68 protein-coding genes, 3 tRNA genes and 2 pseudogenes (1 of these 73 running past the window's edge) are annotated in these 53,528 nt (G+C 53.5%); 59 read left to right on the top strand and 14 right to left on the bottom strand.

What is annotated here, in order from left to right:
• Nucleotides 1-414 (top strand): inorganic phosphate transporter (locus ACP5PX_RS01790; RefSeq protein ID WP_428083386.1); only part of this gene is annotated, 414 nt, incomplete at its 5' end.
• On the opposite strand, the gene ACP5PX_RS01795 is transcribed toward ACP5PX_RS01790, so the two are convergent.
• The 3 genes from ACP5PX_RS01795 to ACP5PX_RS01805 are packed head-to-tail and all read right to left on the bottom strand — an operon-like array spanning nt 415 to nt 2,450.
• Nucleotides 415-1,122, bottom strand: coding sequence for a TIGR00153 family protein (locus ACP5PX_RS01795; RefSeq protein ID WP_428083388.1), 708 nt, complete (start codon nt 1,120-1,122; stop codon nt 415-417).
• 42 nt (nt 1,123-1,164) lie between these two features.
• Nucleotides 1,165-1,635, bottom strand: a complete 471-nt coding sequence (locus ACP5PX_RS01800; protein ID WP_428083390.1) for an NOB1 family endonuclease — start codon at nt 1,633-1,635, stop codon at nt 1,165-1,167.
• Nucleotides 1,636-1,649: 14 nt separating this feature from the next.
• Nucleotides 1,650-2,450, bottom strand: a complete 801-nt coding sequence (locus ACP5PX_RS01805; RefSeq protein WP_428083392.1) for an NAD(+)/NADH kinase — start codon at nt 2,448-2,450, stop codon at nt 1,650-1,652.
• 82 nt (nt 2,451-2,532) lie between these two features.
• On the opposite strand from ACP5PX_RS01805, the gene ACP5PX_RS01810 reads away from it, so the two are divergent.
• Nucleotides 2,533-2,925, top strand: a complete 393-nt coding sequence (locus tag ACP5PX_RS01810; protein WP_428083522.1) for a translation initiation factor IF-5A — start codon at nt 2,533-2,535, stop codon at nt 2,923-2,925.
• A gap of 49 nt (nt 2,926-2,974) precedes the next feature.
• Here ACP5PX_RS01810 and ACP5PX_RS01815 read toward each other — a convergent pair whose 3' ends face one another.
• The 3 genes from ACP5PX_RS01815 to ACP5PX_RS01825 form a co-directional block, all read right to left on the bottom strand.
• Complete coding sequence (locus tag ACP5PX_RS01815) at nt 2,975-3,139, bottom strand: DUF1931 domain-containing protein (RefSeq protein WP_428083394.1); 165 nt, start codon at nt 3,137-3,139, stop codon at nt 2,975-2,977.
• Nucleotides 3,140-3,201: 62 nt separating this feature from the next.
• A complete protein-coding gene (gene panB / locus ACP5PX_RS01820; protein WP_428083396.1) occupies nt 3,202-4,053 on the bottom strand; it encodes a 3-methyl-2-oxobutanoate hydroxymethyltransferase in 852 nt (283 codons plus the stop codon).
• A 435-nt stretch (nt 4,054-4,488) separates the two neighbouring features.
• The gene (locus ACP5PX_RS01825) at nt 4,489-4,962 is read right to left on the bottom strand and encodes a flavodoxin family protein (protein WP_428083398.1); all 474 of its coding nucleotides are present in this window, start codon (nt 4,960-4,962) and stop codon (nt 4,489-4,491) included.
• A 146-nt stretch (nt 4,963-5,108) separates the two neighbouring features.
• Between ACP5PX_RS01825 and ACP5PX_RS01830 the strand changes: the two genes are divergently transcribed.
• The 3 genes from ACP5PX_RS01830 to ACP5PX_RS01840 all read left to right on the top strand — a co-directional run bounded on the left by ACP5PX_RS01830 (nt 5,109) and on the right by ACP5PX_RS01840 (nt 8,471).
• Complete coding sequence (locus tag ACP5PX_RS01830) at nt 5,109-6,680, top strand: DEAD/DEAH box helicase family protein (RefSeq protein ID WP_428083400.1); 1,572 nt, start codon at nt 5,109-5,111, stop codon at nt 6,678-6,680.
• The gene (locus ACP5PX_RS01835; RefSeq protein WP_428083402.1) at nt 6,646-7,410 is read left to right on the top strand and encodes a M48 family metallopeptidase; all 765 of its coding nucleotides are present in this window, start codon (nt 6,646-6,648) and stop codon (nt 7,408-7,410) included. The genes ACP5PX_RS01830 and ACP5PX_RS01835 overlap by 35 nt, the downstream gene beginning before the upstream one ends.
• 710 nt (nt 7,411-8,120) lie before the next feature.
• Nucleotides 8,121-8,471 (top strand): hypothetical protein, encoded by a 351-nt coding sequence (locus tag ACP5PX_RS01840; protein WP_428083404.1) that lies wholly within the window; start codon nt 8,121-8,123, stop codon nt 8,469-8,471.
• A 204-nt stretch (nt 8,472-8,675) separates the two neighbouring features.
• Here ACP5PX_RS01840 and ACP5PX_RS01845 read toward each other — a convergent pair whose 3' ends face one another.
• From ACP5PX_RS01845 to ACP5PX_RS01860, 4 genes are all read right to left on the bottom strand, one after another.
• Complete coding sequence (locus tag ACP5PX_RS01845) at nt 8,676-9,785, bottom strand: DNA topoisomerase IV subunit A (protein WP_428083406.1); 1,110 nt, start codon at nt 9,783-9,785, stop codon at nt 8,676-8,678.
• Nucleotides 9,778-11,346, bottom strand: coding sequence for a DNA topoisomerase VI subunit B (gene top6B / locus ACP5PX_RS01850; RefSeq protein WP_428083408.1), 1,569 nt, complete (start codon nt 11,344-11,346; stop codon nt 9,778-9,780). Before top6B ends, ACP5PX_RS01845 begins: the two co-directional genes overlap by 8 nt.
• Before the next feature lie 132 nt (nt 11,347-11,478).
• Nucleotides 11,479-11,640, bottom strand: coding sequence for a hypothetical protein (locus tag ACP5PX_RS01855; RefSeq protein WP_428083410.1), 162 nt, complete (start codon nt 11,638-11,640; stop codon nt 11,479-11,481).
• A 301-nt stretch (nt 11,641-11,941) separates the two neighbouring features.
• Nucleotides 11,942-12,472: a KH domain-containing protein gene (locus tag ACP5PX_RS01860; protein WP_428083412.1), complete on the bottom strand. Its 531-nt coding sequence runs from the start codon at nt 12,470-12,472 to the stop codon at nt 11,942-11,944.
• Between the two features lie 154 nt (nt 12,473-12,626).
• On the opposite strand from ACP5PX_RS01860, the gene ACP5PX_RS01865 reads away from it, so the two are divergent.
• The 39 genes and pseudogenes from ACP5PX_RS01865 to ACP5PX_RS02055 all read left to right on the top strand — a co-directional run bounded on the left by ACP5PX_RS01865 (nt 12,627) and on the right by ACP5PX_RS02055 (nt 34,564).
• A complete protein-coding gene (locus ACP5PX_RS01865; RefSeq protein WP_428083414.1) occupies nt 12,627-13,208 on the top strand; it encodes a DUF996 domain-containing protein in 582 nt (193 codons plus the stop codon).
• A 58-nt stretch (nt 13,209-13,266) separates the two neighbouring features.
• Nucleotides 13,267-13,351 (top strand) — tRNA-Ser (locus ACP5PX_RS01870).
• A 409-nt stretch (nt 13,352-13,760) separates the two neighbouring features.
• Nucleotides 13,761-14,186 carry an archease gene (locus tag ACP5PX_RS01875; protein ID WP_428083416.1) on the top strand — a complete coding sequence of 142 codons (426 nt, stop codon included), beginning with the start codon at nt 13,761-13,763 and terminating at the stop codon, nt 14,184-14,186.
• 59 nt (nt 14,187-14,245) lie between these two features.
• On the top strand, nt 14,246-15,727 hold the full coding sequence (locus ACP5PX_RS01880) for an RtcB family protein (protein WP_428083418.1): 1,482 nt from the start codon (nt 14,246-14,248) through the stop codon (nt 15,725-15,727).
• Nucleotides 15,728-15,733: 6 nt separating this feature from the next.
• Nucleotides 15,734-16,579 (top strand): putative RNA uridine N3 methyltransferase, encoded by an 846-nt coding sequence (locus tag ACP5PX_RS01885; protein ID WP_428083419.1) that lies wholly within the window; start codon nt 15,734-15,736, stop codon nt 16,577-16,579.
• A gap of 3 nt (nt 16,580-16,582) precedes the next feature.
• Nucleotides 16,583-17,593, top strand: coding sequence for a 50S ribosomal protein L3 (locus ACP5PX_RS01890; RefSeq protein ID WP_428083421.1), 1,011 nt, complete (start codon nt 16,583-16,585; stop codon nt 17,591-17,593).
• Between the two features lie 2 nt (nt 17,594-17,595).
• A complete protein-coding gene (gene rpl4p, locus ACP5PX_RS01895; RefSeq protein WP_428083423.1) occupies nt 17,596-18,378 on the top strand; it encodes a 50S ribosomal protein L4 in 783 nt (260 codons plus the stop codon).
• A complete protein-coding gene (locus tag ACP5PX_RS01900; protein WP_428083425.1) occupies nt 18,375-18,638 on the top strand; it encodes a 50S ribosomal protein L23 in 264 nt (87 codons plus the stop codon). The genes rpl4p and ACP5PX_RS01900 overlap by 4 nt, the downstream gene beginning before the upstream one ends.
• A complete protein-coding gene (locus tag ACP5PX_RS01905) occupies nt 18,638-19,345 on the top strand; it encodes a 50S ribosomal protein L2 (protein ID WP_428083427.1) in 708 nt (235 codons plus the stop codon). The genes ACP5PX_RS01900 and ACP5PX_RS01905 overlap by 1 nt, the downstream gene beginning before the upstream one ends.
• Nucleotides 19,346-19,349: 4 nt before the next feature.
• Nucleotides 19,350-19,745, top strand: coding sequence for a 30S ribosomal protein S19 (locus tag ACP5PX_RS01910; RefSeq protein WP_428083429.1), 396 nt, complete (start codon nt 19,350-19,352; stop codon nt 19,743-19,745).
• A complete protein-coding gene (locus ACP5PX_RS01915) occupies nt 19,745-20,194 on the top strand; it encodes a 50S ribosomal protein L22 (protein ID WP_428083430.1) in 450 nt (149 codons plus the stop codon). Before ACP5PX_RS01910 ends, ACP5PX_RS01915 begins: the two co-directional genes overlap by 1 nt.
• Before the next feature lie 4 nt (nt 20,195-20,198).
• A pseudogene (locus tag ACP5PX_RS01920) lies at nt 20,199-20,852 on the top strand (30S ribosomal protein S3); the annotation flags it as partial.
• Nucleotides 20,853-20,937: 85 nt separating this feature from the next.
• A complete protein-coding gene (gene rpmC / locus ACP5PX_RS01925; protein ID WP_428083432.1) occupies nt 20,938-21,147 on the top strand; it encodes a 50S ribosomal protein L29 in 210 nt (69 codons plus the stop codon).
• Between the two features lie 3 nt (nt 21,148-21,150).
• The gene (locus ACP5PX_RS01930; protein ID WP_428083524.1) at nt 21,151-21,459 is read left to right on the top strand and encodes a translation initiation factor; all 309 of its coding nucleotides are present in this window, start codon (nt 21,151-21,153) and stop codon (nt 21,457-21,459) included.
• 8 nt (nt 21,460-21,467) lie between these two features.
• Entirely contained in the window at nt 21,468-21,740 is a 273-nt protein-coding gene (gene rnp1, locus ACP5PX_RS01935; protein ID WP_428083434.1) for a ribonuclease P protein component 1, read from the top strand.
• Nucleotides 21,740-22,060: a 30S ribosomal protein S17 gene (locus ACP5PX_RS01940; RefSeq protein ID WP_428083436.1), complete on the top strand. Its 321-nt coding sequence runs from the start codon at nt 21,740-21,742 to the stop codon at nt 22,058-22,060. The genes rnp1 and ACP5PX_RS01940 overlap by 1 nt, the downstream gene beginning before the upstream one ends.
• A gap of 4 nt (nt 22,061-22,064) precedes the next feature.
• A complete protein-coding gene (locus tag ACP5PX_RS01945) occupies nt 22,065-22,490 on the top strand; it encodes a 50S ribosomal protein L14 (RefSeq protein ID WP_428083438.1) in 426 nt (141 codons plus the stop codon).
• 3 nt (nt 22,491-22,493) lie between these two features.
• The gene (gene rplX / locus ACP5PX_RS01950; RefSeq protein WP_428083439.1) at nt 22,494-22,856 is read left to right on the top strand and encodes a 50S ribosomal protein L24; all 363 of its coding nucleotides are present in this window, start codon (nt 22,494-22,496) and stop codon (nt 22,854-22,856) included.
• On the top strand, nt 22,849-23,577 hold the full coding sequence (locus ACP5PX_RS01955) for a 30S ribosomal protein S4e (protein WP_428083441.1): 729 nt from the start codon (nt 22,849-22,851) through the stop codon (nt 23,575-23,577). Before rplX ends, ACP5PX_RS01955 begins: the two co-directional genes overlap by 8 nt.
• A complete protein-coding gene (locus ACP5PX_RS01960) occupies nt 23,574-24,083 on the top strand; it encodes a 50S ribosomal protein L5 (protein ID WP_428083443.1) in 510 nt (169 codons plus the stop codon). Before ACP5PX_RS01955 ends, ACP5PX_RS01960 begins: the two co-directional genes overlap by 4 nt.
• Nucleotides 24,080-24,226 carry a 30S ribosomal protein S14 gene (locus ACP5PX_RS01965; RefSeq protein ID WP_428083444.1) on the top strand — a complete coding sequence of 49 codons (147 nt, stop codon included), beginning with the start codon at nt 24,080-24,082 and terminating at the stop codon, nt 24,224-24,226. The genes ACP5PX_RS01960 and ACP5PX_RS01965 overlap by 4 nt, the downstream gene beginning before the upstream one ends.
• A gap of 9 nt (nt 24,227-24,235) precedes the next feature.
• Nucleotides 24,236-24,625, top strand: coding sequence for a 30S ribosomal protein S8 (locus tag ACP5PX_RS01970; protein ID WP_428083446.1), 390 nt, complete (start codon nt 24,236-24,238; stop codon nt 24,623-24,625).
• 69 nt (nt 24,626-24,694) lie between these two features.
• A complete protein-coding gene (locus ACP5PX_RS01975) occupies nt 24,695-25,225 on the top strand; it encodes a 50S ribosomal protein L6 (protein WP_428083448.1) in 531 nt (176 codons plus the stop codon).
• 4 nt (nt 25,226-25,229) lie between these two features.
• Nucleotides 25,230-25,613, top strand: coding sequence for a 50S ribosomal protein L32e (locus ACP5PX_RS01980; protein WP_428083450.1), 384 nt, complete (start codon nt 25,230-25,232; stop codon nt 25,611-25,613).
• A complete protein-coding gene (locus tag ACP5PX_RS01985; RefSeq protein ID WP_428083452.1) occupies nt 25,579-26,025 on the top strand; it encodes a 50S ribosomal protein L19e in 447 nt (148 codons plus the stop codon). Before ACP5PX_RS01980 ends, ACP5PX_RS01985 begins: the two co-directional genes overlap by 35 nt.
• Before the next feature lie 5 nt (nt 26,026-26,030).
• Nucleotides 26,031-26,627 (top strand): 50S ribosomal protein L18, encoded by a 597-nt coding sequence (locus ACP5PX_RS01990; protein ID WP_428083454.1) that lies wholly within the window; start codon nt 26,031-26,033, stop codon nt 26,625-26,627.
• A gap of 4 nt (nt 26,628-26,631) precedes the next feature.
• Nucleotides 26,632-27,303 (top strand): 30S ribosomal protein S5, encoded by a 672-nt coding sequence (locus tag ACP5PX_RS01995; RefSeq protein WP_428083526.1) that lies wholly within the window; start codon nt 26,632-26,634, stop codon nt 27,301-27,303.
• On the top strand, nt 27,296-27,760 hold the full coding sequence (gene rpmD, locus ACP5PX_RS02000; RefSeq protein ID WP_428083456.1) for a 50S ribosomal protein L30: 465 nt from the start codon (nt 27,296-27,298) through the stop codon (nt 27,758-27,760). The genes ACP5PX_RS01995 and rpmD overlap by 8 nt, the downstream gene beginning before the upstream one ends.
• A gap of 9 nt (nt 27,761-27,769) precedes the next feature.
• A complete protein-coding gene (locus tag ACP5PX_RS02005) occupies nt 27,770-28,210 on the top strand; it encodes an uL15m family ribosomal protein (protein ID WP_428083458.1) in 441 nt (146 codons plus the stop codon).
• Nucleotides 28,211-28,215: 5 nt separating this feature from the next.
• Nucleotides 28,216-29,685: a preprotein translocase subunit SecY gene (gene secY, locus ACP5PX_RS02010; RefSeq protein ID WP_428083460.1), complete on the top strand. Its 1,470-nt coding sequence runs from the start codon at nt 28,216-28,218 to the stop codon at nt 29,683-29,685.
• Between the two features lie 187 nt (nt 29,686-29,872).
• Nucleotides 29,873-30,694 carry an EMC3/TMCO1 family protein gene (locus ACP5PX_RS02015; RefSeq protein WP_428083462.1) on the top strand — a complete coding sequence of 274 codons (822 nt, stop codon included), beginning with the start codon at nt 29,873-29,875 and terminating at the stop codon, nt 30,692-30,694.
• Nucleotides 30,695-30,961, top strand: a complete 267-nt coding sequence (locus tag ACP5PX_RS02020; RefSeq protein WP_428083464.1) for a 50S ribosomal protein L34e — start codon at nt 30,695-30,697, stop codon at nt 30,959-30,961.
• Nucleotides 30,962-30,965: 4 nt separating this feature from the next.
• On the top strand, nt 30,966-31,505 hold the full coding sequence (gene cmk, locus ACP5PX_RS02025) for a (d)CMP kinase (protein WP_428083466.1): 540 nt from the start codon (nt 30,966-30,968) through the stop codon (nt 31,503-31,505).
• A gap of 1 nt (nt 31,506) precedes the next feature.
• Complete coding sequence (locus ACP5PX_RS02030; protein WP_428083468.1) at nt 31,507-31,740, top strand: 50S ribosomal protein L14e; 234 nt, start codon at nt 31,507-31,509, stop codon at nt 31,738-31,740.
• Between the two features lie 9 nt (nt 31,741-31,749).
• On the top strand, nt 31,750-32,733 hold the full coding sequence (locus ACP5PX_RS02035) for an RNA-guided pseudouridylation complex pseudouridine synthase subunit Cbf5 (protein WP_428083470.1): 984 nt from the start codon (nt 31,750-31,752) through the stop codon (nt 32,731-32,733).
• A 71-nt stretch (nt 32,734-32,804) separates the two neighbouring features.
• Nucleotides 32,805-32,905: transfer RNA gene (locus ACP5PX_RS02040), tRNA-Ser, on the top strand.
• 135 nt (nt 32,906-33,040) lie between these two features.
• A pseudogene (locus ACP5PX_RS02045) lies at nt 33,041-33,481 on the top strand (30S ribosomal protein S13); the annotation flags it as partial.
• A gap of 109 nt (nt 33,482-33,590) precedes the next feature.
• Nucleotides 33,591-34,178, top strand: coding sequence for a 30S ribosomal protein S4 (locus ACP5PX_RS02050; protein ID WP_428083472.1), 588 nt, complete (start codon nt 33,591-33,593; stop codon nt 34,176-34,178).
• Nucleotides 34,175-34,564, top strand: a complete 390-nt coding sequence (locus ACP5PX_RS02055) for a 30S ribosomal protein S11 (protein WP_428083474.1) — start codon at nt 34,175-34,177, stop codon at nt 34,562-34,564. The genes ACP5PX_RS02050 and ACP5PX_RS02055 overlap by 4 nt, the downstream gene beginning before the upstream one ends.
• Before the next feature lie 69 nt (nt 34,565-34,633).
• Here the strand turns inward: ACP5PX_RS02055 and ACP5PX_RS02060 are convergent, their stop codons facing one another.
• The gene (locus ACP5PX_RS02060) at nt 34,634-35,551 is read right to left on the bottom strand and encodes a transaldolase family protein (RefSeq protein WP_428083476.1); all 918 of its coding nucleotides are present in this window, start codon (nt 35,549-35,551) and stop codon (nt 34,634-34,636) included.
• 230 nt (nt 35,552-35,781) lie between these two features.
• Here ACP5PX_RS02060 and ACP5PX_RS02065 point away from each other — a divergent pair, with 230 nt between their 5' ends.
• The 14 genes from ACP5PX_RS02065 to rpsJ all read left to right on the top strand — a co-directional run bounded on the left by ACP5PX_RS02065 (nt 35,782) and on the right by rpsJ (nt 49,325).
• Complete coding sequence (locus ACP5PX_RS02065) at nt 35,782-36,648, top strand: transketolase (protein ID WP_428083478.1); 867 nt, start codon at nt 35,782-35,784, stop codon at nt 36,646-36,648.
• The gene (locus ACP5PX_RS02070; RefSeq protein WP_428083480.1) at nt 36,641-37,606 is read left to right on the top strand and encodes a transketolase family protein; all 966 of its coding nucleotides are present in this window, start codon (nt 36,641-36,643) and stop codon (nt 37,604-37,606) included. The genes ACP5PX_RS02065 and ACP5PX_RS02070 overlap by 8 nt, the downstream gene beginning before the upstream one ends.
• Entirely contained in the window at nt 37,607-38,314 is a 708-nt protein-coding gene (rpe, locus tag ACP5PX_RS02075; RefSeq protein WP_428083482.1) for a ribulose-phosphate 3-epimerase, read from the top strand.
• Between the two features lie 60 nt (nt 38,315-38,374).
• A tRNA-Lys gene (locus tag ACP5PX_RS02080) sits at nt 38,375-38,449 on the top strand.
• 24 nt (nt 38,450-38,473) lie between these two features.
• Nucleotides 38,474-38,716, top strand: a complete 243-nt coding sequence (locus ACP5PX_RS02085) for a DNA-directed RNA polymerase subunit H (protein WP_428083484.1) — start codon at nt 38,474-38,476, stop codon at nt 38,714-38,716.
• An 8-nt stretch (nt 38,717-38,724) separates the two neighbouring features.
• Nucleotides 38,725-42,027: a DNA-directed RNA polymerase subunit B gene (locus ACP5PX_RS02090; RefSeq protein ID WP_428083486.1), complete on the top strand. Its 3,303-nt coding sequence runs from the start codon at nt 38,725-38,727 to the stop codon at nt 42,025-42,027.
• 9 nt (nt 42,028-42,036) lie between these two features.
• Nucleotides 42,037-44,667, top strand: coding sequence for a DNA-directed RNA polymerase subunit A' (locus ACP5PX_RS02095; RefSeq protein WP_428083488.1), 2,631 nt, complete (start codon nt 42,037-42,039; stop codon nt 44,665-44,667).
• A gap of 4 nt (nt 44,668-44,671) precedes the next feature.
• Complete coding sequence (gene rpoA2 / locus ACP5PX_RS02100) at nt 44,672-45,850, top strand: DNA-directed RNA polymerase subunit A'' (protein ID WP_428083490.1); 1,179 nt, start codon at nt 44,672-44,674, stop codon at nt 45,848-45,850.
• Nucleotides 45,837-46,139: a 50S ribosomal protein L30e gene (locus ACP5PX_RS02105; protein ID WP_428083492.1), complete on the top strand. Its 303-nt coding sequence runs from the start codon at nt 45,837-45,839 to the stop codon at nt 46,137-46,139. The genes rpoA2 and ACP5PX_RS02105 overlap by 14 nt, the downstream gene beginning before the upstream one ends.
• Nucleotides 46,136-46,564: a NusA-like transcription termination signal-binding factor gene (locus tag ACP5PX_RS02110; protein ID WP_428083494.1), complete on the top strand. Its 429-nt coding sequence runs from the start codon at nt 46,136-46,138 to the stop codon at nt 46,562-46,564. The genes ACP5PX_RS02105 and ACP5PX_RS02110 overlap by 4 nt, the downstream gene beginning before the upstream one ends.
• A 33-nt stretch (nt 46,565-46,597) precedes the next feature.
• Nucleotides 46,598-47,041, top strand: a complete 444-nt coding sequence (locus tag ACP5PX_RS02115) for a 30S ribosomal protein S12 (protein ID WP_428083496.1) — start codon at nt 46,598-46,600, stop codon at nt 47,039-47,041.
• A gap of 4 nt (nt 47,042-47,045) precedes the next feature.
• Nucleotides 47,046-47,651, top strand: coding sequence for a 30S ribosomal protein S7 (locus ACP5PX_RS02120; protein WP_428083498.1), 606 nt, complete (start codon nt 47,046-47,048; stop codon nt 47,649-47,651).
• Between the two features lie 54 nt (nt 47,652-47,705).
• A complete protein-coding gene (gene tuf, locus ACP5PX_RS02125) occupies nt 47,706-48,968 on the top strand; it encodes a translation elongation factor EF-1 subunit alpha (protein WP_428083500.1) in 1,263 nt (420 codons plus the stop codon).
• A 48-nt stretch (nt 48,969-49,016) separates the two neighbouring features.
• A complete protein-coding gene (rpsJ, locus tag ACP5PX_RS02130) occupies nt 49,017-49,325 on the top strand; it encodes a 30S ribosomal protein S10 (RefSeq protein ID WP_428083502.1) in 309 nt (102 codons plus the stop codon).
• Between the two features lie 13 nt (nt 49,326-49,338).
• Here the strand turns inward: rpsJ and ACP5PX_RS02135 are convergent, their stop codons facing one another.
• The 3 genes from ACP5PX_RS02135 to ACP5PX_RS02145 are packed head-to-tail and all read right to left on the bottom strand — an operon-like array spanning nt 49,339 to nt 51,908.
• The gene (locus tag ACP5PX_RS02135) at nt 49,339-50,103 is read right to left on the bottom strand and encodes a serine protein kinase RIO (protein WP_428083504.1); all 765 of its coding nucleotides are present in this window, start codon (nt 50,101-50,103) and stop codon (nt 49,339-49,341) included.
• A gap of 9 nt (nt 50,104-50,112) precedes the next feature.
• Nucleotides 50,113-50,409 (bottom strand): translation initiation factor eIF-1A, encoded by a 297-nt coding sequence (gene eif1A, locus ACP5PX_RS02140; RefSeq protein WP_428083506.1) that lies wholly within the window; start codon nt 50,407-50,409, stop codon nt 50,113-50,115.
• The gene (locus ACP5PX_RS02145; protein ID WP_428083508.1) at nt 50,409-51,908 is read right to left on the bottom strand and encodes a 2-isopropylmalate synthase; all 1,500 of its coding nucleotides are present in this window, start codon (nt 51,906-51,908) and stop codon (nt 50,409-50,411) included. The genes eif1A and ACP5PX_RS02145 overlap by 1 nt, the downstream gene beginning before the upstream one ends.
• Before the next feature lie 58 nt (nt 51,909-51,966).
• On the opposite strand from ACP5PX_RS02145, the gene ACP5PX_RS02150 reads away from it, so the two are divergent.
• Nucleotides 51,967-53,528, top strand: the 5' portion of a protein-coding gene (locus ACP5PX_RS02150) for a 2-isopropylmalate synthase (protein WP_428083510.1). The gene runs 1 nt beyond the window's last position; the window shows 1,562 of its 1,563 coding nt (coding positions 1-1,562); the start codon lies at nt 51,967-51,969; the stop codon is cut by the window's right edge — 2 of its three bases fall inside, at nt 53,527-53,528.

A 53,528-nucleotide genomic window follows, 5' to 3' on the forward strand; every position in this document is an offset into this window, starting at 1 on the left:
GCCTACGTGCTCGGCGCCAACGACGTCGGGGCCTCGTTGGGCGTCGTCCGCGCCTTCTTCGGTAGCCCTCCCCAGCTCGTTGCCCTTTTTGGAGCCGTGGCGCTGGCGGCCGGAGCCCTGACTTTCAGCAGAAGGGTGATAACGACGGTCGGTTCAGGCATAGCCAAGATCGGGCCCACCACCGCCATTGCCGCCCAGCTCGGGGCCGCCCTGACCGTTTGGTCCTTCGTGCAGTTTGGCATGCCGGTGTCGACTTCTGAGGCCATCGTCGGCGGGGTTGCCGGAGCGGCTCTTTTCAAGAGCACGGCGACGGTGAGCAAGCGGAGGTTGGGCAAGATAGCGTTGACCTTGGTGGTTACCCCGGCCGCGGTCGGACTGCTTTCCTTTGCCCTGTCCCTGCTGTTCGGGTTCTGATCAGCCCGTGAGCGTGAAGCCCAGGATGGTCACGGTGTCGCTCATGTCCTCGGCCCGATCGCTCACGTTGGCCGATCTGCGGATGATGTCGGCGAGCTGGATGATGCTGACGGGGTCGAGGACCTTTTCGAAGCTGTAAAGGTCGTTGGTTAGACTCTGCTCCATCAGGTCGATCTCGTGCTCGAGCAGGTCGACGTCGTTGGCCTTTCTCGTGGCCTCGCCGATGTCGGTGGTCAGCGCCTCGATGGCCTCTTCCAGAATTTGTACCGTCTGGGTCGTGACCCTGGCCATCTTGGCGAACTTGAGCCGCCACTCCCTGATCTCCCTGTTTTTCCCCTCTCCCCGGATCAAGGCCTGTAGCAGCTGTTTTCTCAGCAGGAGCACGCGCATGGCACCTTCGGCAGTGTCGGCGACCGTGTCCAGCCGTTCCGCGAGCCAAGCGAGGTCGGCGCGAAAGGCGGGCAGAAAGGCGCCCTCGCCGAGCACCTTCATGAATTCTCTCTTCCCCTTGTCGGCTGCGGTCTCCAGCTTGGACAGCTCCCGGCCCAGCTTTTCCGCCCGGTCGAAATCTAGGTCGGTGAAGTAGGCGGTGATGACCTCCTCGAACTTCTTAACCACGCCGGTGACGGCCTTGGCGTTCCTCTTCAAAATTTCGAGGGCCCGCTGTTCCTTACCTCCACCGATAATGGAAATGGACAGGACCTCCAAACCGTCACCTTCGTTGGAATATCTCCCGCCTTTTTTAAAACACTACCTTCTTGCCTGCCGCTTCAGCTCTGAGCCGCAGATGAGGCAGATGGTTGCGGTCGGCGGGAACTTGCTTCCGCAGGCGGGGCACACGGCTTCCCAGCGCAGCACCTCCTTTATCCCCGGCATGGAGAAGCGGCGGTAGGGCAGGTTGAGCAGGGTGGCTAGGTTCTGGATGGCGTAGTCGTCGGTCACGATTTCGGCGTTTTTTTCGGCAAGGTCCAGCGCCAGCGCGAGCAGCTTCACGTCGGTATCGGAGACGGTGTCCCCGCTGTGCACCACCTTCTCCCGGACCCTCTCCAGCGATTTCTTCGACGGCTCCACGACCCTGACCTTGCCCGCCAGCACCGCGGTCTCGAGCTTCAGCTTTGAGCAGAGGTCGCGGGCTTCCTCGAGCACCTCAGGCACCGTTACCTGGTCGGCCCTCAGCATTCCCGGAGCTAGGCCGGCGATAACGGCGGAGGTATCGAGCACTAAAACACAACGTGTCACAATAACTTCTCCTTCACCTTACGGTAAAAGCTCTCCCATTCAAAGAAGCGCGCGCAGTAGTCCGAGCGGCGGACCTCAACCTTTTTTCCCTGATCTACCTTGGCCACTGGTTCCCCGTCAACAATCACCAGGGCGGCTCGCCCGGGTCGAGTCGGTGTTATCTGCACGCAGCTCTCCGGCGGGATGACGATTGAGCACTGACGGGGATGCGTGGGGCAGATGGGCGTGACCACGAGCGATTCCAGCCGGGGGTCAAGCACCGGACCTCCGGCGGCGTGCGTGTAGGCCGTGCTTCCGGTCGGCGTGGCGACAATGATGCCATCGCAGCGGAAGTCAAGCGCCTCGTGGCCGTCGATCGATACGGAAAGGCTGACGCTCTTTCCTGGCACCTCGGAGCTGACGACGACATCGTTCAGGGCCTCGGGCAAGGATTTTCCCGCCAGGGTGGTCGCTAGGCGAGTCCTACTCACGACGGGGAGCTTTCCCTCCCTGAGCCTCCGCAGCGCCCTCGGGGCATCCTTCGGGTTGACTTCCGCGAGAAATCCTCTTCTTCCCAGATTTATCCCCAGAATAGGCACGTCCGGCGCCAGCCGCTGGGCGTGAAGGACGGTACCGTCTCCGCCGATCGTCACGATGGCGTCGCATCCGCGAAGGTCCTGGATCTTTGCGCCGCCCCCTATCTTCTTCGCCAGGCCCGGCTCGAGCACGACCTCCTCTCCCTTAAGGTACTTGATGACCTTTGCCACCATCTCGAGGTCGGAGTCACCATCGGTTCGAGCAACGATTCCGATTCTCAAGGTTCCACGGATTTGATTTTTCCTTTGAGGATTAAACCTTGCGCCAAGCTTTTAAGTAAGTCAGGAGAATTTCTACGGGATGATAATGAAGGAGGTCACTGAAGTCGGTAAGCTCAAGGAGGGTCGCTTCATCATCATCGATGACGAGCCCTGCCGCATCGTCGGCTTTTCCACCTCGGCTCCGGGGAAGCACGGCCACGCCAAGGCCAAGATCGATGCCATCGGACTTTTTGACGGGCAGAAGCGGACCATCGTGAAGCCGACCAGCGCCAAGGTTGAGGTGCCGATAATCGAGCGGGGTAGTGCTCAGGTGCTGGCGATTGTCTCCAACAATGCCCAGCTGATGGACCTCAACACCTACGAGACCTTCGAGCTGCCCATACCCATTAACCTCCGCGGCGACGTCAAGGAGGGCGTTGAGGTGGAGTATCTCCAGGCGCTGGGAAGAAGAAAAATAGACCGAGTAAAAGGTTGAACAAAATTAAAAGCAGTGGCAGCCACAGCCGCCACCGGAAATTTTTGGATTAGAGATCTATTCCTCTGAGGGTCTTTCTGCCGTTGCCCTTGGCTCTCTCGATGGCCTTCTTGCAGCTCGCCGCCACTACCGCGTCCAGTGCTTTGAAGAAGTCGTCGCTGGCCCTCATTCCCTTGAGGAGTTCCCTCACCGCGGACTTAACTACATAAGCCATTTTTACACCTCCGTTTCGTCGCTTTAATCCTCCTTTTTTCAATATTTAAAGGTGCTTAAAATTCATTTTTTCTGCCGGAAACCGCGGATTAACTTGCGCATCTCCTCGGGCGGCATCTCGTAGCTCTGCGCCAGCGCCGGAAACTTGCCCGACTTGACGTCGCGCTTGAAGTCTTCCACTGCTTTCAGTATCCCTTTATCGAGCTCGGCGTAGCGCTTGACAAACTTGGGGACGCTGGGCCCGGTGAGGCCGATGAGGTCGTGCAGCACTAGGACCTGCCCGTCGCAGTAGGGACCGGCGCCGATCCCGATCGTCGGGATCTCCAGCTTTTCGGTGATCAGCTTGGCCAGCTGCCAGGGCATGGCCTCGAGCACCAAGCTGAAGACGCCCGCCCGCTCCAGCCTCTGGGCGTCCTCGAGGATGGCGCGCGCGGCGGACCAGGTTTTGCCCCGGACGCGGTAGCCGCCGAACTGGTGCACCCACTGCGGGGTCAGGCCGAGGTGGCCCATCACCGGAATCCCGGCATCGATGATGGCTTCAACCTTTCTTATCATCTTGTGCCCGCCCTCAACCTTCACGGCCTCGGCGTGACCCTCCTTGAGAAAGCGCCCGGCATTTCTGATGGCGTCCTCAGTGCTAGCTTGGTAAGACATGAAGGGCATGTCGCCGACCACCAGCGCCCTCTTGACTCCGCGGGCCACGGCCTTGGTGTGGTGGAGCATCTCCTCCATCCCGACCGAAAGCGTGTCCCGGTGGCCCAGGACCACGTTGGCCAGTGAATCGCCGACGAGGATGGCGTCTGCGCCGGCCTCGTCGACCATTTTCGCCGTCAGGTAGTCGTAGGTAGCCAGCATCACTATTTTTTCCCCGCTGTTTTTCATCTCCCGAATTTTAATCGTGGTGACCTTTTCCATGCTCTCGGTAGTTTATCGGCGGTGTTGCGTATTAACTTTAGCTAGGTGTAGTTTTGGACCGGTGAAAGTTGGTTTAATAGGGTCGGATGCTTAATATCCAGACAACGTGGGATTGAGTTAGGGTGATGTCAGTGAGCCTGAGGAGATATCGGTGGAAGAAACCGGATTGGCGTGAGCGGAAGAAAAAAAGGCAGAAGAAGTGGAAGCGGAGGTACGAGCCAACGGTCTCGGCACCAGAAGCAACGGGGTCTGAAGTGTCCACGCCCGGAGAGAAAGCTTGAGCCGTTGAAGAAGATAAGCGGCTGTAAGCCTAGGTCGGGGATTATCGCGTTGTAATGGATAGATTGGTATAGAAAGATAATATTCATGCTTCTGGTGGGACACCGGAAGAACGTTTACAAAAAAGTCCAGCAACGGCAGGTTCAACGGAACCGTTTATTTCTTCAGGCTCTCGGCGAATTCCTTCGCCCTCTTCAAGTAGTCGCCGGCCTTAACCTCCTTTGCTGGTATGCCCAGCGTCCCTACTACCACCGACTTCGGTACCAGCGCCTTCATCTCGTCGAACACCTTTTCATGACCGATACTGTAGGTGCAGAAGAAGGCCACCTTTTTGCCGTCCAGCCTTTGGGCGCCGAGGTAGGTCCGCACCGCCGGGGTGATGTTTCCCGCCCACACCGGGGTGCCGATGACTATCAGGTCGTATCCGGCCGCCGCCCTCTCAAACTTGATGTTCGTCTTTCTTTTTCTCGTGGCATCCTTTCCCGCGATCAGAAAGCGGATTGGCGGCAGGCCGGTCCTCTTCTTCAGGTCCACGATTTCATCAAAATCGGCACCGAGTTCTTTGGCGATCGCTTCGCCGACCTCTTTGGTGGTTCCGGTCCGGGAATAACAAGCGACGAGAATTTTCATCGAATCAATGAGTTAATCAACGTGGCCGGTAAATTAAACCTTGTTTAGGGGTGTGCAAAAATAAATAGCCGTTGAGAACCTAAGCTATTTCGCGCAGGTGCCGGTCGACCGCGCAACACTATGTCTCCTCGGTCTGAGAGAGTCATATGCGGCGTTGCCGACATCTGCGCATGCAGATCTCACCGTCAGTACCTGTAGACTCCGACCTTCCGCAGCAGTTCTGGTCCGTTTGTCAACAGCGCCTGTATGGTGAGGGCGTTCCTCGCGAGCAGCGCGGAGTACACGATTGTCGCCTTCTTCGCCAGTCCCCTGAACCTGAGCCCTTCATCACGCTCATCCACAAATTCCGGGAGGAGGACCTCTCGGGGCTGAAGTTCACCAAGGATTCTGAGGAGGTGATCTCCAACAGGAGGAATGTGATCGCGATAATGGATGAGGGCCACCGGACGCAGTACGGAAAGCTTGCCGAGCAGATGAGGACCATCCTGAAAAAGGCTTTCTTCTTCGCCTTCACCGGGACGCCGATCGCCAAGAAGGGAAGGGACACCTACCTCACCTTCAGCTATCCCGAGCAGGGCGAGCTCTACATCCACAAGTACTTCATCGAGGACTCCATCAGGGACGGGTTCACCCTGCCGATAGTTTTCCAGACCAGGATGGAGAAGAAGGTGGGCCTCGACAAGAAGCGCCTGCAGGGCTTCCTGGGCGTGAAGGAGGCCGGATTGATAATCGACTACGTCGGCGTGCTCGGGGAATTTGAAAAGGCCCTGGCGATCTATCAGAAACAGGACGTCAAATACGTCGCCATAAAGCTGGACGAAGAGGTGAAAAAGTTCACCACCCTGCTGCAGGAAACCGAGGAGATCTTTGATGGAATTGACCTGGGCAGGACGCACCGGGAAACGTTGAAGTCGGCCGTCAAGCTCCTGTTCCACGACCACGACGCCGAGAACAAGTTCCTCGTAAACTACAAGAGGCTGATCAGGTTCTACGAATTTCTGGGGCCGAGGCACGTCCCGGAAGCTTCTATCGCGAGGCTCAAGTGGCTGGCCGCCATCTATCAGTTCTACCTCAGGTGGACCGGGACGAGGGAGGAGGAGCCAGAGGTCGAGGAGTATTTCCGAAAATACTTCAGCCGAACCCTCGGGGACATCCACAAAACGCTGGAGATAAAGCTGAAGGAGGAGTTCCCCATCCTGAAGTTGGATGTGAATTATCTCAACAACCTCAAGAAGGCGCACGCGAGCCTAGAGGACAAGGTGTATGACATGGTCTTCGCGCTGAACAAGTACATTTTGGTCGACAGGTCTCAAAAGATGGTCTACGAGCCGATCGCGAGGAAGGTTGAGCTGATAGTGAGGAAATGGAAGGACAGAAAGATCGACGTGAAGGAGGCCTACGAAAGGCTGTCCGAGGCGGTCAGGGACATCCAGTCTCTGGAGAAAAGGCAGAGGGAGCTTGGCTTTTCGGAGGGGGAGTATTTCCTGCTCACGGCGCTGGAGGAAAAGCTGGGCAGGTCGGAGGAGCTGGTGAAGGAGGTCAGAGCCCTGTGGAAAGATTGGGAGAGATCCGGCAAGCTGTTTGGGGGATGGAACCGGAAACAGACGGCGCTGAAGGAAGTTGGCAGGGAGCTGAGGAAATTCCTGCGCAAAAAGATGCCACTTGCTGAGAGGAATGAGGTGTATGGCAAGATCATTAAGGGGCTTAGAGAAATCTAAGAGCATCTGGGTCAACGGAACCGACTTGCCCTACCGGGTGGCGCGGAGAAGGGTGAGATATCCACGGCTGGAGTTCAAAACAGGAGAGCTCCTGGTAATCCTTCCCGAGGGCTGGAAGGATGAAGCATCGCTGCTGGAGAGGAAAATTGGCTGGATCTCCAGAAAACATGGTGAAATTAAAGGTGCGGTGGAGAGGTTTAAGTCTTTGATGGGGAACGGTCACGGCCTGTTAATCTTTGGGAATTTTCTTCCGGTTGATGATGGTAAGGTGAGGGTAAGTTTAAACGAAAACAGCTTCGAATGTGATCTCAATGACCGACGACAGCTCAGGCGGTTAAGGGATGCGCTGAGGGAAAGACTTCGGCAGGAACTCGAGACGGCTGCTGTAGAGTACAGCAAGAAATTTGGTGTGGAGTTCAACAGGATATTCATAAGGAGGCAGAAAACCAAGTGGGCCAGCTGTTCCTCCAGAGGGGACCTGAGCTTCAATTTCCTGCTGGCGTGTCTGCCAAGGGAGCTCATCCGTTATGTCGTCTGCCATGAAATACTGCACCTGAGGGAAAAACGTCACAACAAAAATTTTTGGGAGGAGGTGGGCCGCGAGTTCGAGAATTTTGAGGAAATGGAGAAAAGGCTCTTCGAATACTGGTTCCTCATCCAAGAGTACTCTCGTTCGGTCGATCTCTTTGCTTGGTTAATTTTGTTTTCGCGGCCGGATTTCCCCTGTTGAAAAGAGCTTCCTCTAAAAAGTTACTGGGGCCACGGGTGCGTCGGGCGTATCTGGTTATTTTTGATAAAGCGGGTAGAAGTCTTTCAGGATGGCATTATGGTAAGCTGCGCGTTTCAGGAGCGCAGTGGATACAAAGATCGGCCATCATGACGGAACGGTTCGAGGTTGCTTTAAAGCTCGTTCGGATGTTGCGAAGGTTCGGGGTTCGAAAGGTTCAATTTTTTCGCGTATGTGAACTAACGGAGTCCGTTGCTTCGGGCACCATGTGAGCACGAGGTCGGTTTCAGGCAGCTTCGGCTCAGGCTCTACGCATATACGTAGTCTAGCCTTCAGGCTCTACGCATATACGTAGTCTAGCCTTCAGGCTCTACGCATATACGTAGTCTAGCCTTCAGGCAAAAGCTCCGTTGGGCCTGTGGTAGAGCTCTTGAGAGATGAGCAGTCGAACGCTCTTGGCATGTCCTTAGGCGTCTTCATGGGTTTGCAGATTTTGTGACGATAGGTGGGTGGTGCGTCTACTTTTGGGCGCGGAAATTCGAGCCGCGATATCGATATCTATATCGATCAGAACAACTTCTACGGGCCACAGGCAGAAGCATTAAGATCAGGGTTCACCATCAAGCGCAATCTGAGGCCGAAAAAATTTGAAGGCTGATCGACGGAGTCGGGGTTGACATCTACACGCCTTTTATGTGTAGTCCAGTTGTCCCTTGGGCGTTTTCCGGGAGAACCCAGTCTTGAACATCGAGGGCTTCAGGGTTGCTCTACCCGAAGTGTTGCTCTTATTAAAGACGCAGGCGGCCAAGGAGCGATGGAACGCTGAGAAAGGCGTAAAGGATCGTGCGGACATTATCTCCTCGCTTTCTTTCGTGGACATAAAATACGATCTGCGGTGCGATCTGTTCCCGGGAGATTACCCGAAAAAGGCGCTGTTGGGGACAATCTTGAGGACGTTGCGGGAGAGCCGGGTTGATTACGAGTTTCTTGGCCTTAACTACTCTAAGGGCGGCGTAAAGCTGAAGAAGCTCGTCGAAAAAGAAATTGGCCTGACTTCCGGGTAAAAAATCTAATTGTCGAGTCGCTTTGAGTTTGGCAAGGGTGTGAATTCAGAAATTAAAGCATTTCGATGCGTTTTCGGCCCGCAATCAATCTCCCTGTGTTCCCCTCGCCTCATTTATCGAGGGTGGCCCTTTCCGTCCATACCGAGCCCCAAACGATTAACCAAAATTATAAAAATGGATAAGTACGGCTGATTGCACTAAAAATCACTTTGTCCCCAGGAACTGCTGCTTCTCCACTTCCTTCAGCTTCGCCGGCAGGTACTCGTTGACCACGTAGGCCAGCCCATACTTGGCGAACGCCTGCTGCTCTGCCTTCCGGCCGATCTCGAGCATCTTCTTGATCTCAGACTGCCAGAACTCGGTGTTGTAACGTGGGTCCTTGAGCAGCTGCTTCAGCCGGGCGATGTCCAGCTCCCGCAGCTTGTCCGTGGGCAGCTTGTAGTTGACGATGTCGCTCGCGGTGACGCCGATGTACTTGGCGTCGGGCACGGCCAGCTCGTGGTTGATGTAGGCCAGGTTGGCGCTGCCGGAGATGATGACCATACCGATGTGGTAGCCGAAGGGGTCGCCGTCACAGTTGAGGTAGACGGGCAGGCCCAGCTCCTCGTTGGCGCGCTTGAGGAACCTCCGGGTGGCGCGGGCCGCCTGTCCCTTGAGCCCCACGATCAGGGCGTCGAACTTCTTCCAGGCCTCCTCCTGGATGAGCCGGTGATACATACCCATCGTCTCAACCGCGATGATTCGCTTGGCCCGGCACTTGACAAACTCGACGTCATCGATGGTGGGCGGAATCGTGTACCCACCCCTCCCCGCCTTGGTGGCGTCGATGGTCACGTCTCCCTCGCGGAAGACGATCTGCCCGTAAACGGCGGCACCGTCCTCCTCCGGCATCAGCCCCAAGCTCTCCCGCTTCAGCCCGAAGGTCGCCTCAAGGTCCTCGATAATGGCGTCCGACTCGCTCTGGTCATGGAAGGGTCCGGCCTCCCAGCCCTCGGCCGTGTAGTACATCTCCCTGAGTGTGGCGAACTTGCCGCTCTCGATGAGCTCCTTGGCAAACTCGGCGGTGCAGAGGAGCTGTGCCACCTTTTTCACCTGCTTCATGCTCCCCGCCGACCGGATCCCGTACCTGGGTCCGAGAACGAAGTAGCGGTTCTTCCTGTCGTAGATGATGTTGGCGGTGCTCCGTGAGGGTATCTTCAGCTTCGGCGGCTGGGCGCTCCTGATGTCTTCGACGATCTTCCGGCCCAGCTCGGCCAGGGCCTGCAGCGCCTTCTTCCGGTGCTTCTTCTCCAGCGAGGTGGCCTCCCTAGTCATGGTCAACACCAGCGATCTTTTTCAGCAGCGGCCTGACGTCGGGCTCCTCAACCCCGGCCAGCCGTGCCGCCTTCCGCGCAATCACGGGAAGGAACCTTTCAAAGATGCCCGCTCGCTCCTGCCGCTCCTTGGCCTTGAGCCGGCGGTAGAGGAACTTCTTCAACTCGCGCGCGGCTTCCATTACCGCCGCCCTAACCTCACCCACAATCTCGGGTTCGTCGGCGATGGATTGCTTTCCCGCCGAGGTGTAGGGAACGTAGGCCGAGGAGATGTTAACGAAGAGCGTCAGCGGCGCGTTGGTGATGTCCACCCCATAGCGGCGCCAGTCGATGCTGCGCACGGCGGCGGTGATGGCGCAGCCGCCCTGGTCGAAGATGAGCGGAGCCCGGTTGGCGAACCTGATGAGATCCATGCCCACCTCGCCTTCCGCCCCCTCATTGTCGCCCTTGTTCTCGAGGGACTTTCCCGAGTTGCCGCCGTAGGCGATGCCGACCTCGACGATGAAGGGCAGGCCGCCGCGGTAAACCTTCGGCGGGCGGGTGAGCGTGTGGACAAACTCAGGGTTCAGGATCTGGCGCATGCCGTTCTCCAGCTCGGCCGCCCCGATCGGCCTCAGCCCTGAGGTCGGCGGGGCCAGCAGCTTGACCTGTTTGAAGGCGGAGACAATCCTCTCGGCCTCTTCCCAGCTCAGTTCCGTAGGCCTCTTTTCCGGGGAGACGTTAGCGAGCCGGCAGACCTCATCGGCCTTCTGCTTACTCACGCGGGAAAGCTCCGTGGAGAGGAGCCCGGAGACAGTCCTAGCTTTGGTGCGCTTGGCCAGCACCAGCAGGTCATCCGACATTATCCCCCAGGGGTGGAGCGGCATGGGCTTGGGCCGCTCGGGGATCTTGTTGGTGGCATTTTCGAAGACGGTGAGCGTGCCATCGGGTTCGACGAAGTTTATCCTCACGTGGGGGTTGGCGATGGCGGTCATGCGCAGGTAGTTGAAGGGGCCGTAGCGGGAGCGCATGTAGGCCACCTCCTTGGCCTCTATCTCCACCCGGGTGCCCCGCCACTTCTCCTTGAACTTTTCCTTGCTGACAATCTTGCCCTGGTTCTTGTCGACATCGATCATGACGTCCACCTTAACGGTTTCACCGTTACCGGTCGAGGTCACCACGGTTGCCGGTTTCCCCGAAGTTATCTGTCCGAACATCACGCAGCCGGAAATTCCGATGCCCTGCTGCCCGCGCTGTTGCATGGCCCGGTGCAGCTTGGTCCCGGCGAGCATCTTGCCGAAGACGTCGGGGATGTACTGTTCGGGGATGCCCGAGGCGTTGTCCTCGATGATAATCCGGAAGTGTTCTGGTTCATCGTTCACCCGCTTTATCATCACGGTGACTCTGGGCAGAATTCCCGCCTCTTCGGCCGCGTCAATCGCATTGGTCACGCCCTCGTGGACAATCGTCGTCAGCGAACGGATCTTTCCCGTATAACCCAGCATCGCGGCGTTCCTGCGGAAGAACTCGCTGACGCTGTGCTCTCTGAAGTCGGCGAAAAGCTCATCGGCAAGGCTCTTCATGGATCCACCACCAGGGCCCCACTTTGTCCCCCAAAGATAAACATATTTTGGGGTGGGACGGCCGAAAGTATTCCTCGGCCTGAGCCCAGCCAGCTCAGCGGCACAACCGACTCTTTACCCCAGCCACGGACGCTAATATCGGGCATGATTTATCAGCTCCTTGATCGCCTCGTCAATGGTGACGCGTCTGCCCTTTTTTATCTGAAGCTTCGAAACCACCTCGAGCAGCCTCCGATGGGTGTCGTCATCCACCTTGAGGGTAACTTTAGTATTTTTAGTGTCTTTACTCATCATAGTAAAATTATTAAAGTTACTATAAAAGCATTGCCTGCTTATCTATGGCGTTAAAATTTTCATCCTAAGGATAGAATCCGCCTTCGCCTAGCCTTATAAATCGTTATTTCGACGATTTCCAGCTAGTTCTGCAGGCCAAGGATATGCCGGAAAAATCAAGGACAGCATGACGAATTATGAATGCCCGGTCATTGGGGCAGGCTTTGGAAGGTCAGCAATGTGTTTTCTTGGTAAATAATGGAAATTTGGCTATTGTTTTAGAGACATTGGGCTGTTGAAAATGGGAGAGGGCGTCGTAGGGTCAGAGCTGTTGTGAGATCCTCTTGCCCTCCCGGCGCTTCTTCTCCAAGAACTTGAAGACGGTCGAGTGTTCCCGCCCGCTCAGCAGCATCTCGATGGCCTCCCGGGCCACGGCCAGCTGTTCGGCGCTCCCGATCGCGGCAACCGTCTTTCCGTAGATGGAAATGTAGGTGTCGGTCAGGTGCTCGATGGTCTCCCGGGCCTTTCCCTGCTCGCCGATTACCCTTCCCTTCAGCCGGGAGATGGCGCGTTCGGAGTTCCCGGCGAAATCGGTGATGTCGAGGATCTCGAGAAGCTGGTCGTCGTCGAGCAGCCTGAAGGCCCGCTGCGAGCTGAAGCCCCGGGCGATCGCCTTGAGGACATTTTCGGCCTTCAATGCGCCCAGGGGATCCTCCCCGGCCTCAATTTTGACACAGCCGGTTTCGCTGTCAAAAGTCAGCTTGGTGGAGGTGCGCCGCTCGATTTCCTTTTTTATCTCGCCATTGGGTCCTATGGCGGCCCCAATTCTATCTAGCGGCATCCGGACGTACATTTACCACACCAGCCAATGCAATCAACAAGTGATGGGATCTCTATCTACCGGCATTTAACCTCAATACTTTTCTCTACAATTATTTTTCTTCATACAAGTCAAAAATCTTTTGGTCCTCGAAACCTTTATTTCAGGGTAAACCAAGTTGAACTCAATGGCGCTGGAATCTCACAAGAACTTGGGTGGCGTGGGGGCCCTGTTAATAGTTCTGTCTCCCCTAGCGATGGGAGCGGTGGCCGGGGTCTTGGGGCTCGTGGGACTGATACTTCTGCTCATCGCCCTGAGCGGCATGGCGAGGGATTTCAGGGACAGGAAGATATTCAGCAATGCCCTGCAAGGTGTTGTGATAGCAGTCGTGGGCGCGGTGGCCGGGCTGGTGATCGTGATTTTGACCTCGCTGCAGTTTTTCTCCCAGCTTGGAGTGGATCTCTTTAACCCCAATTGGGCCGGGATGGGCCGCATGTTCATGGGCATGTCGACTCCTGGATTTTGGCCACTCTTAGGTGGTATCCTAGCGGCGCTGGTGGTAGTCTTCGTCTGCGTCCTGATTGCGGTGATCTACTTCCGCCGGACTTTGAACATCCTGAGCGATAAAACCGATGTTCACATGTTTGCCACTGCTGGGACAGTAATGCTGATTGGAGCCGCCCTAAGCATCGTGGTGGTCGGCTTTCTGCTGATCTGGGTCTCGTTCATACTTCTGACGGTCGCCTTTTTCTCGATGAAAACTAGGTGAAACGGGGCCGCGGTAGCCGGGGTAATAATTTATCCTCGGCGTTTTCAGTAGTTAGTGGGCCGGGGTAGCCAAGCCAGGTAAGGCGCACGCCTTGAGAGCGTGTGGCCCATCGGGCCGCAGGGGTTCAAATCCCCTCCCCGGCGCCTTGAAGATCTAAATACTCTCAGCCAAAATCCCCCATCCATTCAGTTTTCCCCATTGCCTGGGCAGGCAAGGCTCAATGATTCAAAATAATACCCGTCAATGTTTCTAAAAGCAAAATTGAGAGCTACTATCAACAAGTAGGAAATATTTTTAACAATTCGGACGGCCTCAGGGGCCGTTGGAGGGGGTGGGCGAATGTTTGCCCATGTCATCCTTTTATCTTCAAACTCTACCTCATCCGGACCAACCTTTCTTGGTCGAATAGTATGTTCAGTTCGTTGGATAAGAAGAAACTCCCGCTTTGGTCGGCACCATTGTCTCCATCTCGCCGCCGCCTTTAAAAAGGGTATTTAAAGCCGGCGCTCAGTTAATTTGGAACCGGTCGCGGCAAGGTTGGATGGTGTGTCGATGAAAAAATTTGATTGGGTAGAGCACCCCAGCGACATCGGCTTCAGGGCGTATGGCCGGGACCTGGCGGAGGCCTTTGAGAATGCGGCGCTGGCGTTGTTTGAAATCATGGTTGACACCAGCCGGGTTGAGGCGCGGGAAAGATTGGAGGTGGAACTGGTGGCAGAGGATGAGTCCGCTTTGCTTTACGATTGGTTGGACAAGCTAATTTACCTCCATGATTCAGAAAATTTAGTATTCTCAAAGTTCGAAGTTAAGATAGAAAAGGTGCCGGAGGGGCTTCGGCTTTCGGCTCAGGTCTGGGGGGAGAAATTCAATCCCGCCAAGCATCCGGAGCGGACGGCGGTTAAGGCCGTCACCTATCACCTGATGGAAATCGGGCAGGAAAAGGACGGCAGTTACGTGCAGGCCGTGGTCGACATCTGATGGGCAAGGCCAAAGCAAAAGTTAATTTAGCGCTTTAGGCTATTTCTACTGGTGGGATCATGGAAGAAGGTGCCGTTTCAGCAACGGGCCCGTGGCAGGGCAAGATTCGGAAAATAGATGACCTGAGGTGGGAGATCCCTCAAGAGTACAAGCGCGGCATGCGGGTTCCGGCCCGGATCTACGCGGATGCCGAGATGCTTGAGGAGATGCGCCGGGACCTGACGCTGGAACAGGCCGCAAACGTAACTTTCCTGCAGGGCATCTACAAATATTCTATCACCCTGCCGGATGGGCACCAAGGTTATGGGTTCCCCATCGGCGGTGTTGCGGCCACGGATGCTGAAACAGGCGTGATCAGTCCCGGAGGTGTCGGGTACGATATCAACTGCGGTGTCCGTCTACTGCGCACGGGACTTGACAAAAAGGAGGTAGTCCCTAGGCTTCGCGAGCTCGTGGACTCTCTGTTTAGAAATGTTCCTTCGGGACTCGGCAGTGAGGGCAAGGTGAAGGTTACTCCAGCTCAGCTCGACCAGGTGCTGGAAATCGGCGCCAGATGGGCGGTGGAGAACGGGTATGGATGGGAGGAAGACCTAGAGCGCCTCGAGGAGAGGGGTGGAATGTCCGGAGCCTCAGCCCGGGATGTGAGCCCCGAGGCCAAGCGGCGGGGTTATCCCCAGCTCGGGAGCTTGGGTAGCGGAAATCACTTTCTCGAGATTCAGACAGTTGATAAGATTTTTGATCCTGAGATAGCCAGAAGGTTCGGCATCGAGCACGAGGACCAGGTAATGGTGATGGTCCACACCGGCTCCCGTGGTCTCGGGCACCAGGTCTGCTCCGATTACCTCCGCGCCATGGAACGGGCCGTGAAAAAGTACAACATCTTTCTGCCCGACCGCGAGCTGGTGAATGTTCCGGTGAATTCCCCTGAAGGGCAGGCATATCTTTCGGCGATGAGATGTGCCGCTAATTTTGCCTGGGCCAACCGGCAGATGATAGTCCACTGGGTGAGGCAGTCATTTGAGGATGTCATGAAACAGGACGCCGAATCCTTGGGCCTCCACATCGTTTACGATGTTGCGCACAACATCGCCAAAATCGAGGAGCACGAGGTCGACGGGAAGAAGAGAAAGCTCTGCGTCCACAGGAAGGGCGCCACTAGGGCCTTCCCCGCCGGACGCCCAGAAATTCCCCAAATCTACCGTAACGTGGGACAACCCGTGCTGATTCCGGGCGATATGGGCACGGCTTCTTATGTGATGGTCGGTACCGAGCAGGGGTTCAGAGAGGCCTTTGGTTCCACCGCCCACGGGGCCGGAAGACACATGAGCCGTACTGCGGCGCTGAAGCACTTCCGGGGTGAGGAGATCAAGCGCAAGTTGGAGTCCGAGGGAAAGGTGGTTAGGGCGGCCAAGATCTCGGTAATCGCGGAGGAGGCGCCGGACGCCTACAAGGACATCGATAAGGTAGTTGACATAACCCACCGAGCCGGCATAGCCAGAAAGGTGGCGAGGCTGGTGCCCATCGGGGTCGCCAAAGGCTGATCGTTGATGCTTTCTCGTCCAGAAATTTCGGTGTTGTTACCAGCCTCACTGGTAGCTGACTCCTCCGACCTTCGTCAAGTTACCTTTAAAGTTGGCCTGGTGGGACGGGCGCTGGCGATATTTCGGGTTAGCCGGGTTTGCATCTACAACGATGATGAACCCAACGTGAGGAATCAGGAGACCCAAGCTAGGACCATCGAGACACTTTTGAGCTATCTTGAAACCCCACAGTATTTGCGCAAGATTCTTTTTCCCCATTCCGAGGTGCTTAAGTATGCTGGTTTACTCTCCCCTTTGCGTACACCGAGTCACCCGCTTCAAGACGAGCGGAATCGGAAGGGAGACTGTCGCGAGGGAGTCGTCATTGAGTCAGGCCAAAGGAGCATTTTGGAAATAGGTCTGCCGCAAAAAGGGATCTACCACGGGAAATTGCCTCTGAGGCAGCGAGTGACAGTTAGGCTCGGCGACAGAGAAGGGGATTTCATCCAGGTAACGCCGGTGTCTCGGGGGGAGGTTCAGGACTACTGGGGCTTCAAAATTTTACGCGCCGAAAGCCTCGCGGAGGGCTTAAAAGCAGTTAAGGCTGATTACTACATTGGTACGTCAAGGCGAGGGCAAAATTTATATGAAGCCGTGCAGGCGATAATGAGTAGCAAGCCTCGCAGCATGGCAGTGGCTTTCGGAGGCCCTTATGCAGGGCTCTTCGAGATATGCCGGCGACAGGGCGTCGACGCTTCGGACCTGTTCGACGTCATTATGAATGCGGTACCGAACCAAGGCACGGCCACCGTTCGGACCGAGGAGGCGCTCGTAGCCACGCTCTCGCTGCTGAACGCGCTCATCGAGGGATAAAAAATGGGAAAACGGGCACATCATCCACGTCGGGGCTCACTGGCATACATGCCGCGGGCAAGGGCCAAGAGCCCCGTGGCTCGTGTGAGGGCATGGCCAGCGGAAGCTAGGTTGGGTTTACAGGGTTTCGCGGGTTATAAGGCAGGCATGATCAGCCTCTTCATGATTGATGACCGCAAGGGCTCCATGACCAAGGGCCAGGAGATCTGCGTTCCCGCCACAGTGATTGAGGCACCGCCCATGGTCGTCTGTGCGGTCAGGATCTACCAGCAGGGCACCAGAGGGCTGAAGGCGATGGGTGAGGTCTGGTCGAGCGAGTTGCCCAAGGACCTCTTCCGCCTGATTCGAAGGCCCAAAAAGTATGATGCTCAGAAGGCGATGGAACAGGCCGAGGCGCTGGTGAAATCGGGCAAAGTTAACGAGATTAGAGTTTTGGCTTGCACCCAGCCCCGCGAAACCGGCGTGTCGAAGAAGAAGCCAGATCTGGTGGAGATACGCGTTGGTGGCAGCTCGGTCGAGGAGCGCTGGAATTACTCCAAAGGCCTTCTGGGGAAGCAGGTCCGCCCCAGCGATGTTTTCAAGGAGGGTGAGTTCGTCGATGTCCTCGCGATTACTAAGGGCAAAGGATTTCAGGGTCCGGTCAAGCGCTGGGGGGTCAAGATCTTGCCCCGAAAGAGCGAGGAGGGAAGGAGGCAAGTCGGCACCCTCGGTCCTTGGTCTCCTCCCCGGATCCTGTGGACGGTTCCGGCGGCAGGCCAGATGGGATACCACCAGCGCACCGATTTCAACAAGAGAATTTTGAAAATAGGCAACGACGGCAAGGAGGTCACCCCCAGCGGAGGCTTCCTCCGTTATGGCCCGATCAGAAAGGACTTCATCGTCGTTGCCGGTTCAGTTCCGGGGCCGACCAAGAGATTGGTTCAGCTGAGACATCCGGTGAGACTTCATGCCGAGGCGGCAACTTCGGTGCCCTCCGTCACCTACATAAGCACAGCTTCACAACAGGGTGCTTGACAATGAAGGTTCCAGTATTCTCGCTTGACGCCAAGCCGGTAGAGGAAATAGAGCTTCCGGAGGTCTTTGATTCCGAGGTCAGGCCCGACGTGATAAGGCGGGCCGTGCTAGCCGCTCAGTCGGCCAGAATCCAGCCTTGGGGACCGGATCCGATGGCGGGCAAGAGAACCTCTGCCGAGACCTGGGGAAAGGGTTTCGGTGTTTCCCGGATCAGGAGGGTTAAAGGCACGAAGCATCCGGCGTCCGGAATGGGGGCGTTTGCTCCCCATGCCGTCGGAGGCAGGAGGGCCCATCCGCCGCGGGTTGAGAAGAATATTGCGGAGAGGATTAACCGCAAAGAGCGGCGGCTGGCGATAAGGTCGGCAATTGCGGCGTCGAAGGATAAAAAGTTGGTCGCCGCGAGGGGCCACGCGGTTGCAACTGTTTCCTCCCTTCCCCTCGTGGTCACCGATGAGTTGGAGAGCCTGAAGAAAACCGCCGATATTAGGGCGACCCTGACCAAGCTGGGTCTGGGCAAGGAGTTGGAAAGAACTTCTGAAGGCATCCGCATCCGGGCGGGCATAGGTAAGATGAGGGGCAGACGCTACAAAAGGGCAGTCGGGCCGCTGATAGTAATTGCCCAAGACCGGGGGATAAAGTCGGGGGCGAGGAACCTCCCCGGCGTAAGCGTGGCCAAGGTAAATGAGCTGAACGCGGAGATTTTGGCTCCCGGAGGCGTTCCGGGTAGATTGATCGTCTGGACCACTTCGGCGATACAGAAACTTGCGGAGGGATTATATTCATGAAGGATCCTCACTCGGTAATTCTCTATCCGCTGGCCACGGAGAAGGCGGTGAAGATGATAGAGTCTGAAAACAAGCTGATCTTCGTCGTCGATAATGCCGCGACCAAGTCAGATATAAAGAGGGCGGTAGAAACCCTGTTTGAGGTTAAGGTGAAGAAGGTATCTGTTGAGATCACTCCGGAGGGAAAAAAGCGCGCCTATGTCAAGCTGGCGCCGGAGTTTATGGCCGATGAGATCGCGGCAAAACTGGGGATGATCTGATGGGCAAGCGTTTAAGGGCGCAGAGGATTGGTAACGGCTCGCCCACCTATCGGGCGAAAAGCTGGCGAAGGCTGGGGAAGATTAGCCTGCCTCCGCCGGAGAGGGCTGGTGAGGCCGTGGTGGTGGATATACTCCATGAACCCGGCAGAAGCGCTCCGGTAGCGAGGATCCGTTATGGAGACGGGCAGGAAAGGTTAGTTTTGGCTCCCGAAGGGCTCAAGGTCGGGGACAAGGTTATGGCAGGGATTTCTGCGGAGATAAAACCCGGAAATGTGCTCCCGCTGGCCGAGATACCGGAGGGTACGACCATCTGCAATATAGAAACGAAGCCCGGAGATGGCGGAAAGTTAGTCAGGGCAGCTGGCTCCTACGCGGTTCTGGTAGGCCACGATGTGGGTCGGGCCAGTGTCCAGCTTCCTTCCGGGGAGATAAAGGAAATGGACCCACGGTGCCGGGCCACAATCGGAGTGGTTGCTGGTGGAGGGCGTCTGGAGAAGCCACTGGTGAAGGCGGGCAAGCGCCACCACATCATGCTTGCCAAGGGCAAACATTATCCGCGTACACGGGCAGTGGCGATGAACATCGTGGATCATCCCTTCGGCGGTGGCAGAGGCAAGAACGCGGGCAGGCCGAAGACGGTAGCGCGCGGTGCTCCGCCGGGCCAGAAGGTAGGGTTAATAGCGGCCAGAAGGACAGGGAAGAGGTGAGGTCATGCCGAAGAAGTTCACCTATCGGGGTTACGCTCTCGAGGAGCTGCAGAGGCTGCCCTTGGATGATTTCGCGAAACTTTTACCCTCTCGCCAGCGCAGATCGCTGTTGAGAGGCTTCACCCCAAAGCAGAAAAAGTTGATAGAGAAGATCAGAAAGGCGAGAGCTTCGGGCAACGATGCACCGATACGGACCCACTGTCGGGACATGGTGATAATACCCGAGATGGTGGGCCTGAAGTTTGCGGTTCACAACGGGAAGGAGTTTTTGATTGTGGAAGTGAAGCCGGAGATGATCGGGCATCGCCTCGGAGAGTTTGCCCAGACCAGGAAGAGAGTCATCCATGGAACTCCGGGCATCGGTGCCACTAGAAGCTCCATGTATGTGCCGTTGAAGTGATGGTTATGCCGAAGTTCGGTTTTTCTGCGAAGGTCGAGGGTCCAGTGGCTCGGGCGCTGGGTAAGGAGCGGAGGATCTCTCCCAAGCAGGCCATGGAGGTCTGCAGGGCCATAAGAGGGATGAGCCTGAAAGCCGCCAAGGAATACCTTGAAGCTGTCCAGCAGAAGAAGAAGGCAGTGCCTATTTTGCGTCACAGAAAAAAGGTCGCCCACCGCGGCCCCAAGGGGAGCGGCCAGTATCCGGTGAAGGCAGCGAGGGAGATACTGAAGGTTTTGAAGAATGCGGAGGCCAACGCCGTCTACAAGGGGCTTGACGTGGAAAAACTTAAGGTGGTCCACGCCAGCGCCTACAAGGGTACTTCCATTCCAGGGTTTATCCCGCGGGCCTTTGGACGCTCGTCGCCAGCGATGTCTCCGCTGACAAATATTGAGATAATCCTGAAAGGTTGATGAAATGCCGGTGGAAAGAACTTTCATCAAACAGGGGATCAAGCGGGTTCAGCTCGAGACCTTTCTTGAGAATGAGCTTGCGAAAGCCGGATACGGCGGAGTCGATATCAAGAGGGTTCTCACCGGCACTAGGGTCACTATTTACGTGGAGAGGCCGGGAATGGTGATCGGCAAGAAGGGCAAGAGCATCAAGCAGCTGACTGATGATTTGGAGCAGAAGTTTGGCTTGGAGAAACCACAGGTAGAGGTGGTGGAGATACCCAAGCCGGAGCTGTCAGGCCCTATCATGGCCAAGCACATCGCCTTTGCTTTAGAGCGGGGCCTAAGCGTTCGCAGGGTCGGCCAGAGCATGGTGAGAACGATTATGGGTGCTGGGGCTAGAGGTGTGGAAATAGTGATTTCCGGTAGGATTGCCGGAGAGCGGTCGAAGAGCATGCGGTTTTACGAGGGTTACTTGAGCAAAGCTGGCGAGCCGGCCCAGAAGCTGGTCAGCCGCGGACAGGCGGTGGCAAAGCTGAAGCCGGGAATAGTTGGAATCAAAGTGAGCATAATGCCGCCGGACGTCCCCTTGCCGGGAGAGATAAAGATTGCGGAGCCCGCGCCAGAAATGAAGGAAAAGCCAGCCGGTGAAAAGGCCGAGGAGCCTAAGGTAGAGAAGACCTCTGGAGAAGGCGTGGAGGAGCGACCTGCTGGTGAAAAGGTCGAGGAAACCAAGGACGAGAAGGATAAGGAAGGTGTTAACGATGGCGACGCTCAAGCCTGAGGAAATAAGGTCGATGAGTCCCGACGAGATGCTGCAGAAGCTGAGAGAGCTACGGTCAGAACTGGCCCGGGCCAAGGCCACGGCAGCCGCGGGGGGCTCGCTGGAGAATCCGGCGAAAATCCGGGAACTCAAGCGGGCAATCGCCAGAATCCTTACCATTATAAGGGAAAAACAGCGAGGAGGTGGATGAGCACTGCAAGAGATCTGTAAGGTTTGTGGTCTGCCCAAGGAACTCTGCGTCTGCGAGGAGATAGCCCGAGAGCAGCAACGGATAAACGTATATGTTATCAAGCGAAAGTTCGGCAAGGTCGTGACGGTCATAGAGGGCCTCGATGAGAAGCAGGTCAGCATCAAGGACCTGACCAAGAAACTGAAATCAGAGCTTGCCTGCGGTGGAACTTGGAAGGATGGACGCATAGAGTTGCAGGGGCACCATGAACAACGGGTAAAGGAAGTGCTCGTGAGTCTTGGGTTCACTCCTGAGATGATAAACATGAGATAGGTGGCGTTATGCCGTTAACCAAAAGGAACATCTTGCGGCACGAGCTTATTGGGCTCGAGGCACAGGTCGTGAGTAGCTCCGATCCTACTCTTTTGGGCGTCTACGGCAAGATTTTGGACGAAACGCGAGACATGCTGGTGATTGAGCATATGTCAGCCGCGAAGATTGTTCCCAAGTCAGGTTCATCTTTCGAGATAAAGCTCCCCGACGGGCAGGCCGTGATCATCGAGGGCGAGAAACTGGTTGGCCGGCCCGAGGAAAGGGTCAAGCGGAAGAGGTGATGGTGATGATTGGGATGGGAATTGAGCCGCCTAAGGAGAAATGTTCAGACCCCAAGTGTCCTTTCCACGGCAATCTTTCGGTTCGGGGAAAGGCGCTGGAGGGCGTTGTCGTCAGCGATAAAATGGCACGGACGGTAACGGTCGAGCTTGAGCGCATGCGCTGGATTGCCAAGTATGAGCGATATGAACGGAGGACCTCAAAATATCATGCCCACAACCCACCCTGCATCTCGGCGAAGACGGGAGATAGAGTAAAAATAATGGAGTGCCGAAGGCTGAGTAAAACGAAGGCCTTCGTGGTCGTTCAGAAATTAGGGTGATGGAATGGGAAAGAAAGGTGCTGGCACATCCATAGGTGTGAGCGCGGTTACCCCCGTGCGCGTGCTTCCGGTTGGTGCGAGGCTGGTAGTCACTGACAATACCGGAGCCCGGGAGATCCAGATAATAAACGTCATGGGATATAAAGGGCGGCACAGGGCGATGGGCAAGGCCGGCGTGGGCGACAGAGTAGTGGCTTCGGTGAAAAAGGGAACACCTGAACTCAGAAAGCAGCTTGTCCAGGCAGTGGTGGTGCGACAGCGAAAGGAGTACCGTCGCCTTGATGGCATGCGCGTGATGTTTGAGGATAATGCTGCGGTCCTGATAACCCCTGAGGCAGCGCCTCGAGGGTCGGAAATCAAAGGACCGATTGCGCGAGAGGCGGCCGAAAGGTGGCCCAAAGTGGCAGGTATAGCTTCAATCGTGGTGTGAACTATGGTTTCCAGTCAGCCGAGAAAGCAGCGGGCTAGGCTTTATTCACTGCCTCTTCACCGGAGGAACAAGTTGATGGCAGCTAGGCTCAGCAAGGAGTTGCGTGAGAAATATAAAGTGCGGTCGCTCCCGGTGAGAAAGGGCGACCGTGTGAAAATTTTGCGGGGTGATTTCAAGAAACTGGAAGGCGAAGTTTTAGAGGTGAACACCAAAGACTTGACAATCACCGTCCAAGGAGCCAGTATCACCAAGAGCGACGGGTCTCAGGTTAACCGACCGATACGTCCAGCCGACGTTATGTTGTTAAAGCTAGTCGAGGATAAGGAACGGTTAGGTAGAGTAGAGGGGAGGTCAGAGAGTGGCTAAGAAGGGCAGCAGCAGGCACTTGAAGCGTTATGCAGCACCGCGGACATTGAAGTTGCCGCGTAAGTCGGCGGTCTGGACAATGAAGCCGGCTCCAGGGCCGCACCCTGCTGACAGGGCAATACCACTTCGAGTTTTGTTGCGGGATTATCTTGCTGTAGCTAGAACCGCGCGCGAGGCCGATGGAGCAATTAGCCGAGGAGAGGTCCTTGTCGACGGAAAAGTCAGGCGCGCGTCTGGTTTTCCGGTCGGTTTTATGGATGTGGTTCACTTACCGGCACTTGACGCGTGCTACAGAATTCTTCTCGATCATCTAGGCAGATTAATTCCCGTGAAAATTGTCCCCTCCGAGGCCTCGTTTAAACTTTGCAAAATCATCCGAAAGCAATACGTGAAGGGTAAAAAGATACAACTCACCTTTCATGATGGCAGAAATGTTGTCGGGGATTTCTTAGATTATAAAATCGGCGACGTGGTGAAAATATCGTTGCCGGAGCAAAAGGTTCTAGAAAGGCTACCCTTCAAGGTAGGAAGCATCGCGATGGTCACAGGTGGCAGCAACGTTAGCAAGGTCGGCAAGATTGCTGAGATAAAGACGATTTTCGGACCTCAGCCCAATATAGTTACCCTAGAAAACGACGGCGTGACTTTTCAAGCACCTGAGCACTACATTTTTGTCTTGGGCAGGGAAAAGCCAGCCATTAGCTTGTCGGTGAGTGGATGAACCCAATGCGAGAGATTAGGGTCGAAAAGGTAGTGTTGAACATCGGCGTCGGTGAAGGTGGCGATAGGCTAGCCAAGGCGGAGAGGGTGATGGAAATGATCGCGGGTCAGAAGCCGACGAGGACCTATGCTAGAAAGTCCGTCCGTGATTGGAGGGTGAAGAAGGGGGAACCCATAGGTTGTAAGGTTACCCTGCGCGGAGATAGAGCCATCGGGGTTTTGAAAAAGCTCCTTGAGGCGGTTGATAACAAGCTCAAGGCAACTTCTTTCGATGATAATGGTAACGTTTCATTTGGCATTAAGGAGCACATTGATATCCCAGGAATTTCCTACGATCCGGAGATTGGCATGTTCGGCATGGATGTTTCAGTAGTACTGGAAAGGCCGGGATATCGAATAAAGAGGCGAAGTTTGCTGAGGAGACCTGTCCCTAAAGAACACTGTATTACCAGAGAGGAAGCGATAAATTTTATGACTACCAATTTTGGAATTGAGGTGTTACAATGACGAAAAAGAAATTTGGAAAAGGGGCCCACCGGTGTATGCACTGTGGCAGCTACGGCCATGTCTATCAGCAACACGGGTTGAGGCTCTGCCGCCGCTGCTTTAGGGAGCTGGCACCCAAATTGGGTTTTACCAAATACAGCTGAGGCATTGCCATGTTACTGGATCCATTAGCGAATGCGCTTTCAAAGATCGACAATTACGAGCGGGCCAGAAAGAAGGAGGTCATCATCGACCCAGCCTCGAAACTAATCCGGGAGGTCTTTCAGGTAATGCAGGATGAGGGTTACATCGGGGCATTTGAGTTCATCGATGATGGTAAGTCGGGGAAGTTCCGAGTGGAGCTTAAGGGAAAGATTAACAGATGTGGAGCGATAAAGCCAAGGTTTGCCGTAAAAGTGAATGAGTACGAGAAGTGGGAAAAACGCTATCTTTTGGCATCCGGATTTGGCTTGCTTATTGTCTCAACTTCGAAAGGGATTATGGCCCACACCAAAGCGAAGGAGCTTGGTTTGGGCGGAAGGCTACTCGCCTACGTTTATTGATCCCACGAGGTTAACCTCACGCTTTTAATAGTGAAAAACGGAGAGTAGACGGGACAAAAAGGTTGGAGCATGTCGCGAATAATGCAAGAGAAAATAGAAGTACCTGATGGTGTGGAAGCCAAGGTCGAGGGCAAGCGAGTCGAGGTTAGTGGAAAAAAGGGAAAGCTCTCGAGAGAGTTTGATTTGCCCGGGTTGGGGATAAAGGCCGATGGTCGCGTCATCACCTTGGAGATAGCTTCGCCGCGTCGTAGAAACAGGGCCGCGCTCGGTGCCGTGAGAGCCCATCTGCTGAACATGATAAAGGGAGTCACCGAGGGTTTTGTTTACAAACTTCGCACAGTATACTCTCATTTTCCAATAACCGTGAAGGTTGAGGGAAAACGTGTGATGATACACAACTTTTTGGGCGAGAGGTCTCCGCGGGTTGCCGAGATAGTTGGTGATGTTGCGGTAGAAGTAAAAGGTGACGAAATTATTGTTAGCGGGATCAACAAAGAAGAAGTGGGACAAACTGCTTTTAACATCGAACAGGCAACTTCTGTAAAGTACCGTGATCGAAGAATTTTCCAAGACGGATGTTACATAGCGGAAAGGTCGTGATTGAATGGAAAAAAGACGCTTGCCAAAGTTCAGACGCCAAGAATGGTTCCGGTTCAAGAGACTGGGGGAGAAGTGGCGTAAGCCTAGGGGCCGAGACAGCAAGCTTCGTCTTAGGATAAAAGGCAAGGGCAGCTTAGTTACTATAGGCTACCGGAATCCCAAGAGCCTCAGGGGTCTTCATCCCTCCGGTGTTGCCGAGGTCTTGGTGAAGAGCTTATCTGATCTGGATAAGATAGATGCCACGAAACAGGCGATTAGAATTGCTGCAAGCGTGGGAGGGAGAAAGAGGGAGCAGATTTTGAAAAGGGCGGAAGAGCTAAAGATAAGGGTGTTAAATCCGGGGGTAAGTAAGAATGAAGCTGGACGCGAAGAAAAGACTGGCAGCTGAGATTCTTAAGGTTGGCGTGAACAGGGTCTGGATAGACCCTAGCCGCATTACGGACGTTTCCGCTGCTATTACCCGTGAGGATATTAAACGACTTATTAAACAAGGCGCCATCAGAGCGAAGCCTGAAGCCGGAATTAGCCGTGGCAGGTTGAGAGTGCGGAAGGTAAAGCGAAAGGCAGGAAGACGGGGAGGAATGGGGTCGCGGAAGGGGGCTCGCGGTGCAAGGTCACCCAGAAAGGCCAACTGGATAAAGACGGTTCGGCCGTTGCGGGCTAGACTGAAAGAGTTGAGAAAAGAGGGCGTGATTGACCAGAGGCAGTATCGAAAGCTGTACCTGATGGTAAAAGGCGGCTCATTCCGGAGTAAAGCTCATTTGAATCTTTATCTCAAGGAAAAAGGAATTCTGAAGTGATTGAAATGAAAGCATCCGGACCTCGGTTCAAGGTTGAATTCAGGCGAAAAAGAGAAGGTAGGACCGATTATCGATACAGGCTCAAGTTATTAAGGTCCAGAATGCCGAGGCTGGTTGTCAGAGTTTCGTTGAAGCACGTTTCTGCCCAGTTGGTGAAATTTTCCCCCCAGGGGGATCAAGTGTTAGTTTCAGCCCATTCAAAACAGCTGGAGAATTTTGGCTGGAAGGACGGAACTTCCAATCTGCCTGCCGCTTATCTGGTTGGTTTACTTTGTGGATACCGCGCCTTAAAGGCAGGTGTGAAAGAGGCAGTGTTGGACATCGGCATGAGACGCCCCACCAAGGGCGCTAAGGTCTTTGCCGTGTTGCGGGGGGCCCTAGATGCCGGCCTGCAAATACCGCACCAAGAAGAGGTATTGCCGTCAGAGGAGAGGATAAGTGGCGCAGACATATCTAAATATGCTGAGAAGCTGAAAAAGGAGGACGAAAGAGCATATATGTCGCGGTTCTCTAGTTATTTATCACGGGGACTGATTCCCGAGCAGATACCGGATCATTTTAATTCGGTGAAACAGGAGGTTATCAGGCAGTTCGGTGGTTGAAATGATGAGGCAGCGAGAGGCTTTTGACATTGAGCGGTGGCAGCCGCGCACCAGCTTGGGGCGATTGGTTAAGGAGGGCAAGATCACCGACATCTCCCAGATCCTGAGAGCCGGAAAGCCGATCAAGGAAAGCGAAATCGTCGACGCCTTGGTTCCGAGCATTCAGGAGGACATCCTTGAGGTCACTCTGGTTCAAAGGATGCACAAGTCGGGGCGCCGGGTAAAGTATCGCGTGGTGGCCGTGGTCGGCAACAAGGATGGCGTCGTGGGTGTTGGTCATGCCAGCGCCAGGGACATAGGTTCTTCCATTAAAAAAGCCGTTAAGGTGGCCAAGTTGAACGTGATCGAGGTGGCCCGAGGCTGTGGCAGTTGGGAGTGTGGTTGTGGGCGAAGCCACTCGGTTCCCTTTGAAGTTTCCGGAAAGAGCGGCAGCGTCAAGGTCTTTATAAAGCCAGCCCCCCGCGGTCTCGGTCTGGCTTCGGCAGAGATCCCGAAGACCATACTTCGCATGGCAGGGATACAGGACGCTTGGACAAGAACCGAAGGTGAGACGCGCACGACGCTCAATTTCTCGATGGCGGTGATGAATGCGCTGAAGCAAACGACCAAGGTGGTCATGAGTGACCGATACCGGGAGCGCGTGGCTCTTGGCAAGACAGGTGTTGTAAGTGGCTAAGCTTGCGGTGATTAAAATCCGGAGCGATATTAACGCTAGGCAGGATGTTAAAAACACGCTGAGGATGCTAGGTTTAACACGGATTAATCATTGCGTACTGGTTGATGATAGTGATTCTGTTCTAGGGATGCTCCAGAAGGTTAAGGATTATGTTACTTGGGGTGAGATAAGTTCCGATGTTTTAAAACGGCTCTTGGCGAAGCGCGGTAGGCTGGTTGGCGACAAGAAGCTTACTGATGAGATTGTCAAGGACCGGTTAAATTTCCCGAGTTTGGCAGAGCTGGCGGCGGCCGTTGAAAATGAAGAAGTGAAATTGGAGGAAATCGGTGTCAAAAAGGTCTTCAGGCTTCATCCGCCGTCCAAGGGCTACAAATCAATCAAACGTTCGGTGAGGGATCTGGGTGATCTGGGCTATCGTGGTGAAAAAATAAATGATTTGCTCCTGAGGATGATATGAGGGATTTCTATGACCATTCGCCGGGGGAAAAAGGTGAGAAAACAGCGGGGACGGCGCACCTACGGCAGGGGCTGCTCCAAGCGAGGAAGGGGTAGCGGAGAGCGCGGCGGTACCGGGATGAGCGGTGGGCACAAGCACAAGTGGTCATACATCATTAGGTATATGCCGGACTACTTCGGCAAACATGGTTTCACGCGGCCGGATGATGTCCGTCGCGGTTTGACGGTTATAAACGTTGGTGAAATCGACGAGAATTTAGAGAAGTTTGTTAAAATGGGCGTGGCCAGGCAGGCGGGGGAGAAGTTCGTTGTTGATTTGAATAAGCTTGGGGTTGACAGAGTCCTGGGCGGCGGTCGGGTTACCCACCAGCTTGAAGTCACGGCGAAATCGTTTGTGGATTCGGCCAAGCGTAAGCTAGAGGAAGCGGGTGGCAGGGCTATCGCTGGGTGAAGGCGATGGACGGGGAAACTGGGCAGAAGCCGCGCTCGAAACTCTACGTGCTGGATTCGATTGTCCGTCATCTTCCCGAGGTCGCCGTTCCCAAAAGGAGGGTGCCATTTAAGGAGAGGTTTATCTGGACCGGCATAGCACTGATCGTCTTCTTTTTGATGTCCCAGATCCCCCTCTATGGTATAGCCCAGCGGGAGCCGTTTGTGGACACTAACGGCAACGGGGCTTTTGATTTCATCGATAGCAACGGTAACGGGGTGATGGATCCCGGTGAAGTCGCCTTGGAGCCTTTTACGGATCTGAACGGGAACGGGGTTTGGGACGCCGGGGCGCAAAACTTCTTTGGCCAGCTCAGGTATGTTTTGGCAAGCCACGCGGGTAGCTTGATGGAGCTAGGAATCGGTCCGATTGTTACCGCAGGGATAGTCATGCAGCTTTTAGTGGGCAGCAAGATAGTTGGTCTGGATTTGTCTAAAAGTGATGACCGTGCCCTCTTTACTGGAGTTCAGAAATTTTTGGCAATAATTATGGCTATATTTGAGGGGGCCATGCTGGTGCTGGCCGGAAATTACGGTAAGAGTGTAGGGTTGCTGAGCCCGGCGGGAATTTTGCTTGTGATACAGCTCACGCTGGGAGCCATCGTGGTGATTTATCTTGATGAAGTGGTCTCAAAATACGGCTTTGGCAGCGGGGTTAGCCTGTTTATTGCAGGCGGCGTTGCCATGACCGTGGTCTGGGAGGCCCTAAATCCAGTCACTGGAGTTGTCCCGAATTTGATAGGCACAGCGCTTGGCAATGGTGATGTCATCGCCGAGTTCTTCAGGCCTCACCTACCTAACATGATGGGACTGATCGCGACGGTGCTCATCTTTTTAATAGTGGTCTATGCCGAAAGCATGAGGATAGAAATCCCGTTGGCCTATGGCAGGTTTGGTGGGGTCAGGGGACGCTACCCAATAAGGTTCCTCTACACCTCAAATATTCCGGTCATCTTGGCCATGACGGTTTTCGCCAACCTGAAGATATTTGCCGCTCTTCTTCATGCGCCTTGGATTTCTTACTACACGGACGCTCCGAACGGTTTAGCTCAGGTAGCCGCCGATCCTCTTCGCGCCGTCATTTACATATTAATCTTAGTCCTCGCTAGTATGGGATTCGCTTATCTCTGGGTGCACATGACTGGGATGGGACCGGGCGATGTGGCCAGACAGCTGGACAAGTCCGGCATGTTGATTCCCGGTTTTCGGCGTGACGTAAGGGTCATGGAATGGGTGCTGAGCCGTTATATCATGACCGCAGCGCTGCTCGGTGGTGCCTTCGTCGGATTTCTTTCGGCTGGGGCGGACTTCCTAGGTGCTCTGGGCAGCGGGACCGGTATCCTCTTGACGGTTGGCATAATGTACAGCCTGTACCAGGAGATAGCCAAAGAGCAGGTCGCGGAGATGTTCCCGGCCGTCAGGAGGTTCTTCGAGTAAGAGGTTGTATCTTGCCGAGGCGGAAGAAATTAATTGCGTGTAGAATAAAATTGGGCCTCGTTTCAGAAGAACAACCCAACCGCCTTGAATTACTATGCAGCGCTTTCAATTTTTTGATTATCTGAGAATAGCGCTAAAGGGTTTTAAAAAGCAGCGCACAATATAGTCTCAGCCCCAAGGTGAATTTATGCTGAAAAAGATGTCAATCCTGATGCTGGTCCTAGCGCTGTCGTCCGCGTTAATGCTTTCAGGGCTGGCCCAGGCGCAGGGACAAGGAAGCAGCGGTGATCTTTTCCGCATCATTAATAACCTAGATACTTCGGCCGCATCTTTGCGCCGGGGCGATAGTGACTCGGCCAAGAACTACATCGGATTGGCCTTTCAGGACTATATCGCCAATTTCAGTTCAAGCGTTGCCGAAGTGAACTCTTCCCTCGATGAGCAAATCAAGAATAAATTTGCGGCGGTTTATCAGACGCCAGTAGAGTCAGAGATAATTTCCTTGAGGGCCGATGTTTCTAAAGCGACCTCGCTGGTGGGGGTATATTTATCGCCCCTTTTTGAATATTCCATCTTTGTGATCCTTGGAATCAGCTTGGCCGTGTCGTTTTTCGTGACTCTCATAACTAAAAAAATGGTAAACTGGGAACTGGTGAAACAGAACAAGGAGAAGATCGCCGCTTTCCAGAAAGAATACCGTGAGGCGATGAAGAAGAGGGACATGAAACTGGTGCACAAACTTCAGCTGCAGCAACCCGAGATAAACAAGCTTATGATGCAGAACACCTCGCAGACGATGAAACCGTCGATCATTTATATGATCCCGCTTTTTGTCCTGTGGGTTGCGTTGAACCACTTCTTCAAGGGCTGGGTGGTGGCTTGGTTGCCGTTCGTTAGAATAGACCTTCCCTTTATTGGCCCGTTGGTTGTCTTCGGGGTGGGCTGGTGGTACTTCATCACTTATCTTGGCTTCTCCCAGATCTTTAGAAAGGTCGTGATAGGTGATTAGTTGCCCGCGCGAAGATACCGATCCGGAACCTACAAGGAGAGACAGGTTCACACCCCTGGCGGAAGGGTGTCGAGGCAATATCGGGAGAGAAGAAAATCCGCCGCGGCCTGTGCTTTCTGCGGCCAGCCGCTGAGTGGCGTGCCTAGAAAGAACCGGGGCAGAATGGGAAGCCTGCCTCGCAGCCTGAGGATGCCGAACCGACCCTTTGGCGGCTATTTTTGTGCCGCCTGTTCTCGAAGGGCATTGATCGAAAAGGTCAGGGCCTGAGAAAATGGTAGCCGTTGCCATCAGCGGCCTACACGGTGCCGGGAAGTCAACAGCGGCTAAAGCTCTGGCAAAGCGGTTCAAAAGCCTGAGGTACATATGCGCCGGGGACATCTTCCGGGAGCTGGTCAAGGAAAAAGGCATGACTTTGAAGGAAGGCCAGAGATATGCGGAACTTCATCCCTTCATTGACCAGATGATTGACAGAAAAATTGCCGATGCAGCGAGGGGCGGCAAGGTCTTGATTGATGCCCGTTTAGCGGGCTGGATGGCAAAGAAGGCGGATCTCAAGATATTCCTCACGGCACCGATAAAAGTGAGGGTGAAACGGATAGCTCAACGGGAGGGCCGGAGGTACCGCGATGTTTATGAGGAGACGGTCAAACGGGAGAAGAGTGAGGCAAAAAGATTTAAAAAACTATACAACATTGATGTTAACGATTATTCGATTTTCGACATCGTGCTGAACACGGAAAGGTTGTCGCTCGCTGAGACAACCAAAATACTTGCCGCGGCAATTGAAGCGGTCATGAAAAGGAGGCGATAAAATGGTGATGGAAGTGGGTCGGGTCTGCATAAAGATCGCCGGGCATGAAGCCGGAAGGCGTTGCGTGATCGTGGAAAAACTGGATGATACCTTTGTGGTAGTGGCTGGTGTGGGCGTTAAGCGTAGGCGGTGTAACATCGCCCATCTGGAACCCACCGAGAAAAAGCTTGAAATACAGAAAGGAGCCTCCGACGAAGAGGTAAAGCGAGCGCTCGAGGCCGCCGGTCTGTCTTAGGTGTTCTACTTGGGAAAACTGCCCGGAGATATTAAACGCGAGGTGCTCGTCAAGGCCCACGACACCACCGATCCGGAATACGGTTGTGACCCGTTAAAAAGGCCGATTCGGGAGCACATCCGGTTGGGCATGATTAACCTTGATAAACCTAGAGGGCCTACCTCCCACGAGATCGTGGCTTGGATCAAGCTTTTGCTTAATTTGCAGAGGGCCGGGCACGGCGGAACACTCGATCCCGGGGTCAGCGGAGTTCTTCCGGTGGCCCTAGAGGATGCTACTAAAGTGGCCCGAACGCTGCTGCTTTCGGGGAAAGAATATGTTGGGGTGATGCACCTTCACAGTGAGGTCCCGCAAAACAAGCTGGAGCAAACCCTGTCGGATTTTCAAGGCGAGATATATCAGCGTCCACCGATGCGGGCAGCGGTTAAGCGTCAGCTTCGTGTCAGAAAGGTCTATTACATCGAATTAATTGAGTGCGAGGGCAGAGAGGTCCTCATGCGGATAGGTTGCGAAGCCGGGACGTATATGCGTAAGCTGATGTCGGACATCGGTGAGGCTTTGGGGTGCGGGGCCCATATGAGCGAGCTGAGACGTACTAGAACGGGTCCTTTCTCAGAGAAGGATTCGGTCAGATTGCATGATATCTCCGACGCCTATGTTTTTTGGAAGGAGGAAGGCCGGGAGGAGCCCTTACGCCGTGTGATATTGCCCGTGGAGCTTTCAGTACAGCATTTGCCAAGGATAGTAGTTCGGGACGGAGCCGTCGACGCCATATGTCACGGCGCAAGCTTGGCGGCTCCCGGGGTACTTTCAGTCGACAGCGGAATTTCGGTCGGAGACTTGGTTGCCGTTTTCACCCTGAAGGGTGAGCTGATAGGTCTGGCACGTGCAGCGATGGGGTCCAAGGAAATTTATGAGGCCGACCACGGAATTGTGGCCAAACCTGAAAGGATAGTGATGAGCCCTGGGACCTATCCTAAAAAGTGGAAATGAATTCATTACCAGCGCTGTAATTTTAGTGCGGTTGAATGACATTTAAAGGTAAAAACACACTTTCATTGGGTGCCGGGGTAGCGTAGCCAGGTAACGCGCGAGCCTGGAGCCGGTGCTGGATAGCTCGTGGTCCTCACGGGCCGCAGGGGTTCAAATCCCCTCCCCGGCGCCATTCGCGGTACCGAGGTCCATACCTAAGGCTTTTAACTGAAAGTTAACTATAATAACTGAACAGCTAAAAACCGCTGTTGTCAATAATTAAATAGGCAGTTATCTGAAAGGACTATGGCAAAAAGGCGTGGGATCAATGCCTGAGTTCAAGCACATCGTGCGGATGGCAGGGAAGGACCTGTCTGGCGAAAAAAAGGTCCAGCTGGCGCTGACCGACATCAAGGGCGTCAGCTTTGCCTATGCTAGGGCGGCGGCTCTAGTGGCAGGCATCGACCCGACAATGAAGCTTGGAGACCTTACCAAGGAACAGGTGGAACAGCTGGAGAATATTCTCAGGAATCCTTCTCAATATGGTTTTCCCAGTTGGATGCTTAACCGGAGAAAGGACTATGATACCGGTAAGGATGTCCATTTTATTGGTCCTGATGTTGATATGGCAGTTCGTTCGGACATAGGCAGGGAGCGCCGCATCCGCAGCCGGCGGGGGATAAGGCACGAGCTCGGTTTGCCCGTCCGTGGTCAGCGCACGAGGACCACCGGTAGAAAGGGCCTGACGGTTGGGGTAAAGAGAAAGGAAGTTAGACTACGTGAGGAAGCCGCTAAGCCCGCCAAAGCGAAGAAGGAAAAAACCGAGTCCGCGCCGTCCGAGAAAGAGGCCAAGAAAGCCTAAGCTTGAGTGATGAAAGATGAAACGCCAGAGGAAGAAATATCTCCGGCCTTCACACCCCTGGGAAAAGAACCGAATGGATGCCGAAGACGCGGTGCTCGCAAAGTTCGGGTTGCGAAGGAAGGAAGAGATCTGGCGGGCCCAAACTTTGTTAAGAAATTTCCGGAGGCAGGCTAGAGATTTATTGGCTGCTTCGGGTCCTCAAGCTGAGAAAGAGACTAAACAGCTCATCGTCAGATTGCAGAGCTTGGGACTGGTGGGAGAAAATGCCACCTTGGACGATGTCTTAGGACTGACCGTTGAAAAGCTTCTGGAGAGGCGCCTTCAGACAGTAGTTCATAGAAAGGGTTTGGCCCAGTCGATGTCACAGGCCAGACAGTTAATCACCCACGGCCATATAGCGATAGCAGGCAGACGTGTCAATGTTCCCAGTTATCTGGTCTCCGCCAAGGAAGAACCTCTAGTCGGTTATGCATCCGGTAAGCCCTTCACCGAGGGCAAGTTAGGAAGTCAGGGACCTTCTGAGCCCGTGAAGGCGTCGGGAGAGGAAGGGACAATTCCGGACACAGCCGGGGCAGACGAGCATAATGAGGAGGGAGAAAATTGACGGAAGGAAAATGGGGCATAGCTCACATCTATTCCTCTTTTAACAATACAATAATTCACATCACCGATTTGACCGGGGCCGAAACGGTCGCCAGATACTCCGGAGGAATGATAGTGAAAGCCGATCGAGAAGAGTCCTCCCCCTACGCCGCAATGCAAGCGGCGACTCGTGCGGCTGAGGAAGCGATAGAGAAGGGTTTCGTTGGGGTTCACATTAAGGTTCGAGCGCCCGGTGGCAGCGGGCCGAAGAGCCCGGGCCCGGGAGCACAGGCCGCGATCAGAGCCCTTGCTCGAGCCGGTTTGAAGATAGGCCGCATAGAAGATGCCACACCCGTTCCTCACGATGGTTGTCGCAAGAAGGGCGGACGACGCGGGCGCCGGGTGTAGTGGATCTGGTTATGGAGTTAAAGAGCAACTGTCACCATCTGAGAATCAAAGGTTGGCGCTTGGATAGCTTCATAGCGATTTGAATAGTTCGTCGTATCCGGCCTTAATGGCGTCGGAGTAAAACCTTTGAACTCCTTCCTCAGTTTTGGGGTGCTTGAGCATGTCTCTGATAACTGAAAGCGGCGCTGTGCAAATATCGCATCCAGTTTCGGCCAGCTCCCGCATCTGGCGCGCGTTCCGGACGCTGGCGGCGATTATTTTCGTTGGGAGGTTATACTTTCTGAAGATGTTCACAATCTTCCTTACGCATTCCACGCCGCTGACAATCCCGCTGTCATTTCCATTAGCTCGCAGCAGCCTAATCCTATCATCACAATAAATTTCAGAAATTTTTTCTTCGGAAGTTAGTTTCAACGTTTTGGTTAACCTTGATTTGAAGATCTCTTGAATCAGCTCAAAGTCAAAGTAGTCGTTCTTGCTAAAATTAATGTCTAATTTTTTCCGGATATAATCGTCAATCCTTCCAGCAAACGGGCTGACGTAGGTGGCCCCCGCCTTTGCCGCTAAAAGCGCCTGTTCCGGGGTCATGACTAGAGTGACATTGGTAGGAATGCCCTCCCTTTCTAGTTTTTTAATGGCCGCCAGCCCTTCGTGATCGGTTCCCTTTTCCCCGGTGTGGGTATTTATTGGAATTTTTATCACGACGTTGTTGGCAACGGGGTTAAATTTTTGATAAAGGAATCTAGCTTCTTTCACCATTGAGTCGGCCTCCTGACTTATCACCTCAAGGCTAACGGGCCTTTCCCTTCCGGCGGCGCGGCAGATTTCTTCAATGTAGCTGCAGAGGTCAATGTACTTTCCACTTTTCCTCTCCTCTTCCACAGCCTCCCTGATTAAGCTGGGATTGGTCGTAACGCCATCAACTATTCCCCACGAGATGGCTTCCCTAATTTCGCCAACTTTTGCGGTATCGATGAATATCTTCATGTCGAATCCATCTACTAATCAATTAATGGGTTAAAATGACTTTTGTGAGTTTTCCGCTGTGCTTGGTTTTTTCAGGACATAAGTTTCGAATACGATGGATCCCAGCGATATCCGGCGGGAGCTTGCTGGCTTCCGGTAAATTTAATGTCCGTCAAACTGTCATTTTTAAACCAAAAATGTTAAATTGAAGGCGAAATTAGTCTTCAACAATTAGTAAGCGTGGCTAGAAAATGGCGCCCTTTAACAGAAAGATGGCACCACACGATGCCGAGTTGATAAAGAGGCTTTCCGAGATAGCGTTGACGATTAGGAGGTACTCCTTGATAATGACCACAAAGTCAGGTTCAGGACACCCTGGCGGTTCCCTTTCCTGTGCCGACATCCTAGCAGCGATCTATTTTCACCAGCTGCGTTATGACCCCGAAAATCCCGCTTGGGAAGATCGGGACAGGTTTATCCTCTCCAAGGGTCATGCCGCTCCCGCCCTTTATGCCGCTTTAGCAATCGCGGGCTTCTTTCCGACGGAAGAACTTTGGAATCTGAGAAAGGTTGGTAGCATTCTCCAAGGGCATCCAGACATGAGAAAGACGCCCGGGGTAGATGCCTCCACAGGCACGCTGGGCCAAGGTCTGTCAATAGGTGTTGGAATGGCCTTGGCGTTTAGGTTGGACAAAAAGCCAAACCGTGTTTATGTTTTGCTTGGTGACGGGGAGTTAGATGAAGGGCAGATCTGGGAAGCGGCGATGTCCGCTTCTCATTATAAAATAGATAATTTGACCGCTATCGTCGACTACAACCGTCAGCAGCTCAGCGGGTGCACGGAGAAAGTGATGAACCTTGAACCAATCGGCGAAAAATGGAGCGCCTTTGGCTGGCACGTTATCAAGATAGACGGCCACGACATGAAGCAAATTTTGGATGCCATGGATGAAGCGGAAAAGGTGAGGGGAAAGCCCACCGTTATCATCGCTTATACAATAAAAGGCAAGGGGGTGCCCATGTTGGAAAAGTCATTCCTTGCAGGTGAATGCAAGTATCATGGCACTCCCTTAAGCGAGACAGAGCTGGCCAAAGCGTTGGAGGAATTATATGTTTGAGAAACTAGCCGGAACTAGAGAGGCATATGGGGAAACACTCGTTGAGCTGGGTCGTGAGGACAGGAATATCGTGGTTCTAGATGCCGATCTTTCTCCGTCAACCAGAACGATTCTTTTTGCTCAAGAATTTCCAGAGAGATTTTTCGACGTAGGGGTGGCTGAGGCGAACCTGATTTCAATTGCCGCCGGATTGGCCTCTGCCGGCAAGATAGCCTTTGCCAGCACTTTTTCTGTATTTGGCGTGGAAAAAGGCTTGAACCAGTTCAAGCAATCCGTGGCATATCCTAATTTAAACGTTAAGCTGGTCACCACTCATGGTGGCATAAGCGTAGGGGAGGACGGTTCCTCCCACTTCTGTATTGAGGACATTGCCGTCATGCGGTCCTTGCCTAATGTCACTGTGATTCTACCTGCCGATGCGGTAGAGACTAGGGTGGCCACCAAGAAAATTGCAAAAACCTATGGCCCCGTTTATATGAGACTAAATCGTCCCAAGACTCCCCAGATTTATGAAGAAGGGTACAGGTCTCAGGGAAAGAAGCTAAAATTTGAGATAGGGCGGAGCATTTCTCTCAAGGAAGGGGAGGATGTCACCATCTTGGCCACCGGCGTTATGGTTTCCGAGTCCTTAAAGGCGGCACAGGAATTGTCGAACCGAGGGATAAAAGCCGGTGTCATAAACTTCCACACCATCAAACCAATTGATAAAGAGACGATTTTGCGCGCCGCGGCAGATACCGGTGCCATCGTAACGGTTGAGGAACACACTATTTTTGGGGGACTCGGCGGAGCCGTTGCAGAGGTCCTCGCGGAGGAGAATCCAGTTCCAATGGTTCGGGTGGGTATAAAAGATACCTATGCCGAGTCGGGACCCTGGAGAGAACTTTTTGCCAAATACGGGCTGACGAGTGCAGATATAGTTAAAGCTGCAGAGAAGTTAGTGAGGAGGAAAAGATAGATGAAGATAAAGATCGCCCCGTCTTTACTTTCAGCCGACTTCAGCCAGCTCGGTTTAGAAATAAAAAAGACAGAAGAAGCCGGGGCAGATCTCATCCACTGGGATATAATGGACGGACATTTCGTGCCCAACATAACCTTTGGTCCTGCGGTGGTCAAGAGGTTGAGGGAGAAGACCAAGTTACCTTTTGATGTTCATCTCATGGTTGAAAGACCGGACAACTTTTTGGAGGACTTCATCAGTGCCGGAGCGGATATGGTCTCCGTACATGCTGAGGCCAGCGTCCATCTGCAGCGCACCATCCATCATGTTAAAGAGCTTGGAGCTAAAGCTGGAGTGGCGCTTAATCCAGCCACACCGTTAAATATGCTCGATTTTGTCTTGGAGGATCTCGATTTTGTCTTGATAATGACGGTAAATCCGGGCTTCGGGGGTCAGAAGTTCCTGCCTTCCATAGTGCCTAAGATAAGAAAGGTCAAGGAGATGGTCGAGAAACACGGCTTGGGCACCGAAATAGAGGTGGATGGCGGGCTGAACGAAGAGAACGTTCCCTTGGTCGTGGAGGCGGGAGCGAACATATTGGTTGCCGGTTTTTCGGTCTACGGTAAAGGTGATATAATTAAAAACATCAGGATTTTGAGAAGAAGTGCCGAAAAAGCGGTTGGGCGCGAGGGGTTTGAGCCCAAAACCGAGACTCGAAAACCTTAAAAAGGAAATGAGACGAACTTTAATGGCGAAATGGATAAATTGGATTCTAACCGCTTTCTGGGGCCCGTAGCGCAGTCTGGTTAGCGTACCGGCCTTTTAAGCCGGCTGTCGAGGGTTCGAATCCCTCCGGGCCCGCCTGTGAATGCGGTTGGTGAAAAAATGCCGGAAGAATTCCAAGTCGGAAGGCACGTGCTGGTGCCGAAGCATGAAGTCCTATCCAAGGACAAGGTAGAAGAGTTACTCCAGAAGTATAAGATAAGCCTTTATCAACTTCCACTGATAAAAAGTTCAGATCCTGCGGTGAAGGAAATAGGGGGCAAGCCAGGCGATGTTATTAAGATCACTAGGAACAGCCCCACCGCCGGGAAAGCGGTTGCTTACAGGTATGTGATTGAGGGATAGGTGGTAGGTTGCAGGACACTTGGCCGTTGGTTGAAGCTTTCTTCAGAGAAAAGGGTTTGGTCAGGCAACATCTGGATTCATACAACGATTTCATTGAAAGAGGGCTGCAGCAAGTTATTGATGAGATCGGCGGCATAGACCTCGATATTGAAGGGGTAAAGGTAAAATTTGGCAAGATTTATCTGGATTCACCCTCAACAAAGGAAACCGACGGTTCTAGGCCCCCGCTGTTTCCCAGCGAGGCCAGGCTTAGAAACCTGAGTTACACCGCCCCCATCAGACTCGAGATGAAGTTGGTTAAAAATGGAAGGGAACAAGCCCCCGAGGAGGTCTATATCGGCGAGCTGCCGGTAATGTTGAAGTCAAAAATCTGCAGGCTTCACGGGTTGGATGAGCAGCAGCTGATAAATGTCGGTGAGGATCCCCTCGATCCCGGCGGCTACTTTGTGATCAACGGCTCCGAGCGCGTCATCGTGACTCAGGAGGATTTGGCTTCGAATGCGATTTTAGTTGAGCGTGACGAGCACATGGGCACGGAAGTCGCCAAGGTCTTTTCCACGCATCGCGGCTTCAGGTCATTGGTGGTAGTCGAGAGAAAGCGGGATGGTTTGCTGCGGGTGGCCTTTCCGGCGGTTCCCGGTCAGGTACCGCTCGTGGTAATCATGCGCGCGCTGGGTATCGAGAGCGACAAGGAAATTGTCAATGCGGTTTCTGAGGATCCAGAAATCATCAGGGAACTTTTTGAGAATCTGCAGGAGGCAATCGATGTAAAGACCAAGGAGGACGCGTTGGACATCATCGGCAAGAGGGTCGCAATCGGACAAACTCGTGAGTATCGGTTGCAGCGGGCCCAAGAGGTCCTAGATAAATATTTGTTGCCGCACATAGGCTCCAGACCCGAGGATCGGATAGCCAAGGGGTATTATCTGGGCAGCATGGCCGAACAGGTAATTGAACTAGCGTTGGGTCGCCGGGATGTTGATGACAAGGACCACTATGGGAATAAAAGGTTGAAGCTTGCCGGGGACCTGCTGGAAAACGTATTCCGGTTGGCGTTTCTTAACCTGACCCGAGATATAAAGTATCAACTTGAGCGGGCTTATGCCCGGGGCCGCGAGATGAACCTCAGAACCGCCGCTCGTGCGGACGTTTTGACCGAAAGAATAAGACACGCCTTGGCCACGGGAAACTGGCCTGGTGGCAGAACTGGGGTCAGCCAACTTCTGGATAGGACTAACTACATTGCAGCAATATCCCATCTCAGGCGCGTGGTTTCTCCTCTTAGCCGAAGCCAGCCCCACTTTGAGGCCCGTGATTTGCACCCGACCCACTGGGGGAGAATTTGCCCCTGCGAGACTCCGGAAGGGCCAAACTGCGGACTGGTTAAAAACCTCGCTCTCATGGCGGAGATTTCAACCGGCACCGACGAAAGCAAGGTTGAACGTTTAATTTACAAGTTGGGCGTAAGCAGAATTACAAAGGGCAGCGAGAGGAAAGGAAAGGCAGCCGTGTACATAAATGGCAGATTGGTCGGCACGACGGAAGATGGTAAACGGCTCATTGAGGAGCTAAAGCAACATCGCCGCAAGGGGAACTTGGATGAGCAGGTCAATGTGGCTTACAGGGAGGACACCAACGAGATCAGGATTAACACCGACGCCGGCAGAGTGCGGCGACCGGTCATTGTCGTGGAAGAAGGAAAATCCAAGCTAACTCCAGAGATGGTAAGGATGGTCAAAGAGGGCAAGATGACTTGGCGAGACCTAGTGCAGGCAGGGATAGTGGAGTACCTTGATGCAGAGGAGGAGGAAAACACCTATATCGCCGTCTTTGAGAATCAGCTGACGCCTGAGCATACCCACTTGGAGTTGCATCCGTTGGCAATACTGGGCATAAGTGCGGCTTTAGTTCCCTATGCGGAACACAATCAATCGCCGCGTAATACTTACGGTGCCAACATGGCCAAGCAGGCACTGGGGCTGACAACGACCTCCATTCACAAACGGGTGGACACGCGCGGTCATTTCCTGCATTATCCGCAGGTTCCCCTAGTGAAGACACGGGTCATGGACGCCGTTGGTTTTGACCGAAGGCCAGCTGGGCAGAACCTCGTCGTTGCCATAGCGACATACGGAGGCTACAACATGGAAGACGCCTTGATAGTAAACAGCGCTTCTATTGATCGGGGCATGGGTCGGACTACCTTTTACCGGATATATGAGGCCGAGGAGGCGCGGTATCCCGGAGGCCAGGAGGACAAGTTTGAGGTCCCAAGCGAGGAGATAAGGGGCTATGCGGACGCGAGCCTTTATCGAAACTTGGGTGAGGATGGGGTAACCGAAGTTGAATCGATAGTCAAAGGGGAGGACGTTTTAATCGGGCGCACCAGCCCCCCGAGATTCTTGGAGGAAATAGACGAGTTCGGCCTAGCTGTTGAGCACGGTCGCCGGGAGAGCTCCATCAGGGTGAGGCCCAGTGAGGAGGGCATTGTTGATATGGTGTTGGTGAGCATGACGTCCGAGGGCAATAAGTTTGTTAGGGTTCGGGTCCGGGATTTGAGGATTCCCGAAATCGGGGACAAACTGGCCTCAAGGCACGGTCAGAAAGGAGTTATCGGGATTACCTTGGCTGGAGCCGACATGCCGTTCACCGAGGACGGAATAACTCCGGACATCGTAATTAATCCACATGCCATACCCTCGCGAATGTCGGTGGGACAGCTTCTTGAGATGGTCGCCGGTAAGGTCGGGGCCTGCACAGGTAAAAGGATAGATGGGACGGCTTTTTCCGGGATGTCGGAAAAGGAAATCAGAGAAACAATGAAATCCTTTGGGTTCAAGCACACGGGCAAGGAGGTACTCTACAATGGAATTACCGGCGAGATGATTCCGGTGGATATCTTCATTGGAGTTTGTTATTATCAGAAACTGCACCACATGGTCGCGGACAAAATTCACGCACGCTCACGCGGTCCGGTTCAAGTACTGACCCACCAGCCCACCGAGGGCAGAGCGAGGGAAGGGGGATTGCGTTTCGGTGAGATGGAACGTGACTGCTTGATCGGACATGGTGCGGCAATGCTGCTTAACGAACGTCTTCTCGATGCCTCCGACAGATATACCGGGTTAATCTGTGGAAAATGTGGATCGTTCGCTGTATACGATCGACGCAGCGACCGGGCCTATTGCCCGCTGTGCGATGAAGACTCGGAGATCTATGAGGTTCAGATATCGTATGCCTTCAAGCTTATGATGGACGAGTTAAAATCTCTGTGCATGTCACCGAGGATAAGATTGAGGGACAGAGCTTAGGTGGTCAGGATGATGAGAATACCAAAACAGATTGACAGAATCGACTTCGGCCTGATGTCACCGGATGAGATCCGCAAGATATCGGTCACTAAAATAGTTGCTGCGGACACTTACGACGACGACGGATTTCCGATAGATAGGGGCTTGATGGATACAAGGCTAGGAGTCGTTGACCCGGGACTCAGGTGCCGAACGTGCTCAGGTCGCGCCGGTGAATGTCCGGGACACTTCGGACATGTAGAGCTGGCCAGGCCGGTTATTCACGTGGGCTATGTGGAGATTATTTACGATTGCCTGCGTTCAATTTGTAGAAACAAGGATTGTGGTCGGATATTGTTGTCGGATCAGAAGATAGAGCACTACCGCAAGTTAATCGAGGAGTCTCGGAAAAGCGGGGGTAAATGGTGGGAGATTTCAGCCCAAGTGATAAGAAGCGCCACCGCGGTTGAAAAGTGCCCCCACTGCGGAGAAAAGCAGGCGGCAATAAAGTTTGAAAAACCGACTACTTTCATCGAGGGTAAGAACCGCCTGACACCGAGCGATGTTCGTGAGCGGCTGGAGAAAATAAATGACGATGACGCACTTCTGCTAGGGATAGATCCAAAAGTTGCGAGGCCGGAATGGATGGTGCTTACCGTTTTACCCGTACCCCCAGTGACTGTCAGGCCCAGCATAACGTTGGAGTCCGGAGTTCGTTCTGAAGATGATTTGACACACAAACTCGTAGACATCATCCGGATTAATCAACGCTTGGCCGAGAACATCGAGGCCGGTGCACCGCACTTAATCGTTGAGGATTTATGGGAATTGCTTCAGTACCACGTCACGACTTATTTTGACAACGCGGTTTCCGGAATACCTCCGGCGAGGCACCGATCCGGAAGAGTGCTTCGCACACTATCCCAGCGTTTGAGGGGGAAAGAAGGACGATTCCGAGGAAACCTTTCCGGAAAGCGTGTGGACTTCTCGGCAAGGACGGTGGTGTCACCGGATCCGAACATAAGTATCAATGAAATCGGCGTCCCTGAGTATGTGGCGAAGATTCTCACGATCCCAGTCCGTGTTACCGAATATAACTTGGAGGAGTTGCGTAATATCGTCCGGAGAGGACCAGATATTTTCCCCGGTGCCAACTGTGTGATAAATCATGAGGGCAAAAGGTTTGACCTTCGCTATGCGGATCGAGAAGAGATAGCCAATAATCTGGCCCCCGGTTATACTGTGGAGCGGCATCTTCGGGATGGCGACATCGTCTTGTTCAATCGACAGCCTTCATTACACCGGATGTCAATCATGGCCCATGAGGTAAAAGTGCTGCCTGGGAGAACCTTCCGGCTTAACCTCAGCGTCTGCCCGCCCTATAACGCCGATTTTGATGGAGATGAGATGAACGTTCATGCACCTCAGTCTGAGGAGGCGCAGGCCGAGGCCCGCATTTTAATGAAGGTGCAGGAACAGATACTCTCGCCAAGGTTCGGCGGCCCCATTATCGGGGGCATTCAGGATCACATCACTGGCGCCTATCTTTTAACCCATAAGAGCCGGTTGTTGACCCGCGAGCAGGCCCAGCAACTGATAGCTTATGCTGGAATTTTGTCGGAACTGCCGAAACCTGCTGTTAAGGAGAAGGGGTTCGAATACTGGACCGGAAAGCAAATTTTCAGCATGTTGTTACCAAAGGACCTCAATTTGACTTTCAAGGCCAAGATATGCGAGAATTGCTCGAGGTGTAAACAGGAAGAATGTGAGATAGACGCTTATGTTACCATAAAGAAGGGGCAGTTGCTCACGGGCGTGATAGACGCGAACAGTTTCAAAGCGCTTGACAGGTGTGAGATATTGGACACAATTGTTAAGGATTACGGTACCGACACGGCACGAGAGTTTTTGGACAGAGTCACAAGGCTGTCGATAGCCGCTGCGATGATGTTCGGCTTTACCACGGGCATCGACGACGAGGACATACCTCCAGAGGCAAAGGAGAGGATTGTGGAAGGCATCGAGGAAGCCAAAAAGAAGGTGAACGAGCTTATTGAGATTTATAACTCAGGCGAGATGGAGCCGCTACCAGGACGCTCTCTCCGGGAAACCTTGGAAATGAGGATAATGGAGGTTTTAGCCGAAAGCAGGGACAAGGCGGGCGCAATCGCTGAGGAATTTCTGGGTTTGAATAATCATGCGGTTATCATGGCGAGAACCGGAGCGAGAGGCAGCATGCTGAACCTTACACAGATGGCGGCCTGTGTTGGCCAGCAATCAGTCCGTGGCGAGAGATTGAGCCGAGGTTACCGGGGCCGGACGTTGCCCCACTTTAAGCCGGGAGATTTGGGCGCTGAGTCCCGCGGCTTCATTAGCTCCAGCTACAAGGACGGCCTCCAGCCTCTGGAGTTCTTCTTCCACGCCATGGGTGGCAGGGAGGGACTTGTTGATACTGCGGTGAGAACGGCTCAGAGTGGTTACATGCAGAGAAGGTTGATCAACGCTCTCCAGGATCTCCGTGTCGAGTACGATGGGACCGTAAGAGACGACCGAGGCGCCATAATTCAGTTCACCTACGGAGAGGACGGCGTTGATCCAGCGCGCAGCGACCGCGGTAAGGCGGTTAACGTCGAGAAGATCATAGACAGGGTGCTCGGGTGATGTTGTGGTCGGGGTTTCATCTGACACGATAAAAAGCGAAGTCACAAAGCTCGAAGGCGAGCTGCCGGAGTCAATTCTTCGCGAGCTACAGAGCAGTCTGATTCGTGTAAGTAAAGAAAGGGCCATAACTAGAGAGCAGCTCAAGGAGATACTCGACGGCGTCAAGCAGGCATATTACAAGGCCTTGGTGGAACCGGGCGAGGCGGTCGGTACGGTGGCGGCGCAGTCCATAGGCGAGCCAGGTACTCAGATGACCCTCAGGACTTTTCACTATGCAGGAGTCGCCGAGCTCAACGTTACCTTGGGTTTGCCCCGTCTTATCGAGATAATAGATGCCAGAAAGGCACCGTCCGCAGCTTTGATGACTATTTACTTGAAGGAGCCCTATGCCAAAAGCAAGGAGAAAGCCAAGGCGTTCGCCCAGAAGGTAGAACTAACCACGGTCGAGGATTTGGCCTTGCAGACAGAGGTGGACCTCATAAATTCAGTTTTCATCATCACACTAGACCGATCCCGTCTGCAGCGCAAGGATTTGACGCCTTCAAAGATTGCCGATATTTTAAGGGAGATACCCAAGCTGGACATAACGATTGATGGTTATAAGCTACGTCTCAAACCAGAGACTGCTTCGCTAACGGAGTTGCGAAGGCTGGTTTCTCGGGTCAGAGCGATGCCGCTTCGGGGAGTGAAGGGCATCACTAGGGTCGTGGTTAAAATGGAAGGGGATGAATACGTGGTTTACACCGAGGGCTCCAACTTGGCCGAGATTTTGATGATGCCCGAAGTAGATGCGACGAGGACGACCACCAATAATGTTCATGAGATTGAAAGCGTATTGGGAATTGAGGCGGCAAGAAATGCCATAATTAACGAGGCGGTGAAGACGTTGGAGGAGCAGGGGCTCGATGTTGACATCAGACACATAATGCTGGTGGCGGACATGATGACGGCCACGGGCGAAGTAAGCCAGGTCGGAAGGCACGGGGTCAGTGGGGAAAAATCCAGCGTTCTTGCCCGGGCTTCCTTTGAGATCACAACTAAACATCTGCTTGATGCATGTGTGCACGGCGAGAGCGATCGCCTTGATGGAATAATTGAAAACGTTATTGCCGGGCAGCCGATCCCGATTGGTACGGGGATGGTGGAGCTAGTGATGCGGAGGGAAGAAAGTGGAGCTAAGTAAGAAGATAGCGCAGGCCGTGGCTACCGGCAAGGTCATCATCGGGACGAACAGGTCGCTGAAGGCGCTTAAAAACGGACAGGCAAAGCTGGTGATAGTCGCCTCCAACTGTGCGCCTGAAGCTCTAGAGGATGCAAGGCATTATTCCCGATTGGCTGGCGTGGAGCTGCGTGTTTATGAGGGAGACAGCACCTCGCTCGGACTTGCCTGCGGGAAACCTTTTACTGTGGATATGCTGGTAGTGTTGGATCCTGGTAACTCAAACATCCTTAGCACCGAGGGCCGAAGATGACCATAAAATTCACCGCAGAGGAGATGCGCTTCATAGCAAGTTTTGAAGGCCTGACCGGGGCGCGGGTACGCGACTGCATCATCAATGATTTCGGTGGCAACGTGACTTTTGTCGTCAACAAAGGGGATTTCGGGATGGCGGTCGGGCGCGGCGGAGATAAGGTAAAGAGGGCGCGGCGCGTGATAGGAAGAGGTATCGAAGTGGTCGAGTACTCGGATGATCCGGTGGAGTTCTTGAAAAACGTGTTCTTGCCGGCGAGGGTACAGAGCATCAAGATAGTGGAGAAGGGAGAGAAGAAAGTGGCCATGGTCAACGTAGAACTGCAGGATAAAGGTTTGGCCGTCGGACGTGGGGGCAAAAAGATTCAAATAGCAAAAAAGCTTGCCGAGAGGAACCACGGTATAAGTGACGTAATACTTATATGATTTATAAAACCTCAACACTAACTACTGATATAAGTGAGTAATATGAAGGCACCTAGAGGGGAGTTTGCGGCAAGGAAGCTGCGGGTCACAAGGCAGCGCTTTAGATGGAAGAGTGCCCAGTATAAACGCCGCGTGTTAAGGTTAGATGAGAAAGCAGACCCCTTGGAAGGAGCTCCCCAAGCTAGGGGCATAGTTCTAGAGAAGGTTGGAATTGAAGCCAAGCAGCCCAACTCAGCTATCCGCAAATGTGTTCGGGTCCAGCTGATTAAAAATGGCAGACAGATAACTGCCTTCGCGCCAGGGGATGGTGCTATAGGGTTCATCGATGAGCATGATGAGGTTATCGTCGAAGGAATAGGTGGAGCCAAGGGTGGGGCCTATGGTGACATCCCCGGAGTTCGTTATAAGGTCACGAAGGTTAACGGCATTTCGCTAAAAGAACTCGTGAAAGGACGCAAGGAAAAGCCGACTAGGTGATTGCTTGGGTTTCAAGTACTTTGGGGAATGGGATATCGAGAAGATAGAGGTCAAAGATCCGGGAATTAAGCAGTACCTTCACTTGGATGCCCCCTTTGTCCTTCACTCTGGGGGAAGACACGCCAGCAAGCAGTTCGGAAAGGCCGAAGTTTCGGTGGTAGAGCGCTTGATAAATAAGGTGATGAGGTCCGGGCCTGGCGCGAGGAAGCTGGGTGGCAGGACCATACGCGGCGCTGGGGCGACAGGCAAGAAACACAAGGCCTATAATATCGTTCGCAATGCTTTCAAGATAATTGCGCAGAGGACCAATAAGAACCCAGTGCAAGTGCTGGTTGACGCGATTCAGAATTCAGCCCCCCGTGAGGAGACCACCCGCATCAGCTATGGTGGCATCACATATTATATTGCGGTGGATTCCTCACCGCAGAGAAGGCTGGACATTGCCTTGAAAAATTTGGCTGCAGGGGCCTTTGCCTCTGCTTTCTCCGGGAAGAAGAACATAGTCGATTGTTTGGCCGAGGAACTGATACTGGCGGCCAACAATGATACCAAGAGCTTCGCCGTGGCTAGAAAGGAAGAGATGGAGAGAATTGCTAAGGGAGCAAGGTGAGTAAAGCTTATTAAATAAATAGGGTAAAAGGAAATAGTTAAAGGAGGATATAATATGGCAAAACCACACCTGAATCTTATAACGATAGGGCACGTTGACCACGGTAAGTCAACGACGCTCGGCAGGCTGTTTTTCGACAAAGGACTTGTGAGAGAGGAGGACATAAGAAAGTTTGAGGCGATGGGAGATAAGGGCAAGACGTTTAAGTTCGCGTGGGTAATGGATGCGCTTAAGGAGGAACGTGAAAGAGGACTGACTATTGACCTCGCGCACAAAAAGTTTGAAACGGACAAATACTACTTTACCATAATCGACGCACCCGGCCACCGCGACTTCGTCAAAAACATGATCACCGGGGCGAGCCAAGCCGATGCCGCGGTGCTGGTCGTGGCCGCCGACGATGGGATCATGCCGCAGACCCGCGAGCACGCGGCGCTGGCGTTTACGCTGGGTGTCGGTCAGCTCGTCGTAGTGATAAACAAGATGGATTTGGTGAACTACAAGGAAGAAGTTTACAACAAGCTAAAGGCGGAGATAATTGATCTGCTGAAAGCAGTGGGGTACAAAAACCCTGAAAAGTTCATTTTTGTCCCGACGGCGTCTTTCCACGGAGAAAATGTAGTTAAACGCAGCGAAAACATGAAGTGGTACACAGGACCGATCTTCTACGAGGCACTTGACAGCTTTGTGGTACCACCCAAGCCGATTGAAAAACCGCTGAGGGTCCCGGTTCAGGATGTTTATTCGATAACCGGCGTGGGCACGGTACCCGTAGGAAGGGTGGAGACTGGAGTGATGAAGGTCGGAGACACCATAATTTTCGAGCCAGCCGGAGTAACCGGTGAAGTGAAGTCGATTGAGATGCACCACGAGTCGATCCCACAGGCGGAGCCGGGTGACAACATCGGTTTTAACGTTCGCGGCGTGGAAAAGACGGCGATTAAGCGGGGGGACGTAGCCGGACACACCAAATCTCCTCCAACGGTAGTCAAGGAGTTCACGGCGAGGATCGCGGTGTTGCAACACCCGACGGCTATTGCTGCCGGATACACACCTGTGTTTCATGCGCACACAGCCCAAATCGCCTGCACTATTACTGAAATCACGCAGAAAATTGACCCTAAGACCGGTGCGGTCGTCCAGGAAAAGCCGGAGTTCATAAAGAAGGGAGATATGGCCACGATTAAGGTGGTGCCGACCAAGCCGATGGTTCTGGAGAAGGCTTCAGAAATACCGCAGCTCAGCCGCTTTGCCATCCGTGACATGGGCATGACGATTGCGGCGGGCGTGTGCGTTGACCTGGTGAAAGCCAAGTAGACCAAATCTTTTATAGGCTTCAGCGTCTTTTAGGGTAAAGGGGTTAGTTTGCAAAAGGCACGCATAAGGCTGGCTAGCGTGGATCCTAAAAAGCTGGACGAAGTCTGTAAGCAGATCGTTGGAATAGCGGAGAGGGTCGGAGTTAAGATTTCGGGCCCGGTACCGCTCCCAACTCGAAGAATAGTGATTCCGACCAAAAAGGCCCCGGATGGTGAGGGAACCATCACTTGGGACAGATGGGAGCTCCGGATCCATAAGCGCTTGATTGATATGCAGGCCGACGAGCGTGCCCTGCGCCAGGTCATGAGGGTTCAAGTTCCAGAGGAAGTTTCTATCGCTATCGAGCTAAAGACCTGAAGGCGACCTGCAATCATCTAACAATTTCAGCAAAAATCTCAGATGGTTCGGGAGTTTTAAGACCGAGCTTTTTGAAATATCTGACCAGATTCTGAATGTCGCGCATCAACAGCTGTTCCGCCATGGGATTTTTGATATCCGTGCCCATTGAAAAATCTATCAATACTGGGTCCGGCGTTAGCATAACGTTGTATTCGCTAAGGTCGGAGTGGACGATCTCCGCTTCTTGGTAAAGTTTTTTCACCGAATCTATTAAGACATCAAAAGTTTTTCGCGGGTTTTCGGGCGCCACGTCTTTCATGAGTGGGTAGGGAACTCCATCCTCACCGATAAACTCCATTGCCAGTACATTTTTTTCATAGTCTATTGGCCGGGGGACGGGAACTCCGGCTTCGTGGGCCTGTTGCAAGTTTTTGAACTCGCGGGAGGTCCAAGCGTAGACTACCCCGCGCCGGTCCTCAGGCACACGCTTGAAACGTGTGTCTCCCACCAGATAGCGCCGCATGTTCTTGAAGTCAGATGTGGCGATTCGGTAAATCTTGGCGGCCACGAAGTTTCCGTTTTTGTCCAGCGCACAGTAGATGTTTGCTTCCTTGCCCGCAGAAATGTTTCCATAGAAGACGTCGAAAACTCCACGATTAATTAGCCGGTACAGGGTGAGCAGAGTCGAGGTGTCAAAAACTCGAGCCATTATCTTGTATATCTCTGAGTCCTTTTCCAGCCGTTCGACTTTCCTCCGATCGATTTTGGACAGAATGGACTCAAAATCCTCTTCCAAATTACCCGCCTATTCCCAAAGTCCTTTTCTCCTTAAGGCGTCAAGCTGAGCAGCAGTGTAGCGGTGAATTATGTCACCTTTTTCTTTCCCCTGCACCGCCCAAGGCCGTACGATAACGACGTCCCCTTCCCGAACCCAAAGGCGTTTGCGAATTCTTCCAGGGATCCTGCAGTTCCTAGTGAAGCCGTCCCTGCAGCGCACTCGGAGACGATCGAAGCCGTACATCTGCTCCACTATCCCAAGGACCTCGCCTGGTTTTGGCATTCTCACGCGCTCGAGTTCTTCGTTGTTCGGCGGTGTTGTCATTATTTTCCCCTCATCTTTTTATCCCATAATAGGCGGTTCACACCATTAAGCATAGCTTGAACGCTGGCCATGATGATATCCCCGCTAGTGCCCCTTGCTGTGACCATCCTTTTTCCGTCCGTCAACTTTACCACCACGCTGACCATGGCGTCGGTGCCTCCGGAGATGGCGTCGACGTGGTATTCAATCAGCCGGACGTTGGCAGTGCCTTCGACAACCTTGCTTATGGCATTCATGGCGGCGTCCACTGGCCCGATACCTATGCCCGATTCAACGAACTCTTTGTCGCCGAACTTTATTCTGACTGACGAAGTTGGGGTAACACGATTTCCACTTACCACAGTAAGCTCCTCAAGCTTCAAGGTTTCCTTGAACTCCCGTCCTAAGACCGAGTCTACGATGGCCCGAAATTCAGTGTCAGTAACTATTTTGCCACGGTCCCCCAACTGTTTCACCTGTTTGAAGATTTCCTCGACCTGTTTTTTGGTCGGCTTTAACCCCATTTTCTTCAGCTCACTTACGATTGCATGGGATCCGGAGAGCTTACCGAAGACTAGTCTGCGGCGTTGACCAACCATTTCCGGCGGTATCGGCTCATATGTGGATGGTTCAATAAGCACGCCATGGGTGTGTATTCCTGCTCCATGCGCGAAGGCATTTTCACCTACAATGGGTTTTGTAGGCGAGACGGGCATGCCGGTTATTTTTTCCACTAGGTTTGAGACGCTGTAGAGATTTTTCAGCTTGATTCCTGTGGAGATATCGTAGAAATGTGAGAGAGCGAGAACAACCTCCTCCAGTGCCGCGTTCCCGCCCCTTTCTCCCAGACCGTTGACGGTAACGTGAACTTCACTGGCGCCTCCAATTACAGCAGCCACAGTATTTGCAGTAGCCATGCCGAAGTCGTTATGGCAATGGGCGGCCACAGGCACTTTAATTTTTCCGGTTAAAGTCGAAAAAAGTTCGCGTGATTTTTCATAGGTTAGAACTCCCACCGTGTCACAGACACAGACCCGCTGGGCTCCTTCTTCAGCAGCAGCGGAGAGGAGATCCAACAGAAAGGAGATTTCAGTCCTACTAGCGTCTTCGGCAGAGAACTCGACTGTTAACCCGTGATCAAGCGCGTACCGAGCGACATTCAAGGCCATTTCTTTGACCTCTTTTCTTGTCTTTTTCAGCTTGTATTTTAGGTGAATATCCGAGGTTGGAACAACCATGTGAACGCTGTCGACGTCACAGGCAAGCGCCGCGTCGACATCCTCTTTTGCTGCCCTGACAAAGCTACAAATCTCGGCTTGGAACCCCGCTTTGGTGATCAGCTTTATGGCCTTTCTTTCTCCTTCCGAAGATATGGCCGAGCCAGCTTCTATGATGTCCACCCCCAGCTCATCGAGCGCTCTGGCTATCTCCAGTTTTTGTTCTGGAGCAAGAGCTACTCCAGGCGTTTGTTCGCCGTCCCTCAAGGTAGTATCCAGCACCTTTATTCTGCGCCTTTCCATTGGACAGACCCCCCTTTTGCTATATAGGTGAACATTATATTAATGGCTAAAGTAATTGATGGTGGTTCAGATGCAGGAGAAGATTTTCGTAAGCGACTACGCGAGGCTAGTCAACCGCGAAATTGGCCTGCCTAAGAGAGTCAGAATTTTTGACACCACGCTTAGGGACGGGGATCAGACCCCCGGTGTTTCCTTCACCCCAGATCAAAAAATGCTCGTCGCCAGGCAGTTAGATCGGCTGGGCGTGGACACGATCGAGGCCGGAACACCGGTTTCTTCAGAGGGAGAAAAAAAAGCAGTAACGGCGATAGCTAAGGAGGGGCTGAAGGCCGAGATATGTGCCCTAGCAAGGCCCATCAAGGAGGATGTGGACACCGCCATCGGCTGCGGAGTCGATTGTGTGCACCTTTTCATCAGCACCTCAGATATTCACCTTAAACACGTGCTGAAGATGACGCGCGAGCAAGTGTTGAAACAGGCGGTGAAGTTTGTTGAATACGCAAAGGACCACGGAGTTAAAGTTGAATTTTCAGCGATGGATGCGACTAGGACGGATTTAGGATTTCTGAAGGAGATTTATAAAGCCGTTGTTGAGGCAGGAGCGGATAGAATTAACGTCCCTGACACCATCGGCGCGATAACCCCCCGAGGCATGTATTACCTGGTTTCGCAACTGAAACCCCATATAAAGGTGCCTCTGAGCGTGCACTGCCATGATGATCTCGGGCTGGCGGTGGCCAATTCTCTCGCCGCCGTGGAGGCAGGAGCCGAACAGGTTCAAGTGGCAGTGAATGGGTTGGGTGAAAGGGCGGGCAATGCTTCACTGGAAGAGGTTGTCATGGCGCTAAAGACACTTTACGGCATAAATTTGCGCGTTAAAACCGAGCTACTTACCGAGACCTCGGATTTGGTCGAACGTCTTACTGGCATATCTGTGCCGCCAAACAAGGCTATCGTTGGTGATAATGCCTTTGCCCACGTTTCCGGGATTCACGCGCACGGGGTGATAGAGTTTCCTGGTACCTATGAGCCATTTTCCCCGGAGCTTGTGGGTCACCATCGGCGGTTGGAGTTGGGCAAGCTCACGGGCAGACATTCCGTCGAAAAAAAGCTGCGCAGCATAGGTGTAAAGGCCAATCGAAAGCAGCTTCTTGAGATTACCCGCCAGGTTAAGGCGCTTGGTGATAAGGGCAAGCAAGTTACGGAAGCTGATCTCCGGGTGATTGCGGAGAACGTAATCGGTGCGTTGCCGAAGGAAGAAAAAATCGTAGAGTTAAAGGAGGTCACGGTGACAACGGGGAACACCATCACCCCCACAGCTTCGGTACGCTTGAGAATTCGCGGCCAGGACAGGGTAAGTTCGGCGACAGGCGTGGGTCCGGTTGATGCGGCGATAGCAGCGATTCGGGCAGCGATGGGTGAAATTTCGAAGCTCAGGTTGAAGAAATATCACCTTGATGCGATAACGGGAGGAAGCGATGCGCTGGCTGAGGTGACCGTTGAACTTGAAGATGAGCATGGCAATATCTACTTAGCCAAAGGAGTTCGTGAGGACGTTGTCTTAGCAAGCGTTGAGGCCATGGTCAATGGTATCAACAGATATTTTGCCGGCAGAAAATA

It is taken from the genome of Hadarchaeum sp. (SeqCode), assembly GCF_049969415.1.
Classification (GTDB): Archaea; Hadarchaeota; Hadarchaeia; order Hadarchaeales; family Hadarchaeaceae; genus Hadarchaeum.

What these genes read in the sequence shown, in the direction of transcription:
- ACP5PX_RS02060 (WP_428083476.1), bottom strand. Translation starts at nt 35,551, where the DNA reads ATGAAGATATTCATCGATACCGCAAAAGTTGGCGAAATTAGGGAAGCC.
- top6B (WP_428083408.1), bottom strand. Translation starts at nt 11,346, where the DNA reads ATGAAGAGCCTTGCCGATGAGCTTTTCGCCGACTTCAGAGAGCACAGC.
- ACP5PX_RS01900 (WP_428083425.1), top strand. Translation starts at nt 18,375, where the DNA reads ATGAAGGATCCTCACTCGGTAATTCTCTATCCGCTGGCCACGGAGAAG.
- ACP5PX_RS01865 (WP_428083414.1), top strand. Translation starts at nt 12,627, where the DNA reads ATGGCGCTGGAATCTCACAAGAACTTGGGTGGCGTGGGGGCCCTGTTA.
- panB (WP_428083396.1), bottom strand. Translation starts at nt 4,053, where the DNA reads ATGGAAAAGGTCACCACGATTAAAATTCGGGAGATGAAAAACAGCGGG.
- ACP5PX_RS01975 (WP_428083448.1), top strand. Translation starts at nt 24,695, where the DNA reads ATGTCGCGAATAATGCAAGAGAAAATAGAAGTACCTGATGGTGTGGAA.
- ACP5PX_RS02030 (WP_428083468.1), top strand. Translation starts at nt 31,507, where the DNA reads ATGGTGATGGAAGTGGGTCGGGTCTGCATAAAGATCGCCGGGCATGAA.
- ACP5PX_RS01875 (WP_428083416.1), top strand. Translation starts at nt 13,761, where the DNA reads ATGAAAAAATTTGATTGGGTAGAGCACCCCAGCGACATCGGCTTCAGG.
- ACP5PX_RS02145 (WP_428083508.1), bottom strand. Translation starts at nt 51,908, where the DNA reads ATGGAAAGGCGCAGAATAAAGGTGCTGGATACTACCTTGAGGGACGGC.
- ACP5PX_RS01910 (WP_428083429.1), top strand. Translation starts at nt 19,350, where the DNA reads ATGCCGAAGAAGTTCACCTATCGGGGTTACGCTCTCGAGGAGCTGCAG.
- ACP5PX_RS01990 (WP_428083454.1), top strand. Translation starts at nt 26,031, where the DNA reads ATGAAAGCATCCGGACCTCGGTTCAAGGTTGAATTCAGGCGAAAAAGA.
- ACP5PX_RS01890 (WP_428083421.1), top strand. Translation starts at nt 16,583, where the DNA reads ATGGGAAAACGGGCACATCATCCACGTCGGGGCTCACTGGCATACATG.
- ACP5PX_RS01985 (WP_428083452.1), top strand. Translation starts at nt 25,579, where the DNA reads ATGAAGCTGGACGCGAAGAAAAGACTGGCAGCTGAGATTCTTAAGGTT.
- ACP5PX_RS02050 (WP_428083472.1), top strand. Translation starts at nt 33,591, where the DNA reads ATGAAACGCCAGAGGAAGAAATATCTCCGGCCTTCACACCCCTGGGAA.
- cmk (WP_428083466.1), top strand. Translation starts at nt 30,966, where the DNA reads ATGGTAGCCGTTGCCATCAGCGGCCTACACGGTGCCGGGAAGTCAACA.
- ACP5PX_RS01945 (WP_428083438.1), top strand. Translation starts at nt 22,065, where the DNA reads ATGGGAAAGAAAGGTGCTGGCACATCCATAGGTGTGAGCGCGGTTACC.
- ACP5PX_RS01915 (WP_428083430.1), top strand. Translation starts at nt 19,745, where the DNA reads ATGGTTATGCCGAAGTTCGGTTTTTCTGCGAAGGTCGAGGGTCCAGTG.
- tuf (WP_428083500.1), top strand. Translation starts at nt 47,706, where the DNA reads ATGGCAAAACCACACCTGAATCTTATAACGATAGGGCACGTTGACCAC.
- ACP5PX_RS01815 (WP_428083394.1), bottom strand. Translation starts at nt 3,139, where the DNA reads ATGGCTTATGTAGTTAAGTCCGCGGTGAGGGAACTCCTCAAGGGAATG.
- ACP5PX_RS02110 (WP_428083494.1), top strand. Translation starts at nt 46,136, where the DNA reads ATGACCATAAAATTCACCGCAGAGGAGATGCGCTTCATAGCAAGTTTT.
- ACP5PX_RS01885 (WP_428083419.1), top strand. Translation starts at nt 15,734, where the DNA reads ATGCTTTCTCGTCCAGAAATTTCGGTGTTGTTACCAGCCTCACTGGTA.
- ACP5PX_RS02070 (WP_428083480.1), top strand. Translation starts at nt 36,641, where the DNA reads ATGTTTGAGAAACTAGCCGGAACTAGAGAGGCATATGGGGAAACACTC.
- ACP5PX_RS01835 (WP_428083402.1), top strand. Translation starts at nt 6,646, where the DNA reads ATGGCAAGATCATTAAGGGGCTTAGAGAAATCTAAGAGCATCTGGGTC.
- ACP5PX_RS02065 (WP_428083478.1), top strand. Translation starts at nt 35,782, where the DNA reads ATGGCGCCCTTTAACAGAAAGATGGCACCACACGATGCCGAGTTGATA.
- ACP5PX_RS01970 (WP_428083446.1), top strand. Translation starts at nt 24,236, where the DNA reads ATGTTACTGGATCCATTAGCGAATGCGCTTTCAAAGATCGACAATTAC.
- rplX (WP_428083439.1), top strand. Translation starts at nt 22,494, where the DNA reads ATGGTTTCCAGTCAGCCGAGAAAGCAGCGGGCTAGGCTTTATTCACTG.
- ACP5PX_RS02005 (WP_428083458.1), top strand. Translation starts at nt 27,770, where the DNA reads ATGACCATTCGCCGGGGGAAAAAGGTGAGAAAACAGCGGGGACGGCGC.
- ACP5PX_RS01830 (WP_428083400.1), top strand. Translation starts at nt 5,109, where the DNA reads ATGCGGCGTTGCCGACATCTGCGCATGCAGATCTCACCGTCAGTACCT.
- ACP5PX_RS01960 (WP_428083443.1), top strand. Translation starts at nt 23,574, where the DNA reads ATGAACCCAATGCGAGAGATTAGGGTCGAAAAGGTAGTGTTGAACATC.
- secY (WP_428083460.1), top strand. Translation starts at nt 28,216, where the DNA reads ATGGACGGGGAAACTGGGCAGAAGCCGCGCTCGAAACTCTACGTGCTG.
- ACP5PX_RS01825 (WP_428083398.1), bottom strand. Translation starts at nt 4,962, where the DNA reads ATGAAAATTCTCGTCGCTTGTTATTCCCGGACCGGAACCACCAAAGAG.
- ACP5PX_RS01980 (WP_428083450.1), top strand. Translation starts at nt 25,230, where the DNA reads ATGGAAAAAAGACGCTTGCCAAAGTTCAGACGCCAAGAATGGTTCCGG.
- ACP5PX_RS02015 (WP_428083462.1), top strand. Translation starts at nt 29,873, where the DNA reads ATGCTGAAAAAGATGTCAATCCTGATGCTGGTCCTAGCGCTGTCGTCC.
- eif1A (WP_428083506.1), bottom strand. Translation starts at nt 50,409, where the DNA reads ATGACAACACCGCCGAACAACGAAGAACTCGAGCGCGTGAGAATGCCA.
- ACP5PX_RS01845 (WP_428083406.1), bottom strand. Translation starts at nt 9,785, where the DNA reads ATGACTAGGGAGGCCACCTCGCTGGAGAAGAAGCACCGGAAGAAGGCG.
- ACP5PX_RS01860 (WP_428083412.1), bottom strand. Translation starts at nt 12,472, where the DNA reads ATGTACGTCCGGATGCCGCTAGATAGAATTGGGGCCGCCATAGGACCC.
- ACP5PX_RS01855 (WP_428083410.1), bottom strand. Translation starts at nt 11,640, where the DNA reads ATGATGAGTAAAGACACTAAAAATACTAAAGTTACCCTCAAGGTGGAT.
- ACP5PX_RS02085 (WP_428083484.1), top strand. Translation starts at nt 38,474, where the DNA reads ATGCCGGAAGAATTCCAAGTCGGAAGGCACGTGCTGGTGCCGAAGCAT.
- rpe (WP_428083482.1), top strand. Translation starts at nt 37,607, where the DNA reads ATGAAGATAAAGATCGCCCCGTCTTTACTTTCAGCCGACTTCAGCCAG.
- rpl4p (WP_428083423.1), top strand. Translation starts at nt 17,596, where the DNA reads ATGAAGGTTCCAGTATTCTCGCTTGACGCCAAGCCGGTAGAGGAAATA.
- ACP5PX_RS01905 (WP_428083427.1), top strand. Translation starts at nt 18,638, where the DNA reads ATGGGCAAGCGTTTAAGGGCGCAGAGGATTGGTAACGGCTCGCCCACC.
- rnp1 (WP_428083434.1), top strand. Translation starts at nt 21,468, where the DNA reads ATGCCGTTAACCAAAAGGAACATCTTGCGGCACGAGCTTATTGGGCTC.
- ACP5PX_RS02095 (WP_428083488.1), top strand. Translation starts at nt 42,037, where the DNA reads ATGATGAGAATACCAAAACAGATTGACAGAATCGACTTCGGCCTGATG.
- ACP5PX_RS01940 (WP_428083436.1), top strand. Translation starts at nt 21,740, where the DNA reads ATGGTGATGATTGGGATGGGAATTGAGCCGCCTAAGGAGAAATGTTCA.
- ACP5PX_RS01965 (WP_428083444.1), top strand. Translation starts at nt 24,080, where the DNA reads ATGACGAAAAAGAAATTTGGAAAAGGGGCCCACCGGTGTATGCACTGT.
- ACP5PX_RS01880 (WP_428083418.1), top strand. Translation starts at nt 14,246, where the DNA reads ATGGAAGAAGGTGCCGTTTCAGCAACGGGCCCGTGGCAGGGCAAGATT.
- rpmC (WP_428083432.1), top strand. Translation starts at nt 20,938, where the DNA reads ATGGCGACGCTCAAGCCTGAGGAAATAAGGTCGATGAGTCCCGACGAG.
- ACP5PX_RS01995 (WP_428083526.1), top strand. Translation starts at nt 26,632, where the DNA reads ATGAGGCAGCGAGAGGCTTTTGACATTGAGCGGTGGCAGCCGCGCACC.